This is a genomic window from Bacillus sp. AK031 (assembly GCF_053903065.1).
Genome location: NZ_CP096424.1, coordinates 4133136 through 4189849 on the forward strand (window position 1 = coordinate 4133136; position 56714 = coordinate 4189849).

At 43.1% G+C, this 56714-nt stretch carries 69 protein-coding genes, 2 rRNA genes and 2 other annotated features (1 of these 73 only partly in view); all 71 genes read right to left on the reverse strand.

The genetic code is table 11. The annotated features are described in order from the left end of the window. Nucleotides 1-80 precede the first annotated feature (80 nt). The gene (gene rpsI / locus M1E09_RS21090; protein WP_456272747.1) at nucleotides 81-473 is read right to left on the reverse strand and encodes a 30S ribosomal protein S9; all 393 of its coding nucleotides are present in this window, start codon (nucleotides 471-473) and stop codon (nucleotides 81-83) included. A gap of 22 nt (nucleotides 474-495) precedes the next feature. Next, nucleotides 496-933, reverse strand: coding sequence for a 50S ribosomal protein L13 (rplM, locus tag M1E09_RS21095; RefSeq protein WP_421382691.1), 438 nt, complete (start codon nucleotides 931-933; stop codon nucleotides 496-498). Between the two features lie 208 nt (nucleotides 934-1141). Continuing rightward, nucleotides 1142-1879, reverse strand: a complete 738-nt coding sequence (gene truA, locus M1E09_RS21100; RefSeq protein ID WP_456272748.1) for a tRNA pseudouridine(38-40) synthase TruA — start codon at nucleotides 1877-1879, stop codon at nucleotides 1142-1144. A 14-nt stretch (nucleotides 1880-1893) separates the two neighbouring features. Continuing rightward, on the reverse strand, nucleotides 1894-2691 hold the full coding sequence (locus M1E09_RS21105) for an energy-coupling factor transporter transmembrane component T family protein (RefSeq protein WP_456272749.1): 798 nt from the start codon (nucleotides 2689-2691) through the stop codon (nucleotides 1894-1896). Beyond that, the gene (locus M1E09_RS21110; RefSeq protein WP_456272750.1) at nucleotides 2688-3557 is read right to left on the reverse strand and encodes an energy-coupling factor ABC transporter ATP-binding protein; all 870 of its coding nucleotides are present in this window, start codon (nucleotides 3555-3557) and stop codon (nucleotides 2688-2690) included. Before M1E09_RS21110 ends, M1E09_RS21105 begins: the two co-directional genes overlap by 4 nt. Beyond that, the gene (locus tag M1E09_RS21115; RefSeq protein ID WP_456272751.1) at nucleotides 3533-4369 is read right to left on the reverse strand and encodes an energy-coupling factor ABC transporter ATP-binding protein; all 837 of its coding nucleotides are present in this window, start codon (nucleotides 4367-4369) and stop codon (nucleotides 3533-3535) included. The genes M1E09_RS21110 and M1E09_RS21115 overlap by 25 nt, the downstream gene beginning before the upstream one ends. A 338-nt stretch (nucleotides 4370-4707) precedes the next feature. Further along, on the reverse strand, nucleotides 4708-5070 hold the full coding sequence (rplQ, locus tag M1E09_RS21120) for a 50S ribosomal protein L17 (protein ID WP_148941952.1): 363 nt from the start codon (nucleotides 5068-5070) through the stop codon (nucleotides 4708-4710). Nucleotides 5071-5113: 43 nt separating this feature from the next. Continuing rightward, on the reverse strand, nucleotides 5114-6058 hold the full coding sequence (locus M1E09_RS21125) for a DNA-directed RNA polymerase subunit alpha (protein ID WP_113929781.1): 945 nt from the start codon (nucleotides 6056-6058) through the stop codon (nucleotides 5114-5116). Nucleotides 6059-6225: 167 nt separating this feature from the next. Then, the gene (gene rpsK, locus M1E09_RS21130; RefSeq protein ID WP_113929780.1) at nucleotides 6226-6615 is read right to left on the reverse strand and encodes a 30S ribosomal protein S11; all 390 of its coding nucleotides are present in this window, start codon (nucleotides 6613-6615) and stop codon (nucleotides 6226-6228) included. Nucleotides 6616-6639: 24 nt separating this feature from the next. Further along, a complete protein-coding gene (gene rpsM, locus M1E09_RS21135) occupies nucleotides 6640-7005 on the reverse strand; it encodes a 30S ribosomal protein S13 (protein WP_148941950.1) in 366 nt (121 codons plus the stop codon). A gap of 24 nt (nucleotides 7006-7029) precedes the next feature. Beyond that, nucleotides 7030-7143: a 50S ribosomal protein L36 gene (gene rpmJ, locus M1E09_RS21140; protein ID WP_003156543.1), complete on the reverse strand. Its 114-nt coding sequence runs from the start codon at nucleotides 7141-7143 to the stop codon at nucleotides 7030-7032. A 38-nt stretch (nucleotides 7144-7181) separates the two neighbouring features. Further along, nucleotides 7182-7400, reverse strand: coding sequence for a translation initiation factor IF-1 (infA, locus tag M1E09_RS21145; protein ID WP_113929778.1), 219 nt, complete (start codon nucleotides 7398-7400; stop codon nucleotides 7182-7184). Next, nucleotides 7387-7713, reverse strand: coding sequence for a KOW domain-containing RNA-binding protein (locus M1E09_RS21150; protein ID WP_456272752.1), 327 nt, complete (start codon nucleotides 7711-7713; stop codon nucleotides 7387-7389). Before M1E09_RS21150 ends, infA begins: the two co-directional genes overlap by 14 nt. A 15-nt stretch (nucleotides 7714-7728) precedes the next feature. Next, entirely contained in the window at nucleotides 7729-8475 is a 747-nt protein-coding gene (gene map, locus M1E09_RS21155) for a type I methionyl aminopeptidase (RefSeq protein WP_456272753.1), read from the reverse strand. Then, nucleotides 8475-9125 carry an adenylate kinase gene (locus M1E09_RS21160; protein WP_456272754.1) on the reverse strand — a complete coding sequence of 217 codons (651 nt, stop codon included), beginning with the start codon at nucleotides 9123-9125 and terminating at the stop codon, nucleotides 8475-8477. The genes map and M1E09_RS21160 overlap by 1 nt, the downstream gene beginning before the upstream one ends. 57 nt (nucleotides 9126-9182) lie before the next feature. Beyond that, nucleotides 9183-10478, reverse strand: a complete 1296-nt coding sequence (gene secY / locus M1E09_RS21165; protein ID WP_456272755.1) for a preprotein translocase subunit SecY — start codon at nucleotides 10476-10478, stop codon at nucleotides 9183-9185. Beyond that, nucleotides 10478-10918: a 50S ribosomal protein L15 gene (rplO, locus tag M1E09_RS21170; protein WP_456272756.1), complete on the reverse strand. Its 441-nt coding sequence runs from the start codon at nucleotides 10916-10918 to the stop codon at nucleotides 10478-10480. The genes secY and rplO overlap by 1 nt, the downstream gene beginning before the upstream one ends. Before the next feature lie 31 nt (nucleotides 10919-10949). Next, entirely contained in the window at nucleotides 10950-11132 is a 183-nt protein-coding gene (gene rpmD / locus M1E09_RS21175; RefSeq protein ID WP_119548608.1) for a 50S ribosomal protein L30, read from the reverse strand. A gap of 12 nt (nucleotides 11133-11144) precedes the next feature. After that, nucleotides 11145-11645 (reverse strand): 30S ribosomal protein S5, encoded by a 501-nt coding sequence (rpsE, locus tag M1E09_RS21180; protein ID WP_456272757.1) that lies wholly within the window; start codon nucleotides 11643-11645, stop codon nucleotides 11145-11147. 21 nt (nucleotides 11646-11666) lie between these two features. Further along, nucleotides 11667-12029, reverse strand: a complete 363-nt coding sequence (gene rplR / locus M1E09_RS21185) for a 50S ribosomal protein L18 (RefSeq protein ID WP_456272758.1) — start codon at nucleotides 12027-12029, stop codon at nucleotides 11667-11669. Between the two features lie 32 nt (nucleotides 12030-12061). After that, on the reverse strand, nucleotides 12062-12598 hold the full coding sequence (rplF, locus tag M1E09_RS21190) for a 50S ribosomal protein L6 (RefSeq protein ID WP_456272759.1): 537 nt from the start codon (nucleotides 12596-12598) through the stop codon (nucleotides 12062-12064). A 30-nt stretch (nucleotides 12599-12628) separates the two neighbouring features. After that, entirely contained in the window at nucleotides 12629-13027 is a 399-nt protein-coding gene (rpsH, locus tag M1E09_RS21195; protein WP_456272760.1) for a 30S ribosomal protein S8, read from the reverse strand. A 30-nt stretch (nucleotides 13028-13057) separates the two neighbouring features. Next, entirely contained in the window at nucleotides 13058-13243 is a 186-nt protein-coding gene (locus M1E09_RS21200) for a type Z 30S ribosomal protein S14 (RefSeq protein ID WP_456272761.1), read from the reverse strand. 25 nt (nucleotides 13244-13268) lie between these two features. Beyond that, a complete protein-coding gene (rplE, locus tag M1E09_RS21205) occupies nucleotides 13269-13808 on the reverse strand; it encodes a 50S ribosomal protein L5 (RefSeq protein WP_456272762.1) in 540 nt (179 codons plus the stop codon). Nucleotides 13809-13834: 26 nt separating this feature from the next. Beyond that, the gene (gene rplX, locus M1E09_RS21210; protein WP_456272763.1) at nucleotides 13835-14146 is read right to left on the reverse strand and encodes a 50S ribosomal protein L24; all 312 of its coding nucleotides are present in this window, start codon (nucleotides 14144-14146) and stop codon (nucleotides 13835-13837) included. Between the two features lie 35 nt (nucleotides 14147-14181). Then, nucleotides 14182-14550, reverse strand: coding sequence for a 50S ribosomal protein L14 (gene rplN / locus M1E09_RS21215; RefSeq protein WP_006838978.1), 369 nt, complete (start codon nucleotides 14548-14550; stop codon nucleotides 14182-14184). 45 nt (nucleotides 14551-14595) lie between these two features. Continuing rightward, a complete protein-coding gene (gene rpsQ, locus M1E09_RS21220; protein ID WP_006838979.1) occupies nucleotides 14596-14859 on the reverse strand; it encodes a 30S ribosomal protein S17 in 264 nt (87 codons plus the stop codon). Between the two features lie 19 nt (nucleotides 14860-14878). After that, entirely contained in the window at nucleotides 14879-15082 is a 204-nt protein-coding gene (gene rpmC, locus M1E09_RS21225; RefSeq protein ID WP_113929762.1) for a 50S ribosomal protein L29, read from the reverse strand. Beyond that, nucleotides 15072-15506 carry a 50S ribosomal protein L16 gene (gene rplP, locus M1E09_RS21230; protein ID WP_113929761.1) on the reverse strand — a complete coding sequence of 145 codons (435 nt, stop codon included), beginning with the start codon at nucleotides 15504-15506 and terminating at the stop codon, nucleotides 15072-15074. The genes rpmC and rplP overlap by 11 nt, the downstream gene beginning before the upstream one ends. A gap of 2 nt (nucleotides 15507-15508) precedes the next feature. Continuing rightward, entirely contained in the window at nucleotides 15509-16165 is a 657-nt protein-coding gene (rpsC, locus tag M1E09_RS21235; RefSeq protein WP_456272764.1) for a 30S ribosomal protein S3, read from the reverse strand. A 3-nt stretch (nucleotides 16166-16168) separates the two neighbouring features. Continuing rightward, complete coding sequence (gene rplV / locus M1E09_RS21240) at nucleotides 16169-16510, reverse strand: 50S ribosomal protein L22 (RefSeq protein ID WP_456272765.1); 342 nt, start codon at nucleotides 16508-16510, stop codon at nucleotides 16169-16171. Nucleotides 16511-16529: 19 nt separating this feature from the next. Beyond that, nucleotides 16530-16808 (reverse strand): 30S ribosomal protein S19, encoded by a 279-nt coding sequence (rpsS, locus tag M1E09_RS21245; protein ID WP_113929759.1) that lies wholly within the window; start codon nucleotides 16806-16808, stop codon nucleotides 16530-16532. Nucleotides 16809-16868: 60 nt separating this feature from the next. Then, nucleotides 16869-17699 carry a 50S ribosomal protein L2 gene (gene rplB / locus M1E09_RS21250; protein WP_456272766.1) on the reverse strand — a complete coding sequence of 277 codons (831 nt, stop codon included), beginning with the start codon at nucleotides 17697-17699 and terminating at the stop codon, nucleotides 16869-16871. Between the two features lie 30 nt (nucleotides 17700-17729). Next, on the reverse strand, nucleotides 17730-18014 hold the full coding sequence (rplW, locus tag M1E09_RS21255; protein ID WP_456272767.1) for a 50S ribosomal protein L23: 285 nt from the start codon (nucleotides 18012-18014) through the stop codon (nucleotides 17730-17732). After that, on the reverse strand, nucleotides 18014-18637 hold the full coding sequence (gene rplD, locus M1E09_RS21260) for a 50S ribosomal protein L4 (RefSeq protein WP_456272768.1): 624 nt from the start codon (nucleotides 18635-18637) through the stop codon (nucleotides 18014-18016). Before rplD ends, rplW begins: the two co-directional genes overlap by 1 nt. Nucleotides 18638-18667: 30 nt before the next feature. Continuing rightward, nucleotides 18668-19297, reverse strand: a complete 630-nt coding sequence (gene rplC / locus M1E09_RS21265; RefSeq protein ID WP_456272769.1) for a 50S ribosomal protein L3 — start codon at nucleotides 19295-19297, stop codon at nucleotides 18668-18670. Nucleotides 19298-19331: 34 nt separating this feature from the next. Further along, complete coding sequence (gene rpsJ / locus M1E09_RS21270) at nucleotides 19332-19640, reverse strand: 30S ribosomal protein S10 (RefSeq protein ID WP_034676072.1); 309 nt, start codon at nucleotides 19638-19640, stop codon at nucleotides 19332-19334. A gap of 912 nt (nucleotides 19641-20552) precedes the next feature. Then, nucleotides 20553-21743 carry an elongation factor Tu gene (gene tuf, locus M1E09_RS21275; RefSeq protein ID WP_456272770.1) on the reverse strand — a complete coding sequence of 397 codons (1191 nt, stop codon included), beginning with the start codon at nucleotides 21741-21743 and terminating at the stop codon, nucleotides 20553-20555. 129 nt (nucleotides 21744-21872) lie between these two features. Next, nucleotides 21873-23951, reverse strand: a complete 2079-nt coding sequence (gene fusA / locus M1E09_RS21280) for an elongation factor G (protein WP_456272771.1) — start codon at nucleotides 23949-23951, stop codon at nucleotides 21873-21875. A 48-nt stretch (nucleotides 23952-23999) separates the two neighbouring features. Further along, a complete protein-coding gene (gene rpsG / locus M1E09_RS21285; RefSeq protein ID WP_113929751.1) occupies nucleotides 24000-24470 on the reverse strand; it encodes a 30S ribosomal protein S7 in 471 nt (156 codons plus the stop codon). A gap of 48 nt (nucleotides 24471-24518) precedes the next feature. Further along, nucleotides 24519-24941: a 30S ribosomal protein S12 gene (rpsL, locus tag M1E09_RS21290; protein WP_113929750.1), complete on the reverse strand. Its 423-nt coding sequence runs from the start codon at nucleotides 24939-24941 to the stop codon at nucleotides 24519-24521. A gap of 102 nt (nucleotides 24942-25043) precedes the next feature. Further along, nucleotides 25044-25292 carry a 50S ribosomal protein L7ae-like protein gene (locus M1E09_RS21295; protein ID WP_456272772.1) on the reverse strand — a complete coding sequence of 83 codons (249 nt, stop codon included), beginning with the start codon at nucleotides 25290-25292 and terminating at the stop codon, nucleotides 25044-25046. A gap of 134 nt (nucleotides 25293-25426) precedes the next feature. After that, the gene (gene rpoC, locus M1E09_RS21300) at nucleotides 25427-29023 is read right to left on the reverse strand and encodes a DNA-directed RNA polymerase subunit beta' (protein WP_456272773.1); all 3597 of its coding nucleotides are present in this window, start codon (nucleotides 29021-29023) and stop codon (nucleotides 25427-25429) included. Nucleotides 29024-29079: 56 nt separating this feature from the next. Then, nucleotides 29080-32637 carry a DNA-directed RNA polymerase subunit beta gene (gene rpoB, locus M1E09_RS21305; protein WP_456272774.1) on the reverse strand — a complete coding sequence of 1186 codons (3558 nt, stop codon included), beginning with the start codon at nucleotides 32635-32637 and terminating at the stop codon, nucleotides 29080-29082. Between the two features lie 239 nt (nucleotides 32638-32876). Then, entirely contained in the window at nucleotides 32877-33482 is a 606-nt protein-coding gene (locus tag M1E09_RS21310) for a class I SAM-dependent methyltransferase (RefSeq protein ID WP_456272775.1), read from the reverse strand. 113 nt (nucleotides 33483-33595) lie between these two features. Further along, nucleotides 33596-33958 (reverse strand): 50S ribosomal protein L7/L12, encoded by a 363-nt coding sequence (gene rplL, locus M1E09_RS21315; protein ID WP_456272776.1) that lies wholly within the window; start codon nucleotides 33956-33958, stop codon nucleotides 33596-33598. A 63-nt stretch (nucleotides 33959-34021) separates the two neighbouring features. Further along, nucleotides 34022-34522 carry a 50S ribosomal protein L10 gene (gene rplJ, locus M1E09_RS21320; RefSeq protein ID WP_456275047.1) on the reverse strand — a complete coding sequence of 167 codons (501 nt, stop codon included), beginning with the start codon at nucleotides 34520-34522 and terminating at the stop codon, nucleotides 34022-34024. Between the two features lie 44 nt (nucleotides 34523-34566). Then, nucleotides 34567-34706 (reverse strand) — a sequence feature (ribosomal protein L10 leader region). A gap of 58 nt (nucleotides 34707-34764) precedes the next feature. After that, on the reverse strand, nucleotides 34765-35463 hold the full coding sequence (rplA, locus tag M1E09_RS21325) for a 50S ribosomal protein L1 (protein ID WP_456272777.1): 699 nt from the start codon (nucleotides 35461-35463) through the stop codon (nucleotides 34765-34767). A 122-nt stretch (nucleotides 35464-35585) separates the two neighbouring features. After that, nucleotides 35586-36011 carry a 50S ribosomal protein L11 gene (rplK, locus tag M1E09_RS21330; protein ID WP_148941924.1) on the reverse strand — a complete coding sequence of 142 codons (426 nt, stop codon included), beginning with the start codon at nucleotides 36009-36011 and terminating at the stop codon, nucleotides 35586-35588. Nucleotides 36012-36190: 179 nt separating this feature from the next. Next, nucleotides 36191-36724 carry a transcription termination/antitermination protein NusG gene (gene nusG / locus M1E09_RS21335; protein WP_456272778.1) on the reverse strand — a complete coding sequence of 178 codons (534 nt, stop codon included), beginning with the start codon at nucleotides 36722-36724 and terminating at the stop codon, nucleotides 36191-36193. A gap of 209 nt (nucleotides 36725-36933) precedes the next feature. Further along, on the reverse strand, nucleotides 36934-37110 hold the full coding sequence (gene secE, locus M1E09_RS21340; protein WP_456272779.1) for a preprotein translocase subunit SecE: 177 nt from the start codon (nucleotides 37108-37110) through the stop codon (nucleotides 36934-36936). A gap of 207 nt (nucleotides 37111-37317) precedes the next feature. Next, nucleotides 37318-37467 (reverse strand): 50S ribosomal protein L33, encoded by a 150-nt coding sequence (gene rpmG / locus M1E09_RS21345; protein ID WP_456272780.1) that lies wholly within the window; start codon nucleotides 37465-37467, stop codon nucleotides 37318-37320. Between the two features lie 85 nt (nucleotides 37468-37552). After that, nucleotides 37553-38158 carry an RNA polymerase sporulation sigma factor SigH gene (sigH, locus tag M1E09_RS21350; protein ID WP_113929791.1) on the reverse strand — a complete coding sequence of 202 codons (606 nt, stop codon included), beginning with the start codon at nucleotides 38156-38158 and terminating at the stop codon, nucleotides 37553-37555. Nucleotides 38159-38274: 116 nt separating this feature from the next. Continuing rightward, a complete protein-coding gene (locus tag M1E09_RS21355; protein WP_456272781.1) occupies nucleotides 38275-38784 on the reverse strand; it encodes an NYN domain-containing protein in 510 nt (169 codons plus the stop codon). Between the two features lie 6 nt (nucleotides 38785-38790). After that, entirely contained in the window at nucleotides 38791-39534 is a 744-nt protein-coding gene (gene rlmB / locus M1E09_RS21360; protein ID WP_456272782.1) for a 23S rRNA (guanosine(2251)-2'-O)-methyltransferase RlmB, read from the reverse strand. Further along, complete coding sequence (locus M1E09_RS21365) at nucleotides 39531-39962, reverse strand: Mini-ribonuclease 3 (RefSeq protein WP_456272783.1); 432 nt, start codon at nucleotides 39960-39962, stop codon at nucleotides 39531-39533. The genes rlmB and M1E09_RS21365 overlap by 4 nt, the downstream gene beginning before the upstream one ends. A gap of 2 nt (nucleotides 39963-39964) precedes the next feature. Beyond that, nucleotides 39965-41362, reverse strand: a complete 1398-nt coding sequence (gene cysS, locus M1E09_RS21370) for a cysteine--tRNA ligase (protein WP_456272784.1) — start codon at nucleotides 41360-41362, stop codon at nucleotides 39965-39967. After that, nucleotides 41352-42011, reverse strand: a complete 660-nt coding sequence (gene cysE / locus M1E09_RS21375) for a serine O-acetyltransferase (protein ID WP_456272785.1) — start codon at nucleotides 42009-42011, stop codon at nucleotides 41352-41354. The genes cysS and cysE overlap by 11 nt, the downstream gene beginning before the upstream one ends. 185 nt (nucleotides 42012-42196) lie before the next feature. Continuing rightward, nucleotides 42197-42420, reverse strand: a binding site (T-box leader). A gap of 48 nt (nucleotides 42421-42468) precedes the next feature. Then, a complete protein-coding gene (gltX, locus tag M1E09_RS21380; protein ID WP_456272786.1) occupies nucleotides 42469-43926 on the reverse strand; it encodes a glutamate--tRNA ligase in 1458 nt (485 codons plus the stop codon). An 89-nt stretch (nucleotides 43927-44015) separates the two neighbouring features. Further along, nucleotides 44016-44498, reverse strand: coding sequence for a 2-C-methyl-D-erythritol 2,4-cyclodiphosphate synthase (gene ispF / locus M1E09_RS21385; protein WP_456272787.1), 483 nt, complete (start codon nucleotides 44496-44498; stop codon nucleotides 44016-44018). Nucleotides 44499-44517: 19 nt separating this feature from the next. Next, the gene (ispD, locus tag M1E09_RS21390) at nucleotides 44518-45204 is read right to left on the reverse strand and encodes a 2-C-methyl-D-erythritol 4-phosphate cytidylyltransferase (protein ID WP_456272788.1); all 687 of its coding nucleotides are present in this window, start codon (nucleotides 45202-45204) and stop codon (nucleotides 44518-44520) included. 104 nt (nucleotides 45205-45308) lie between these two features. Next, nucleotides 45309-46397 (reverse strand): PIN domain-containing protein, encoded by a 1089-nt coding sequence (locus M1E09_RS21395; RefSeq protein ID WP_456272789.1) that lies wholly within the window; start codon nucleotides 46395-46397, stop codon nucleotides 45309-45311. A 217-nt stretch (nucleotides 46398-46614) separates the two neighbouring features. Continuing rightward, complete coding sequence (gene disA / locus M1E09_RS21400; RefSeq protein ID WP_456272790.1) at nucleotides 46615-47688, reverse strand: DNA integrity scanning diadenylate cyclase DisA; 1074 nt, start codon at nucleotides 47686-47688, stop codon at nucleotides 46615-46617. A 3-nt stretch (nucleotides 47689-47691) separates the two neighbouring features. Then, nucleotides 47692-49068: a DNA repair protein RadA gene (gene radA / locus M1E09_RS21405; protein ID WP_456272791.1), complete on the reverse strand. Its 1377-nt coding sequence runs from the start codon at nucleotides 49066-49068 to the stop codon at nucleotides 47692-47694. Nucleotides 49069-49371: 303 nt separating this feature from the next. Beyond that, a complete protein-coding gene (clpC, locus tag M1E09_RS21410; RefSeq protein WP_456272792.1) occupies nucleotides 49372-51813 on the reverse strand; it encodes an ATP-dependent protease ATP-binding subunit ClpC in 2442 nt (813 codons plus the stop codon). 12 nt (nucleotides 51814-51825) lie between these two features. Further along, nucleotides 51826-52896 (reverse strand): protein arginine kinase, encoded by a 1071-nt coding sequence (locus M1E09_RS21415; RefSeq protein WP_456272793.1) that lies wholly within the window; start codon nucleotides 52894-52896, stop codon nucleotides 51826-51828. Next, on the reverse strand, nucleotides 52896-53438 hold the full coding sequence (locus M1E09_RS21420) for a UvrB/UvrC motif-containing protein (RefSeq protein WP_456272794.1): 543 nt from the start codon (nucleotides 53436-53438) through the stop codon (nucleotides 52896-52898). The genes M1E09_RS21415 and M1E09_RS21420 overlap by 1 nt, the downstream gene beginning before the upstream one ends. 15 nt (nucleotides 53439-53453) lie before the next feature. After that, nucleotides 53454-53918 (reverse strand): CtsR family transcriptional regulator, encoded by a 465-nt coding sequence (locus M1E09_RS21425; protein WP_456275048.1) that lies wholly within the window; start codon nucleotides 53916-53918, stop codon nucleotides 53454-53456. Between the two features lie 167 nt (nucleotides 53919-54085). Then, on the reverse strand, nucleotides 54086-54679 hold the full coding sequence (locus M1E09_RS21430; protein ID WP_456272795.1) for a CPBP family intramembrane glutamic endopeptidase: 594 nt from the start codon (nucleotides 54677-54679) through the stop codon (nucleotides 54086-54088). A gap of 1698 nt (nucleotides 54680-56377) precedes the next feature. Next, a 5S ribosomal RNA gene (rrf, locus tag M1E09_RS21435) occupies nucleotides 56378-56494 on the reverse strand. An 85-nt stretch (nucleotides 56495-56579) separates the two neighbouring features. Next, nucleotides 56580-56714, reverse strand: a 23S ribosomal RNA gene (locus M1E09_RS21440); it runs 2801 nt beyond the window's last position.

Consider the following 56714-nt stretch of genomic DNA (forward strand, 5'->3'; position numbering starts at 1 on the left):
ATTACCCATGCCAAACCAAATACCTGGACAACAAAAAATCCCAGCTGGGTAATCCAGCTGGGATCGAACGATAATAAAGATTAACGTTTTGAGAACTGAGGTGCACGACGAGCGCCTTTAAGACCGTATTTTTTACGTTCTTTCATACGAGCGTCACGAGTTAATAATCCTGCGCGCTTAAGAGTTCCGCGGTATTCAGGATCAGCTTGAAGCAATGCACGAGCGATACCGTGACGGATTGCACCAGCTTGGCCAGTGTATCCACCACCGTGTACGTTTACTAGTACATCGTAGTTTCCTACTGTTTCAGTAGCTACTAGAGGCTGTTTGATAACCTCACGTAGTGCTTCGAATGGGATGTAGTTTTCTACTTCACGATCATTAATAACAATTTTTCCGTTACCTGGTACTAAACGTACGCGAGCTACTGAGCTCTTACGACGACCAGTTCCGTAATATTGAACTTGTGTCAAGATAATAACCTCCTCTTATTGATTATCCGCGAAGTTCGTAAACTTCTGGTTTTTGTGCTTGGTGCGTATGCTCTGCGCCAGCGAATACGTGTAACTTCTTGAACATTTGACGGCCTAAAGAACCTTTTGGAAGCATACCTTTGATTCCAAGTTCAAGCATTTTTTCTGAGTAGTTTGTACGCATTTCAAGAGCTGTACGAGATTTCAAACCGCCTGGGTGTTGGCTGTGGCGGTAGTAGATTTTGTCAGTAAGTTTCTTACCTGTTAGTTCAATCTTGGAAGCGTTGATGATGATAACATGATCACCAGTGTCAACGTGTGGTGTGAAAGTTGGTTTGTGTTTACCGCGTAAAATAGATGCTACTTCGCTTGAAAGGCGACCAAGAGTCTTGCCTTCAGCGTCGACAACGTACCATTTACGTTCGATTTCATTAGCTTTAGCCATATATGTCGTACGCATGAGTTTTACCCTCCTAAAATTTATCAATCATATAAAAAGTTCCGTTAGTATTTATCTTTAATCACAATAAGATTCCGGGGCTTATCGTGGGGTTAATAACATACCATATGTTATAATATCTTTTTCCCACTCTTATGTCAAGGGAATGTTACACCTGGATTAGTTGTTTTAGAATTTTTTTTTCAATCGTCCGATTTCACATCGATTATCAATAGAAAACCTTCCACAAATAAAGCCCTTGCGGTGCAGCTGTTTTGCCAGCCTCTATGCGGTTTTTTGCTTCAAGCATCCGTTGTACATCTTCTGCCTTATACTTTCCGCGGCCAACCTCCAGCAGGGTTCCTGACAGGATCCTGATCATATTGTACAGAAATCCATTCCCGACATAGGAGAATGTTATTTCTTCTTCTGTTTCTTCAATATCAATACTATAAATGGTCCTTACCTTATCTTCTACTTCCGTCTTGGCCGAACAAAAACTGGTAAAGTCGTGTTCACCTAATAGAGTATTGGCAGCACGCCTCATCTCTTCGATGTCCAGTATAAATGGATAATGAAGGGCGAAATGCCTTTTAAAAGGGTCAGCGATCTTGCTTCGGTAGACTCTATAGCGATACTCTTTTCTCACGGCAGAAAAACGGGCATGAAAATCTGATGGCACCACTTCAGCAGATGTGACCACAATCTCAGGGGGCAGCTTGCTGTTCAATACAGTCGGCCACTTTTCACCGGGTACAGAAAGCCCTGTATCAAAGTGAAAAACCTGCCCCTTTGCGTGGACTCCGGCATCTGTTCTCCCGGATGACACGATTTTCACTGATTCTCCCTTGTGAATCTCACTTAGCGCATTTTCGACCTCAAGCTGAACAGTCCGCTTGCCAGGCTGTACCTGATAGCCTGCAAACGGGTAACCATCATATGCCACAATACATTTTATACGACGCATAAGAACCTCCTAGCTTATCCCCTGAAAACAATCAATACTCCTGCCAGAATAACCAGGGATCCGAGCACAACAGTATCTTTGCCGGTCCAGCTGAGCACCCTGTATTTCGTTCGTCCCTCTCCGCCTTTGTATCCTCTGGCTTCCATGGCTGTCGCGAGGTCTTCTGCCCTCTTGAAGGCACTGACAAACAAAGGGATCAACAGCGGTACAATGGATTTAATTCTTTCTTTCACCGGACCTGAAGCCAGTTCTGCTCCTCTGGCTGTCTGGGCTTTTATGATTTTATCCGTTTCTTCCATCAAGGTAGGAATAAATCTAAGAGAGATACTCATCATCAATGCCATTTCATGGACAGGGAATTTCACCTTGTTCAATGGTTCCAAAAGGGTTTCCAGACCATCTGTAATGGATATAGGCGAAGTCGTCATCGTCAATAAAGTGGTAACGATAATTAAGTAGGTAAACCTTAGAGAGATGAAGATAGCCTGCCTAAGACCTTCTTCATGGATTTTCACAATACCGGCATCCAACAGCACATCCCCTTCTTTTGTAAAAAGGATATGAAGCAGGAAGGTGAACAGGACAAGCCACATGACCGGCTTAAGTCCCCCAAGCAGGAACTTCAAGGGCACTTTCACTGATAACATTGACGCGAGAGTGAATGCTCCCAGCAACGCATACGTAGCAGCGTTATTAGCGAGAAATACTATACATATAAAGGCAAATACAAAGATCAGTTTTGATCGCGGGTCCATTCTATGGACAAATGAATCACTTGGAATATAACGGCCGAAAATCATTTTATCCATCATAATCGGCCACCACGTTTCGTATAGGCTTCAACCTCTGATGCGAGTTCATCGATGGTCAGGCATGTCCTGTCAAATTTATATCCCAGCTGCTGTTCAATGCGATATTGGAACTTGACCACATCCGGTACATCCAGCCCCAGCGAAAACAGCCACTCCGGTTGAGAAAAGATCTCTTGGGGTGAGCCTTTACCGACAAGCTTTCCTTTTTGCATGATGACTATCTCATCTGCATATTGGGCAGCATCCTCCATACTGTGTGTCACGAGAACCGTTGTCAGCCCTTTCTCCTGGTGAATGCGGTGGAACATGTCCATTATCTCCGTCCGCCCTCTGGGATCAAGTCCTGCTGTTGGCTCATCCAGCACCAGGACATCCGGCTCCATGGCCAATACGCCTGCTATGGCGACTCTGCGTTTCTGGCCTCCTGATAGGTCAAACGGGGAGCGCTCCAAAACCTCTTCATTCAGGCCTACCGTCCCCATTAGTCTCCTTGCCCTTGCTTCTGCCTCTTCCTGTGAGATGCCGAAGTTAAGAGGGCCATAACAAATATCCTTCATGACGGTTTCCTCAAACAGCTGGTGCTCGGGAAATTGGAAAACGATTCCTACGCGTTTCCTGATTGGCTTCAAAAGCTTATTTTTCTTTTTTGGAGTAATTTCATAATCTCCTATCACTACCCTGCCTGAAGTTGGTTTCAGAAGAGCATTTAAATGCTGCAGAAGAGTGGATTTCCCTGAACCGGTATGGCCTATGATGGCTGTGTATTTCTTGGATGGCAGGAGGAGGTTGAGGTCCTCAAGAGCCAGCTTTTCAAAAGGCGTACCTGCAGAATACTTGTATTCTACTTGTTCGAGTGCAATGTCCATAAATCTCTCAGCAATTCTTCTTGTGATAAATAGGTCTCTTTCAAAGAAAGACCCCTGTTTCTCAACGCTTTTGCCATCCTGCTTGGAAAGGGGATATCCAAGCCAAGCTCCGTCAACTCTTCATCCAGCTTAAATATCTCCATTGGAGTGCCTTCCTTAAAAACTTCTCCTTTGTTCAAAACGAGAATCCTATCTGCCTTTGCAGCTTCTTCTAAATCATGTGTAATGGAAATGACAGTCAGATTACTGGTTTCTTTAAGCTCCCGAATCGTTTGAAGCACTTCCTGCCTGCCCTGTGGATCGAGCATGGAGGTCGCCTCATCCAAAATGATTATATCGGGACGCAATGCCACGATTCCGGCAATAGCAACCCTTTGCTTTTGTCCGCCTGACAGATGGTGAGGTTCTTGATTAAGAAAATCACTCATATTGACCAGCTTTAGCGCACCTTGGACTCTTTCTTCCATTTCTCCATGTGCTATACCGTGATTTTCTAAACCAAAAGCCACATCGTCTTCGACTGTCGTACCAACAAATTGATTATCAGGGTTCTGAAAGACCATTCCTATTTTGGCTCTAATATCCCAAACGCTTTCTTCTGATAAATGGATTCCGTCTACACTGACAGTACCTTTTTCAGGAAACAGCAACCCATTCAGCATTTTTGCGAGTGTGGATTTGCCAGAACCATTATGGCCTACGATCGCCAGCCATTCAGACCTATATACTTTTAATGAAATATCATTCAGTGCGTATCTGTCCTGATCGTTATAACGATAGCTTACATTTTCTATGGATATGAGCTCTCCCATAATGATCCTCCTCTCAACTCATCTAGACTCTCTCTGTTCTCTTCTATTTTTCATCTAATTGGGAATGCTACAGGTAAAGTTGCCTGCAAGCAAAAAAGTCCTCAATACAAAAAAAAGCCTGCACCTCGTTCCAAAGAAAAGCTGCTGCTTTCTTGTTCACTCTATGAACGGACTTCTATCGAATAGAAGCTGGAAGAGGTGCATGGAGCTAGACGAGTCACTTCAAGGAATGCTCATCATAACGCTCTGCTTTTTGTGTATTGACTAAGAAGTAAACAAAAAGGGCTAGAAGCAGTTAACATAATAACTGTCCTGCCCTCGTTGTGTTTTTATGAAAATTATACTAGCTCAATGATTACCATTGGAGCACCGTCACCGCGACGAGGTCCAAGCTTCATGATACGAGTGTATCCGCCTTGACGCTCTGTGTAGCGGCCAGCGATGTCAGCAAATAACTTTTGGACTGCATCTTGGTTCTCTTCAGCATTCGCAACTTCATGACGGATGAAGCTGGATGCTTGACGACGTGCATGCAAGTCACCACGTTTTCCTAATGTGATCATTTTCTCAACAACTGAGCGAAGTTCTTTTGCACGAGCTTCTGTTGTTTCGATGCGTTCGTTGATGATTAGGTCAGTAGCTAAATCGCGAAGCATTGCTTTACGTTGAGCGCTAGTACGTCCTAACTTTCTGTATGCCATTTAAGATTCCCTCCTTTGTTAACTATTCAAAGCTTTCGTTCTTTCAGTCGTCCTTGCGCAAGCCCAGACCTAAGTCTTCAAGTTTAACTTTAACTTCTTCCAGGGATTTGCGTCCAAGGTTGCGGACTTTCATCATATCTTCTTCAGTCTTGTTGGCAAGTTCCTGAACAGTGTTGATTCCAGCTCGCTTCAAACAGTTATATGAACGAACAGACAGATCAAGTTCTTCAATAGTCATTTCCAGAACTTTCTCTTTTTGGTCTTCTTCTTTTTCTACCATAATTTCAGCATTCTGAGCTTCGTCAGTAAGACCGACAAAAATGTTAAGATGCTCATTTAGAATCTTAGCGCCTAAAGAAATGGCTTCTTTCGGGCCAATGCTTCCGTCAGTCCAAACATCAAGAGAAAGTTTATCGAAATTAGTCAATTGACCAACACGAGTGTTTTCTACTTGATAGTTAACGCGTGAAACTGGAGTGTAAATAGAGTCGATTGGGATCACGCCGATTGGCAGGTCCTCACGTTTGTTTTGATCAGCAGGTGTATATCCTCGACCTCGTTGAGCTGTCAGACGCATACGGAAGTTGCTGTTAGTAGACAAAGTAGCAATGTGCAGATCCGGGTTAAGAACTTCTACATCACTATCGTGAGTAATATCAGCAGCTGTTACTACTCCTTCACCAGGAACATCGATTTCAAGCGTTTTCTCTTCATCAGAATAAATCTTCAGAGCAAGCTTTTTAATATTCATGATGATTGTCGTAACATCTTCCACGACACCTTCAATTGTTGAAAATTCGTGCAGTACACCATCAATTTGAATGGATGTAACAGCAGCACCAGGGAGTGAGGACAATAGGATACGACGTAAGGAGTTACCCAAAGTTGTACCATACCCACGCTCGAGTGGTTCTACGACGAATTTTCCAAATGCGGCATCATCGCTGATCTCAACCGTTTCAATTTTTGGTTTCTCAATTTCGATCATTAATATTTACCCTCCTTCAAAACGTCGAAATCCCGGTATCTCTTAGGTCACCGAAATTTCCCATGTTTACGTTCCCGATTGTATACCAACAACTGGTTTAATCTCTTTTGAACGCATCATTTTATCATATCCATTATTGACAGGGATACGAAAATTATACAGAGAAATTAAACACGGCGACGTTTTGGTGGACGACATCCATTATGAGGAACTGGAGTAACGTCTCTGATTGCAGTAACTTCTAGTCCTGCAGCTTGAAGAGCACGGATTGCTGCTTCACGGCCTGCACCAGGTCCTTTTACTGTTACTTCAAGAGTTTTCAATCCATGTTCCTGGGATGCTTTTGCAGCAGTTTCAGCAGCCATTTGTGCAGCGAAAGGAGTAGATTTACGAGAACCTTTGAACCCTAAAGAACCTGCACTTGACCATGCTACAGCATTACCATGAACGTCAGTGATCATTACGATAGTGTTGTTGAATGTAGAACGAATGTGTGCAATACCAGATTCGATATTCTTTTTCACACGACGCTTACGAGTGTTAGTTTTACGTGCCATTTTAAGATGTACCTCCTTTACTTATTATTTTTTCTTGTTCGCTACAGTCTTACGAGGACCTTTACGAGTACGAGCATTGTTTTTTGTGTTTTGTCCGCGAACCGGTAAACCTCTGCGGTGGCGAAGGCCACGGTAAGAACCGATTTCCATTAGACGTTTGATGTTAAGAGAGATTTCACGACGAAGATCTCCTTCAACTTTCAACTTGTCTACGATATCACGGATTTTTCCAAGTTCATCATCAGTCAAATCGCGAACGCGAGTGTCTTCAGATACACCTGATTCAGCAAGAATTTTCTTCGCAGTATTTTTTCCAATACCGAAAATATATGTTAATGAAATGACAATACGTTTGTCACGTGGGATATCAACACCAGCAATACGTGCCATATTAAAAGCGCACCTCCTTCTTTATTAGCCTTGTTTTTGTTTGTGTTTAGGATTTTCACAGATAACCATTACTTTACCTTTACGGCGAATAACTTTACATTTTTCGCAGATCGGCTTTACAGATGGTCTGACTTTCATCTTATTCTAACCTCCTTGAGAGTACGGAGTGCAATGAATTATTTATAACGATAAGTAACTCTTCCACGAGTCAGGTCATATGGAGATAGTTCAACTGTTACTTTATCTCCTGGCAGGATCCGGATAAAGTGCATGCGAATCTTGCCTGATACGTGAGCAAGTACCGTATGACCATTTTCTAATTCTACCTTAAACATAGCATTAGGCAAAGTTTCTACTACTGTGCCTTCTACTTCAATTACATCATCTTTCGCCATCGAATTTGTCTCCCTTCTTAACATCATCTAAGACTTCGTTCAAAAACTTTGTTAGAGCGTAACGCAGTTTCCCATTTGTCACTCGCCCAGTTTCCAATAAACTGTTCTGAACTTCTGGAGAGATATAATTGTGAAAATAGAGATGTTGAATGTTCTTTTTCTTTGGACGATCAAACTTTCGTTTATCTCCATCAGCAATTAATACAAATCGTTCATCCACCTGCCGGATGACAACCGAGAACTGCCCGGCGTCCCTTCCTCTTTGTGTTGAGACGATTTGCCCTATACATGGAGTCGTATCGGACTCGATCAATCAGATCACCTTCACTTAGGCTTTCGTTAAAATCTCGTAACCTTCTTCTGTAATGGCAATTGTGTGTTCGAAGTGCGCACACATTTTACCATCAACTGTAACAACTGTCCAGTTATCAACTAATGTCCTTACATAACGACTGCCTGCATTCACCATAGGTTCAATAGCAAGTACCATACCAGGTTTTAGACGCGGACCTCTGTTAGGAGGACCATAATGAGGAATTTGGGGATCCTCATGTAAGTCTTGACCAACCCCGTGTCCGACATACTCACGAACAATGGAAAACCCTTCTGCTTCAACATAAGTCTGAATCGAATGAGAGATGTTCGATAGACGTTCACCTGGTTTTGCTTCTTTTAAGCCAAGATATAATGATTCCTCAGTTACATCCAGCAGTCTTTGAGTTTCGTCATCTATAGTTCCAACAGGATAAGTCCAGGCGGAATCACCATGATAACCCATATATTTAGCACCGATATCGATGCTGATAATATCGCCGTCTTTCAACGTCCGGTCACCAGGAATACCATGGACCAATTCATCGTTTACGGAAGCACAAATGCTGCCACGAAACCCATTATAACCTTTAAAAGAAGGAATTGCATCATATTGACGTATGAATTTTTCAGCGATTGCATCCAATTCATTTGTCGTTATTCCCGGGGCAATATGCTTTTGCAATTCCTTGTGAGTGAGTGCGACAATCTTACCTGCTTCACGCATGATGTCTATCTCACGAGGAGTTTTACAAATGATCATTAGCGAGAGCTCCCGATTAGTTCATCAATTTCGGAGAAGACATCATTGATATCTCTCTGTCCATCGATATTAACTAAGTAGCCTTTATCTTGATAGAAGTCAAGAAGCGGCTGAGTTTGTTTAATATTGACATCCAATCGGTTCTGAACTGTCTCTGCGTTGTCATCAGCACGCTGATAAAGTTCACCGCCGCAGCGGTCGCAGACACCTTCTTCGCTTGGAGGATTGAATACCAGATGATAAGTAGCTCCGCAATTTTTGCAAATGCGTCGTCCGGTAAGACGTTCCATCAATACCTCTTTATCAACCTGTATATTAATCACATAATCAATTTTCTTGCCAAGGTCAGCCAGCATGGATTCAAGAGCATCAGCTTGAGCTACTGTTCTTGGAAACCCATCTAAAAGGAAACCTTTATGGCAGTCTTCTCTGCTGAGACGCTCGCGAACGATTCCGATGGTTACTTCATCAGGAACCAGTTCACCTTTATCCATAAAAGATTTTGCTTTCAAACCTAGTTCCGTCTCTTCTTTCATAGCAGCACGGAACATATCGCCTGTAGAGATATGGGGTATACCATACTTTTCAACAATCTTTTCAGCTTGAGTACCTTTTCCAGCACCTGGCAAGCCCATTAATACTATATTCACTCGAATTCCACCTCAGTCTCTATTATGGTTTCAGGGAACGAATGTCCCCAAAACCTTTTATTGTTTAATGAAGCCTTGATAGTGGCGTTTCACCAACTGAGCTTCCAGCCCTTTCATCGTTTCGAGTGCAACACCCACAACGATAAGCAAGCTTGTTCCTCCAATTTGAGCTGCCGGCGGAAGGCCTGCAAACTTAATGAAGAAAACCGGAAGAATGGAAATGACAGCTAAGAATATCGCACCGACGAAAGTAAGGCGATATAAGACCCTTGTCAAATACTCTTGAGTGTTTTTACCTGGGCGAATTCCCGGAATGTAACCACCTTGCTTCTTCAAGTTATCTGCCATTTGTTCTGGGTTAACTTGAATGAAAGCATAAAAGTAAGTAAATGCAATGATCAATGCTACATAGATAATCATTCCAACTGGCTGTGTATAGTCGAAGATGTACTGGATGGTGCTCGTTACATCATTCGTGCCAAAGAATGAAGCAATAGTCTGAGGCGTAATAATGAAGGAAATCGCAAAGATTACCGGAATTACACCTGCAGCATTAACTTTCAATGGCAAGTGAGTTGATTGTCCACCTGCAGTACCACGGCCTACAAGACGCTTAGCGTACTGAATAGGAATCTTTCTAAGTGCCTGCTGGATGAAAATAACACCTACTACAATCGCCACGATTGCTAAAATGATCAATAACGTCACAACAATGCGAAGGAACAGCTGTTCACCGGCACCTTCGAGTTGAGAAGCGTAATATTGGTTTACTGCATTAGGAATAGCTGCTACGATACCTGCGAAAATCAGAATCGAAATACCGTTTCCAACACCTTTGGCAGTGATCTGTTCACCCAGCCATAATAGGAACGCCGTACCAGCAGTTAAAATCAAAGCGATTAACATGTACGTCGTAACACTTGGGTTCGGGATTAAAGATCCACCATACATTGTGTTAAATCCATAAGACATACCCAGTGCCTGGATAAAACCAAGTATGATCGTGAAATAGCGGGTAAACTGAGCTAATTTACGGCGGCCAACATCCCCCTGTTTAGACCATTCCGTAAATTTAGGCACAACATCCATCTGCAGAAGCTGCACGATGATAGATGCTGTGATATACGGCATGATCCCCATAGCAAAGATCGAGAAGTTTTGTAAGGCTCCTCCGCCGAATGTATTTAGAAAGCCGATCAAGCCGGCCTGTTCTTGCATTTTCAGCACTTCTGCATCCACGCTTGGCACTGGAATGAAAGTACCTAAACGAAAGACGACTAGCATAAGAAGGGTGAAAATAATTTTGTTTCTTATATCACCCACGCGCATAAAATTGGAGATTGTCTGAAACATTAAATCACCTCAGTTTTACCGCCAGCAGCTTCAATTGCTTCTTTAGCAGTAGATGAGAATTTGTTTGCTTTTACTGTAAGCTTTTTCTCAATGTTACCTTTACCAAGAATCTTGATTCCAGCTTTTTCGCTGCTAACTACACCCGTTTCGATTAGAAGTTCAGGTGTAACTTCAGTTCCATCTTCAAAGCGATTTAATGCATCAAGGTTTACGATCGCATATTCTTTACGGTTGATGTTCGTGAAACCGCGCTTAGGAAGACGTTGGAATAAAGGTGTTTGACCACCTTCGAAACCAGGACGAGTTCCGCCGCCAGAACGTGCGTTTTGACCTTTATGACCTTTTCCGGATGTTTTACCATTACCGGAACCAGTCCCACGGCCTACACGATTGCGCTCTTTGCGTGAACCTTTTGCAGGTTTTAATTCATGTAATTTCATGTCGGCACCTCCTTATTTACAAAGAATCTAATTAAGCTTCTTTAACCGTGACTAAGTGAGCAACCTTATTGATCATACCGCGCATAGCAGCATTATCTTGTTGTTCAACTGTTTGATGAAGCTTACGTAAGCCCAGAGCCTTTACTGTTTCGCGTTGGTCTTTCGGACGACCAATCACACTGCGAGTGAGGGTAATTTCTAGTTTGTTTGCCATCGTTATCCCTCCTTATCCTAACAGTTCTTCTACTGATTTACCACGTAATTTGGCTACGTCCTCAGCACGTTTTAATTGTTTTAAACCTTCGATTGTTGCACGGATCATGTTGATTGGAGTGTTGGATCCCAATGATTTAGATAGGATATCAGCTACACCAGCCAATTCAAGTACCGCACGCACAGGTCCACCAGCGATGATTCCTGTACCGGCAGAAGCAGGCTTAATAAGGATTTCACCAGCACCAAAACGTCCGATTACTTGGTGAGGAGTAGTTCCACCTACCATAGGTACTTCAACAAGATTTTTCTTCGCATCTTCAATCGCTTTGCGAATAGCATCAGGTACCTCTTGAGCTTTACCAGTACCGAAACCTACGTGACCGTTTTTGTCTCCAACTACTACAAGAGCAGCGAAGCGGAAACGACGACCACCTTTAACAACCTTCGCTACACGGTTGATCGTTACTACGCGTTCTTCAAGTTCTAGTTTGTTTGGATCAATACGACGCATCTATATGTCCCTCCTTTTTTATTAAAATTCTAGGCCGTTTTCACGAGCAGCATCGGCTAATGCTTTTACGCGACCATGGTATAGGTAACCTCCACGGTCAAATACTACAGATTTCAACCCTTTATCAGTTGCGCGTTTGGCAATTAGTTCACCGACTTTAACTGCTGCGTCTACGTTTGCAGTAGAATCAAGACTGATTTCTTTATCTACAGTAGAAGCACTTGCCAAAGTTACACCATTTACATCATCGATCAATTGAGCGTAGATGTTTTTATTTGAACGGTATACGTTTAAACGAGGACGTTGTTCAGTTCCAGTGATTTTAGAACGTACACGTGCGTGTCTTTTCTTACGCGTTTTGTTTTTAGATGGCTTAGTGATCATTAAGGTCACTCCTTTCTACTGCCTAAGCGGCATTATTTACCTGTTTTACCTTCTTTACGGCGTACGTATTCGCCTTCGTAACGGATACCTTTACCTTTGTAAGGCTCAGGAGGACGGACAGCGCGGATGTTGGAAGCAATCGCACCAACACGCTCTTTGTCGATACCTTTGATTGAGATCTTTGTATTAGCAGGAACGTCGATTTCGATTCCTGTTTCAGGTTCGAATTCTACTGGGTGAGAGTATCCAACGTTCAATACAAGTTTAGTTCCTTGTTTTTGAGCACGGTAACCTACACCGATTAGTTCAAGATTTCTTTCGAATCCTTTAGAAACACCTTCAACCATGTTAGCGATCAAAGCACGAGTCGTTCCGTGTAATGCACGGTGTTCTTTTGATTCAGATGGACGAGTGATAGTCACTACGTTATCTTGAATTTCTACTTTAATATCCGGGCTGAATGTACGAGACAATTCACCTTTAGGACCTTTTACAGTTACGTTATTGGCATCAGTAGTAATTGTAACGCCTTCTGGCAGCTCGATAGGTTTTTTACCTACACGTGACATACTGTTGCACCTCCATTCATTTCAAAAATATTACCAAACGTATCCTAGTACTTCTCCGCCGACTTGCTGAGCGCGGGCTTCTTTGTCTGTTAATACTCCTTGAGAAGTAGAAACAAGAGCAACACCTAGACCGTTAAGTACTTTAGGAACTTCGTTAGCTTTTGCATATACGCGTAGACCTGGTTTAGAGATACGCTTTAAGCCAGTGATTACACGTTCGTTGTTTGAACCGTATTTCAAGAAAATGCGGATAACCCCTTGCTTGTTATCTTCTACAAATTCCACGTCACGCACGAAACCTTCACGTTTCAGGATTTCGGCGATTTCTTTTTTGATGTTAGAAGCAGGTATTTCTAGCTTCTCGTGACGTACCATGTTCGCATTACGGATGCGAGTAAGCATATCTGCAATTGGATCTGTCAATGTCATAATAATTTACCTCCTTCCCAATATAGGGTTTTACCAGCTGGCTTTTTTAACGCCAGGAATTTGACCCTTGTATGCAAGTTCACGGAAACAGATACGGCAAAGTTTGAATTTGCGGATTACTGAATGTGGACGCCCACAACGCTCACAGCGTGTGTATCCTTGAACATTGTACTTAGGTGTACGTTTTTGTTTTGCGATCATTGATTTCTTAGCCACATTTTCGCCTCCCTTTATTTAGAGATTACTTTTGAAATGGCATTCCGAATTGAGTCAATAACTCACGTGATTCTTCATCAGAGTTTGCAGTTGTAACGATTACGATATCCATTCCGCGTACTTTGGAAACTTTATCATAGTCGATCTCTGGGAAAATCAGCTGCTCTTTAACACCAAGAGTGTAGTTACCGCGACCATCGAATGCTTTTTTAGAGATACCGCGGAAGTCACGTACACGTGGTAGAGATACAGAGATTAATTTATCTAGGAACTCATACATACGCTCGCCGCGAAGAGTTACTTTCGCACCGATAGGCATGCCTTCACGAAGACGGAAACCTGCGATAGATTTTTTAGCTTTAGTTACGACTGGTTTTTGACCAGTGATAAGTGTCAATTCTTCTACAGCTACGTCTAATGCTTTTGCATTTGCAACTGCATCGCCGATACCCATGTTAACAACAATCTTTTCGATCTTAGGTACCTGCATTACTGATTTATAGCTGAACTTGCTCATTAGAGCTGGAGTGATTTCGTCATTAAATTTTACTTTTAGGCGGTTCATTTAGAGTACCTCCCTTCTACTTTGAACTATTTATCTAGAACTTCACCAGATTTTTTTGCTACACGTACATTTTTACCATCAACCTTCTTGAATCCTACACGAGTTGGCTCGTTAGATTTCGGATCAAGCAGCATTACATTCGATACATGAACAGGTGCCTCTTGGCTGATGATTCCGCCTTGCGGATTCGCTTGAGAAGGTTTTGAGTGTTTTTTAATAACATTGATTCCTTCTACAAGAACACGGTCCTTCTTAGGGAATGCTGATAATACAATACCAGTCTTGCCCTTGTCTTTACCCGTGATAACCATTACTTTGTCGCCTTTTTTAACATGCATTAGTCGCACCTCCTCTTAACGCACAATAGGTTCTATTAAAGAACTTCTGGAGCTAATGATACAATCTTCATAAAGTTATTTTCGCGCAATTCACGTGCTACAGGTCCGAAGATACGAGTACCACGCGGTCCTTTATCATCACGGATTATTACACATGCGTTTTCATCAAACTTAATGTAAGTTCCGTCTGTACGGCGAACTCCGCTCTTCGTACGAACAACAACAGCTCTTACTACGTCGCCTTTTTTAACAACGCCACCTGGTGTTGCTTGTTTTACTGTACATACGATAACATCACCGATATTCGCTGTCTTACGGCCAGATCCGCCAAGTACTTTAATTGTTAAAACTTCACGAGCACCAGAGTTGTCGGCAACTTTCAAACGAGATTCTTGTTGAATCATCTAGGTAACCTCCCTTCGGAATAAACATCAATCCGAACAATATAATTAAATAATTACTGCTTTTTCTACTACTTCTACTAAACGGAAACGTTTTGTAGCTGAAAGCGGGCGAGTTTCCATGATACGAACGATATCGCCAGTTTTAGCTTCGTTTTGCTCATCATGAGCTTTAAACTTTTTAGAGTATTTTACGCGTTTGCCGTAAAGTGAGTGTTTTTTGTAAGTTTCTACTAGAACTGTAACTGTTTTATCCATTTTATCGGAAACAACACGGCCAGTATAAACCTTACGTTGGTTGCGTTCACTCATTCTGCAAACCTCCTCTCAATTATCGATTGTTAACGCCGATCTCTCTTTCATGGATTACAGTTTTCATACGAGCGATCGCTTTGCGCACTTCACGAATGCGGGCAGTGTTTTCAAGCTGTCCTGTCGCAAGCTGGAAGCGAAGGTTGAATAGTTCTTCTTTTAAAGATTTTACTTTTTGATCAATTTCGGCAGTGGTTAAGTCACGGATTTCATTAGTTTTCATTTGATTCACCACCAATTTCCTCTCTTTTCACAAACTTAGTCTTAATAGGAAGTTTGTGTGATGCAAGACGAAGTGCTTCACGAGCTACCTCTTCAGATACACCTGCAATTTCAAACATGATCTTTCCAGGTTTAACAACTGCAACCCATCCTTCAGGAGCACCTTTACCAGAACCCATTCGGACTTCTAGAGGCTTAGCAGTGTAAGGTTTGTGAGGGAAAATTTTAATCCACACTTTACCGCCACGTTTCATGTAACGAGTCATAGCGATACGTGCAGCTTCAATTTGACGGTTAGTGATCCAAGAAGCTTCTACAGCTTGTAAGCCGTATTCACCGAACGCAACCTCTTGACCGCCTTTAGCGCGACCACGCATCTTACCACGATGTTCACGACGATATTTAACGCGTTTAGGCAATAACATAATTATTTTCCTCCTTCCTCAGATTTCTTCTTAGCAGGAAGGACCTCTCCACGATAGATCCATACTTTAACACCAAGTTTACCGTAAGTTGTGTCAGCTTCAGCATGAGCATAATCAATGTCAGCGCGAAGTGTATGAAGTGGAACTGTTCCTTCGCTGTAATGTTCAGCACGAGCGATATCTGCACCGCCAAGACGACCAGATACTTGAGTTTTGATACCCTTAGCTCCTGCGCGCATTGCACGTTGGATAGATTGTTTTTGAGCACGACGGAAAGATACACGGTTTTCTAATTGGCGAGCGATATTCTCTGCAACTAGTTTCGCGTCAAGGTCTGCTCTCTTGATTTCAACGATATTGATGTGTACACGCTTAGAAGTAAGCTCATTCAAAGCTTTACGTAAAGCTTCAACCTCTGTACCACCTTTACCGATAACCATACCAGGTTTTGCTGTATGAACTGTAATATTGATGCGGTTAGCCGCACGCTCGATTTCTACTTTAGAAACAGATGCGTCTACTAAACGTTTCGCAATATATTCACGTACTTTAAGGTCTTCGTGCAGAAGATTGGCATAATCTTTATCAGCGTACCATTTTGATTCCCAATCACGAATAACTCCTACACGCAGTCCGACTGGATGTACTTTTTGACCCACGAATTATCCCTCCTTCTTTTCTGATACCACGATAGTGATGTGGCTTGTGCGTTTGTTGATTTGGCTTGCGCGTCCCATCGCACGTGGGCGGAAGCGTTTCATTGTTGGACCCTCGTTAACAAAGGCATCAGTGATGACTAAGTTGTTCACGTCCATGTCATAGTTATGTTCTGCGTTAGCGATAGCAGATTTTAATACTTTCTCAACTACTGGAGAAGCAGCTTTAGGAGTAAGATTTAAAATCGCTACAGCTTCACCTACTTGCTTACCTCGGATTAGATCAACCACTAAACGTACCTTACGAGGAGCAATACGAACTGTTTTAGCGACAGCTTTAGCTTGCATTAGGATACCCTCCTCTCAATTAGCGTCTTGTTTTCTTGTCATCATTTCCATGACCTTTGTAAGAACGAGATGGTGCGAATTCACCAAGCTTGTGTCCTACCATGTCTTCCGTTACATATACTGGTACATGTTTACGACCATCGTAAACTGCGATTGTATGACCGATGAAATTCGGGAAGATTGTTGAACGGCGTGACCAAGTCTTAACAACTTGTTTCTTTTCGCCTTCGTTTAACTTCTCGATTTTAACCATCAAATGATCATCAACAAAAGGTCCCTTTTTTAAGCTACGACCCATGTTTGAACCTCCCTTCGTGATTGTTCTACGGCTCTGTAGTTGAACCGTAGTTCAATCCCGTTATTTTTTGCGACGGCGCACAATAAACTTGTCAGATTTGTTCTTTTTCTTACGAGTCTTGAATCCAAGAGTTGGTTTACCCCATGGAGACATTGGTGATTTACGTCCGATAGGAGCGCGTCCTTCACCACCACCGTGTGGGTGATCGTTAGGGTTCATTACAGATCCACGTACAGTTGGGCGCTTGCCTAACCAGCGAGAACGACCTGCTTTACCGATGTTGATTAGTTCGTGCTGTTCGTTACCCACTTGACCGACAGTTGCGCGGCAAGATGAAAGGATCATGCGAACCTCACCAGAGTTTAAACGTACAAGTACGTACTTACCTTCTTTACCAAGAACCTGTGCTGATGTACCAGCAGAGCGTACCAATTGTCCGCCTTTACCTGGTTTAAGTTCGATGTTATGAACTACAGTACCTACAGGGATGTTGATAAGTGGTAATGCGTTACCTACTTTAATATCTGCTTCAGGACCAGACATTACTTCCATACCCACTTGAATTGTCTTCGGAGCAAGGATGTAACGCTTTTCTCCATCTACATAGTTGATTAATGCAATGTTTGCTGAGCGGTTTGGATCATACTCGATTGTAGCAACGCGTCCTGGTATACCATCTTTATCGCGTTTGAAGTCGATAACACGGTATTGACGCTTATGACCGCCGCCTTGATGACGAACTGTTAACTTACCTTGGTTGTTACGGCCGCCTTTTTTGTGTAAAGGCGCTAGTAATGACTTTTCTGGTTTGTCAGTAGTGATCTCTGCGAAATCAGATGAAGTCATACCGCGACGACCATTAGAGGTTGGTTTATACTTTTTAATCGCCATGTTTTTTCCCTCCTCTTCTAATTTTTAGGATTATACTTCAAAGAATTCGATTTCTTTGCTTTCAGCTGTAAGAGTGACAACTGCTTTACGACGTTTGTTCGTATAGCCAGCATGTTTTCCCATACGCTTGAACTTGCCTTTGTAATTCATAACGTTCACTTTTGCAACTTTAACGCCGAAGATTTCTTCAACTGCATCTTTAACTTGAGTCTTGTTCGCTCTAGTGTCGACTTCAAAAGTGTATTTTTTATCAGCCATAAGATCAGTTGAAAGTTCTGTAATTACGGGGCGCTTAATGATATCGCGTGCATCCATTATGCAAGCACCTCCTCTACTTTTTCAACTGCTGCTTTAGTGATGATTAATTTATCATGAGCAACAACGTCCAGTACGCTGATTCCGTTAGCTGCAACAACTGTTACACCAGGAATGTTGCGTGCTGATAGTGCCACGTTATCTTCTGAACCTTCTGTTACCACTAGTGTTTTAGAGTTAACTGAAAGGTTTTTCAATACGTTAGCGAATTCTTTTGTTTTTGGTGCATCAAAAACAAGAGATTCTAATACTAGGATGTTCTCGTCTGCAACTTTAGTAGAAAGAGCAGATTTGATAGCTAAGCGACGAACTTTCTTAGGAAGTTTGTAGCTGTAGCTGCGTGGAACCGGTCCAAATACAGTACCACCGCCGCGCCATTGTGGTGATCTGATAGATCCCTGACGTGCACGCCCAGTACCTTTTTGACGCCATGGTTTACGTCCACCGCCTCTTACTTCAGAACGGCCTTTTACTTTGCTTGTACCTTGACGCTGAGATGCTCTTTGCATGATGACAGCTTCATATAGTACGTTTTGATTTGGTTCGATACCAAATACTGAATCATTAAGTTCTACATCACCAACTTGTGATCCGCTTTGGTTAAATAATGCTACTTTCGGCATTCGTGTTTCCTCCTTTCCAAAAGAGTTATATTATTTTGTTTTTACGCCAGTTTTAACTTTAAGCATTGCTTTTTTAGGTCCAGGAACATTTCCTTTTACTAGAAGCAAGTTGCGCTCTGCATCAACTTTGACGATTTCAAGGTTTTGGATCGTGATTTGCTCTCCACCCATGCGTCCAGGCAATAGTTTACCTTTGAATACACGGTTTGGATCAACAGGTCCCATTGAACCAGGACGACGATGGTAGCGGGAACCGTGGGACATAGGTCCGCGGGATTGGTTATGGCGCTTGATAGCACCTTGGAAACCTTTACCCTTTGAAATTCCTGTTACATCTACGATATCGCCTTCTGCGAAAATTTCTACTTTGACTTCTTGACCTACTTCATATTCTGAAGAGTTTACTCCGCGGAATTCACGGATGAAGCGCTTAGGAGCAGTTTCTGCTTTAGCAACATGTCCTTTTTCCGGTTTGTTAGAAAGCTTTTCGCGTTTGTCTTCGAAACCGATTTGAATAGCTTCGTAGCCATCAACTTCTGCAGTTTTCTTTTGAAGAACAACGTTTCCAGCTGCCTCGATAACTGTTACCGGGATAAGATCACCGTTTTCAGCAAAAACTTGAGTCATGCCGATCTTTCTACCTAAGATTCCTTTGGTCATAAGTCACACCTCCTGAATTGTTTTTGTATAGTAATTATAATTTGATTTCAATATCGACACCAGATGGAAGATCTAAACGCATTAGCGCATCAACCGTTTGTGGTGTTGGGTTAACAATATCGATTAAGCGTTTATGCGTACGCATTTCGAATTGCTCACGAGAATCTTTGTACTTATGGACCGCACGAAGAATTGTGTAAATGGATTTCTCAGTCGGAAGCGGGATTGGACCGGATACTGCCGCACCAGAACGCTTCGCTGTTTCAACAATTTTCTCTGCAGATTGATCAAGGATTCTGTGATCATACGCTTTTAAACGGATACGAATTTTTTGTTTTGCCATTATTTTCCCTCCTTTATTCGCCTACTTTAAGATAGACATTCTCCATGGAAATTTCCCACACACTCGCCATGGCAAAGCGGCCGGGTGTGTCAGCAACCTTCCATTTCATCGCAGTCAAAGACCAACATTGTCTATTATAACTAAATCACAGGAGATATGCAACATTTTCTTGAATATCTTTGCGATTAGCGCACTTTTACAATTATACAAATGTATTTGGGTGTTTGCAAGGGGAAGAGGAGATTTCAAAATATTTCTATTGTGGCTTTGCCAGGGAAGTTAATAGTAGTTGATTTCGGCTGGATGGATGGTCTTATTTTCTGTGAAGAAAGTTTTGACTGGTAAGGTACTTATATATATAGAAGATTTTGTTTTGAGGTGAATTTTTTTGTGGATGATGAGAGTGAGTAGGTGAATCATTGATATATAATAATACTATCAATCCCGATGTTTTTTTATTTCTTTATGAGGTTCCTTTGTTTGAATTCTAAGCATTTATGGTTGCCGTGCCGATCTTCGGTATGCTGCTTAGGCATATGTTAGAGTTGCAGAAATTTTTATATTCTAACTTCCTGGGGATTATGGAATTAGGTCTTTTTTTAACTGAGTGTTTACGGCCTAATCATCCTATTATAGAAACACTTTCTTCTTATAATAGTACGTTTACAGCCTAATCACCCTATTCTAGATACTCTTTCTTTTTCTAATAATATATTTACTGCCTAATCACCCTATTATTGATACACCTTCTATTTATAATAGTATATTTATGAACTGCTCCCCGTAAGCAATCACTATACGAACGGATTAATGTATACTTTTCGATCTATCCCGCATATCCTACGAATTACAAGCATATAAAAAAGCAGATGGGCTCCGGATCCCATCTGCTTAAATGTATTAAGAGTAAGATTACTCTTGGATTGTAGCAACTACTCCAGCGCCTACAGTACGTCCACCCTCACGGATAGAGAATTTAGTACCTTCTTCGATAGCGATTGGAGAGATTAGTTCAACTGTCATTTCGATGTTATCTCCAGGCATAACCATTTCTACGCCTTCAGGAAGATTACAGATACCAGTTACATCAGTTGTACGGAAGTAGAACTGAGGACGGTAGTTAGTGAAGAATGGAGTGTGACGTCCACCTTCTTCTTTAGAAAGAACATAAACTTCTGCTTTGAACTTTGTGTGTGGAGTGATTGTACCTGGCTTAGCAAGTACTTGACCACGTTGGATATCTTCACGGGATACACCACGAAGAAGAGCTCCGATGTTGTCTCCAGCTTCTGCATAGTCAAGAAGCTTACGGAACATTTCTACACCAGTTACAGTAGTAGATTTAGGCTCTTCTGAAAGACCGATGATGTCTACAGTGTCACCAACTTTAACTTGTCCACGCTCAACACGTCCAGTTGCAACTGTTCCACGGCCAGTGATTGAGAATACGTCCTCAACAGGCATCATGAATGGTTTTTCAGTGTCACGCTCTGGAGTTGGGATGTAGCTATCTACTGCTTCCATAAGTTCGTAGATTTTCTCTTCCCACTCAGCTTCTCCTTCAAGAGCTTTAAGAGCAGAACCTTTGATTACTGGTACATCATCACCAGGGAAATCATATTCAGAAAGAAGGTCACGAACTTCCATTTCTACTAGTTCAAGTAGCTCTTCGTCGTCTACCATATCACATTTGTTCATGAATACTACTAGGTATGGTACACCAACTTGGCGAGAAAGAAGGATGTGCTCACGAGTTTGTGGCATTGGGCCGTCAGCAGCAGATACTACTAGGATTCCGCCGTCCATTTGAGCAGCACCAGTGATCATGTTCTTAACGTAGTCAGCATGTCCTGGGCAGTCAACGTGTGCATAGTGACGAGTATCAGTTTCATACTCAACGTGTGCAGTAGAGATTGTGATACCGCGCTCTCTTTCTTCTGGAGCACCATCAATTTGGTCATACGCCATAGCTGTTCCACGGCCGTATTTTTTGTGCAATGTAGTAGTGATTGCAGCTGTTAATGTAGTTTTACCATGGTCAACGTGACCAATTGTACCGATATTAGCATGTTGCTTGGAACGATCGAATTTTTCCTTACCCATTAGGAAATCCTCCTTTAAATTATAAAAAATTAAGTATATTTTATATGGATTGCCAGAAGGCGGTTTCCCACCTTCTTTGACACCATAGCTTACACTAGTATTTATACTTGATTATAGTGAATAAATCAATTATTCACCTTTATTTTTTTTAACGATTTCTTCTGCGATTGATTTAGGTACTTCTTCATAATGGTCGAAGTGCATAGAGTATGTTCCGCGACCTTGCGTGTTAGAACGCAATGAAGTTGCATAACCAAACATTTCAGAAAGTGGAACGAATGATTTAACTACTTGTGCGTTTCCGCGGGCTTCCATTCCTTCTACACGTCCACGGCGAGAAGTGATATCACCCATGATGTCTCCCATGTATTCTTCAGGGATAACAACTTCAACCTTCATCATTGGTTCAAGGATTGCTGGATCACACTTAGAAACTGCGTTCTTAAGTGCAAGAGATGCAGCTACTTTAAAGGCCATTTCAGAAGAATCGACGTCATGGTATGAACCATCAACAAGTCTAGCTTTTACATCGATTAGCGGATATCCAGCGATAACACCATTTTCCATAGCATCTGCTAGACCAGCTTGTACTGCAGGGATGTATTCACGTGGAACAACCCCTCCGACAATTCCGTTTTCGAATTCGAAGCCTTTTCCTTCTTCATTTGGAGAGAACTCAATCCAAACGTGACCGAATTGTCCACGACCACCTGATTGACGGGCAAATTTACCCTCAACCTTAGCAGAACCGCGGAATGTTTCACGATAAGAAACCTGAGGAGCACCAACATTTGCTTCAACCTTGAACTCACGTCTCATACGGTCAACGATGATATCCAAGTGAAGTTCACCCATACCCGCGATGATAACTTGTCCAGTTTCCTGGTCAGTATGCGCACGGAATGTAGGATCTTCTTCTTGAAGTTTTTGTAAAGCAGTCGTCATCTTATCTTGGTCAGCTTTAGATTTAGGCTCAACCGATAAAGAGATAACCGGCTCTGGGAATTCCATAGACTCAAGAATAACCAGACTCTTTTCGTCACATAGAGTGTCACCAGTAGCAGTATCTTTCAAACCAACAGCTGCTGCGATATCACCAGCGTATACTGTTGAGATTTCCTCACGAGAGTTAGCATGCATTTGCAGGATACGTCCTACACGCTCACGCTTGCCTTTCGTAGAGTTTTGTACGTAAGAACCAGAATCAAGTGTTCCGGAATATACGCGGAAGAATGTAAGTTTACCAACATAAGGGTCAGTCATAACTTTAAATGCCAATGCAGAGAAAGGAGCGTCATCTGTTGAAGGACGAGTCACTTCTTCTTCTGTATCCGGAAGCATACCTTTGATGTCAGCAACATCAGTTGGTGCTGGAAGGTAGTCGATGACAGAATCGATCAACAACTGAACACCTTTGTTTTTGAAGGCAGAACCACAAACTACAGGATAGAATTCAACGCTGTTAGTCGCTTTACGGATAGCAGCTTTCAATTCATCTTTAGTGAACTCTTCACCTTCAAGATATTTCATCATAAGCTCTTCATCAAGTTCAGATACAGCTTCAATTAGCTTTCCGCGGTATTCTTCAGCTTGATCTTTGTACTCATCCGGAATGTCACGAGCTTCTGCACGTGTTCCAAGATCATCTTCATAGAAATAAGCTTTCATTTCTACCAAGTCGATGATTCCTTCGAATTCATCCTCAGCACCGATTGGAAGCTGGATGGGATGTGCATTCGCTTGAAGACGGTCATGCAATGTTCCTACAGAATATAAGAAGTCAGCACCGATTTTATCCATCTTGTTTACGAATACTACACGAGGTACACCGTAAGTTGTCGCTTGGCGCCAAACTGTTTCAGTTTGAGGCTCAACTCCAGATTGTGCATCCAGAACTGCTACTGCACCATCAAGTACACGAAGTGAACGTTCAACCTCAACTGTGAAGTCTACGTGTCCTGGTGTATCAATGATGTTGATACGATGGTCTTTCCAAGATGCTGTTGTCGCAGCAGATGTGATCGTGATACCACGCTCTTGCTCCTGCTCCATCCAGTCCATCTGAGAAGCACCTTCGTGAGTTTCACCAATTTTGTGAATACGTCCAGTATAGAAAAGGATACGCTCTGTTGCTGTTGTTTTACCGGCATCGATGTGAGCCATGATACCAATATTACGAGTCTTTTCTAAGGAGAACTCTCTAGGCATGTCGTCTTTCTCCTTCCATTAATGAAAATTATTTTATATAGTAGCAGATTACCAGCGGTAGTGAGCAAACGCTTTGTTTGCTTCTGCCATTTTGTGCATATCTTCACGCTTCTTAACAGAAGCACCAGTGTTATTAGCTGCATCCAGGATTTCGTTAGCTAAACGTTCCTCCATTGTCTTTTCACCGCGAAGACGAGAGTAGTTTACTAACCAACGAAGACCTAAAGTAGTACGACGCTCTGGACGAACTTCTACAGGAACTTGATAGTTTGCACCACCAACACGACGAGCTCTTACTTCCAATACCGGCATGATATTCTTAAGAGCTTGATCGAAAACTTCCATTGCATCTTTACCTGAACGCTCGCTGATCAAATCAAACGCAGCGTATAGTTTCTTTTGAGCTTTACCTCTCTTACCGTCAATCATGATTTTGTTGATTAGACGAGAAACTAGTTTTGAATTGTACATTGGATCTGGAAGTACATCTCTTTTTGCTACAGGACCTTTACGTGGCATGTGTTTTCCTCCTTTCAACGAAAATAATCTATTCGTTAAATTAATTCATTATTTTTTTGCTGCTTTAGGGCGCTTAGTACCGTATTTAGAACGGCCTTGCATACGTCCTTCAACACCAGCTGTATCTAACGCACCACGAACGATGTGGTAACGTACCCCCGGTAAGTCTTTTACACGTCCGCCGCGGATTAACACGACACTGTGCTCTTGAAGATTGTGGCCAATACCAGGAATATAAGCAGTAACCTCGATTCCGTTAGTCAAACGTACACGAGCATATTTACGCAACGCTGAGTTCGGTTTCTTTGGTGTCATTGTACCAACACGAGTACAAACACCGCGCTTTTGTGGAGATGAAAGGTTAGTGTTAACTTTCTTGAAGCTGTTGTAACCTTTGTTTAAAGCTGGTGATGTAGATTTTGTTGATTTAGATTGGCGTGGTTTACGCACTAATTGATTAATAGTAGGCATGTGAATATCCTCCCTTCTTATATTTTATAAGCCCACACATCCAGGTGGTTCATTTTTGTGTAAAAACAAAGTCTTTGCAGTTACTTTGCTGCAAAAACTATTTTACTTAATAATAGCAACAGTTGCCGCTCCAACTTCAATACCGCATGACTTCCCTAGCTTTCGCATGGAATCAACTCGTGCCACCGGAACATCCATCTCATTGGCTGCCTGTATAACTTTCGCTGTAACTTTGTGATCAGCATCATCAGCTACAACCAAACATGATACAAGCCCGCTTTTCAGAGCTTTGACTGTCTGCTTTGTTCCTACAATGATTTCACTAGCCTGTGATACTTTTTCATAAGACATATTACATCCTCCAAAGTAACAGGTTACAATATAGGAGCAACCTTGAATATATTATCATCTTCAAAATACATTGTCAACAACAGAATGAATAATTTTATTAGTGCGGTGCTGAAATCAACACCGCACTATTTTATTTAGTCAACCGTTACTGTTTCTTCGTTTGCCTGTTCCAATACTGGCTCAGCTTTGCGATAGCGCTGCATACCCGTTCCAGCAGGTACAAGCTTACCGATGATTACATTCTCTTTCAAGCCGAGTAATTCATCGCGCTTGCCTTTGATTGCTGCATCTGTAAGGACACGTGTTGTCTCCTGGAAGGATGCGGCAGACAAGAATGAGTCTGTTTCCAGAGAAGCTTTCGTGATACCAAGCAATACCGGACGCCCCGTTGCAGGAACATCACCTTTCATAATCGCTTTTTCATTGGCATCCGTAAATTGATGGATGTCGAGCAATGTACCAGGCAGAACTTCCGTTTCACCAGCATCGATTACTCTTACTTTTCTCAGCATTTGACGTACCATTACCTCTACGTGCTTGTCGCCGATTTCAACACCCTGCATACGGTATACCTTCTGAACTTCACGAAGCAAGTATTCTTGCACTGCATTTACATCGCGCACTTTTAAAAGTTCTTTCGGGTCGATCGAACCTTCAGTGATTCCCTGACCTCTTAACACGCGGTCATTTACACCGTATTTAAGGCGGGCTGTGTATGGTGCAGTGTAAGATCTTGTTTCAACTTCACCTTGGACAGTGATTTCATATTGACGGTCTTTGCCTTCAGAGATTGAAGTGATAACACCTTCAATTTCAGAGATAACAGCCTGACCTTTTGGATGACGCGCTTCGAAAATCTCCTGGATACGAGGCAAACCTTGTGTGATATCGTCTCCGGCAACCCCTCCTGTATGGAAGGTACGCATTGTTAACTGTGTACCAGGCTCACCAATTGACTGGGCAGCAATAATACCAACTGCTTCCCCTACCTCTACCTTTTGGCCGGTAGCAAGGTTTGTTCCGTAACATTTCTCACACACACCATGGCGGGTGTTACATGTGAAAGCAGAACGGATGTATACCGTTTCAATTCCTGCGTCGATAATTGTTTTAGCCAGATCTTGAGTGATCAGCTGATTTTCTTCCACAATCACTTCATTTGTAGAAGGATGCTTAAGAACTCCTCGGGAGTAGCGTCCAATCAGACGTTCTTCAAGAGGCTCAATCACTTCAGTGCCATCTTTAATAGATGCTACATGCAGACCGCGGTCAGTTCCGCAATCTTCTTCACGGACGATAACATCCTGTGCCACATCTACAAGACGTCTGGTAAGGTAACCTGAGTCAGCTGTCTTAAGCGCCGTATCGGCAAGACCTTTACGGGCACCGTGTGTAGAGATAAAGTACTCTAGTACTGTCAGACCTTCACGGAAACTTGATTTGATAGGCAATTCGATGATACGTCCAGCCGGGTTGGCCATGAGTCCGCGCATACCCGCAAGCTGAGTGAAGTTAGATGCGTTACCACGGGCACCTGAATCACTCATCATGAAGATCGGGTTGCTTCTGTCCAGTGTAGCCATCAGCTTGCCTTGTATTGTATCCTTGGCAGCGCTCCAGATGGAGATAACTCTATCATAACGCTCATCTTCTGTGATCAAACCGCGCTTGAACTGTTTCAGCACGTTATCCACTTTGGACTGAGCTTCCTTCAGGATTTCTTCTTTTTCGCCTAGTACCACGATGTCGGCAATACCTACTGTGATACCTGCTTTAGTAGAGTACCTGAACCCTAGGTCCTTCATGCGGTCAAGCATGCGGGAAGTTTCAGTGATCGCAAAGCGTTTGAAGACTTCTGCGATAACATTTCCAAGGAATCCTTTTTTGAACGGGTTAATCAGTTCTCTATTTTTGAACTCTTCCTTAATATCAGCAGTCGGTTCAACGAAATACTGCTCAGGAGTAACTGTTTCCAGGTTACTTTGGGTAGGTTCGTTGATATACGGGAAGCTGTCAGGAAGAATTTCATTGAAAATAATTTTACCAACAGTCGTCAATAGAAGCTGTTTGTTTTGTTTTTCAGTGAATGTCTTATTATTAACAGAGCTTGCTGCTACCGCAATACGGGAATGCAAGTGTACATAGCCGTTTTGGTATGCGATAAGTGCTTCATTAGCATCTGTGAATGTGCTTCCTTCACCCTTGGCACCTTCGCGCTCCATTGTCAGGTAGTAGTTACCCAGAACCATATCCTGTGATGGAGTTACGACTGGTTTACCGTCTTTCGGGTTCAAGATGTTTTGAGCAGCAAGCATTAGCATTCTGGCTTCAGCTTGTGCTTCGGATGACAGAGGTACATGGACAGCCATTTGGTCACCATCAAAGTCTGCATTATAGGCAGTACATACGAGCGGGTGAAGGCGGATGGCTCTTCCTTCTACCAAAGTCGGTTCGAAAGCCTGGATTCCCAATCTGTGAAGAGTAGGGGCGCGGTTAAGCAATACAGGATGCTCTTTGATTACTTCTTCAAGTACATCCCATACTTCAGGCTGGATTCTTTCAATTTTACGTTTCGCACTCTTGATGTTGTGCGCAATGCCTTTTTCAACCAATTCCTTCATGACGAATGGCTTGAACAATTCAAGAGCCATTTCCTTCGGAAGACCGCATTGGTACATTTTCAAGTTTGGACCAACAACGATTACTGAACGGCCGGAATAGTCAACACGTTTACCAAGAAGGTTTTGGCGGAAACGTCCCTGTTTCCCTTTCAGCATATGGGAAAGAGATTTCAAAGGTCTGTTACCAGGACCCGTTACAGGACGCCCTCTTCGGCCGTTATCAATCAATGCATCAACAGCTTCCTGGAGCATACGCTTCTCGTTTTGAACGATTATGCTGGGTGCACCAAGATCTAATAATCGCTTCAAGCGGTTATTACGGTTGATTACACGGCGATAAAGGTCATTCAAATCAGAAGTCGCAAATCGACCGCCGTCAAGCTGTACCATTGGGCGCAGCTCTGGAGGAATGACAGGAAGAACATCAAGGATCATCCAGTCCGGATCATTTCCTGAGTTACGGAAAGATTCAACAACTTCCAGTCTTTTAATTGCCCGGGTACGTCGCTGTCCTTGAGCGGTTTTCAACTCTTCCTTCAAGAAATCTGCTTCTTTATCCAAGTCGATGTCCTGAAGAATTTTCTTGATTGCTTCAGCACCCATTGCAGCCTGGAATTTAACTCCGTATTTTTCACGGTAAGCACGATATTCTTTTTCAGAAAGAAGCTGTTTCTTCTCAAGAGCCGTATCTCCCGGCTCTGTCACTACGTAGGAAGCGAAGTAGATTACTTCTTCCAAAGCGCGGGGGGACATGTCTAAGACAAGTCCCATACGGCTCGGAATCCCTTTGAAGTACCAGATATGTGATACAGGCGCTGCAAGCTCGATGTGCCCCATTCTTTCACGGCGCACTTTCGCCTTTGTAACCTCTACTCCGCATCGGTCACAGACAACACCTTTATAACGGACACGCTTGTATTTTCCGCAATGGCACTCCCAGTCCTTTGTAGGTCCGAAAATACGTTCACAGAACAAACCGTCCTTCTCCGGTTTTAACGTACGATAGTTAATGGTTTCAGGCTTCTTTACTTCACCATACGACCAAGAGCGGATCTTGTCGGGTGATGCGAGGCCAATTTTCATATATTCAAAGTTATTTACATCTAGCAAGGGGCCTACCTCCCTTTTAATCTACAGGTTCTAACCCTAATTGCTCCAGAATCCGACTATTCTTTCGACCCAACTGTTTCGGATTCTTGTTCATTCTTATCTGCGATATTTAAAGTATCTGCCTGCTGTGATTCTTCTTCATCTTCCAAGTCACGCATTTCGATTTCTTCATCGTTGCTTGAAAGGATCTTAACGTCCATACCCAAACTTTGCAGTTCTTTAATCAATACTTTGAATGATTCAGGAACTCCCGGCTCAGGTACGTTTTCACCCTTGACAATCGCTTCATATGTTTTCACACGACCGACAACATCATCAGATTTGACTGTAAGAATCTCCTGCAGTGTATAGGCAGCTCCATATGCTTCAAGTGCCCATACCTCCATCTCACCAAAACGCTGTCCGCCAAATTGAGCTTTACCGCCCAATGGCTGCTGTGTAACCAGTGAGTATGGTCCAGTTGAACGTGCGTGAAGTTTATCATCAACCATGTGAGCAAGTTTGATCATATACATGATTCCAACTGAAACACGGTTATCGAATGGCTCACCAGTACGGCCGTCGTACAGAACCGTTTTAGCGTCACGAGCCATGCCTGCTTCTTCGATTGTTGACCAGACATCCTCCTCACGTGCACCATCAAATACAGGAGAAGCTACGTGGATTCCAAGATATCTGGCTGCCATACCGAGGTGAAGCTCCAGCACCTGTCCGATATTCATACGTGATGGAACTCCGAGCGGGTTCAACATGATATCGATTGGTGTTCCGTCTGGAAGGAACGGCATATCTTCCTCAGGAAGAATACGGGAGATAACACCTTTGTTACCATGTCGTCCGGCCATCTTATCCCCTTCAGAAATCTTACGCTTCTGAACGATATAAGCACGGACAAGCTGGTTTACACCCGGTGGAAGCTCATCGCCGTCTTCACGGTTGAAGACTTTTACATCCAGGACAATCCCGCCGCCGCCATGCGGTACACGAAGAGATGTGTCACGGACTTCACGGGCTTTTTCCCCGAAGATGGCATGTAATAATCTTTCTTCAGCAGTAAGCTCAGTTACACCTTTTGGCGTTACTTTACCTACCAGCAAGTCGCCGTCTTTCACTTCGGCACCAATGCGGATGATTCCACGCTCATCCAGATTACGAAGCGCGTCTTCACCGACATTAGGGATATCACGAGTGATTTCTTCCGGCCCAAGCTTAGTATCTCTGGACTCTGATTCATATTCTTCAATATGAATAGAAGTATAAACATCATCTTTCACAAGGCGTTCGCTCATGATGATCGCATCTTCATAGTTGTAACCGTCCCACGTCATGAAACCAACCATTACGTTGCGGCCAAGAGCAAGTTCGCCTTTCTCCATTGATGGTCCGTCCGCAAGAATTTCACCTTTTGTTACCCTGTCGCCTTCACTAACGATCGGACGCTGGTTATAACATGTCCCTTGGTTGGAACGGATGAACTTCTGCATGCGGTATTTATCAAGATCGCCTTTGACTTCCTTGCCATCAATTTCTTTGATTTGGCGTACCCAAACCTGTTTTGCCTCAACACGCTCAACGATACCCTCGTGTCTGCAAATAACAGCAGCACCGGAGTCCTTAGCGGAAACATGTTCCATCCCTGTCCCTACGATAGGGGATTCAGGATTCATCAACGGTACAGCTTGTCGCTGCATGTTCGCTCCCATAAGGGCACGGTTCGAGTCATCGTTTTCAAGGAAAGGAATACATGCTGTCGCAGCAGAAACAACTTGTTTCGGCGATACATCCATATAGTCGATGCGTTCACGTTTAACAACTGTGTTCTCACCACGGAAACGAGCAATAACTTCCTCATCAAGGAATGTTCCGTCATCACCAAGGCGGGCATTCGCCTGCGCCACAACATAGTTATCTTCCTCATCTGCAGTAAGGTAATCCATACGGTTTGTCACCTTGCCTGTATCAGGGTCGACACGGCGGTATGGTGTTTCGATAAAGCCGAAACGGTTTACTTTTGCAAAGGAGGACAACGAGTTAATCAGTCCAATGTTTGGACCCTCAGGTGTTTCGATTGGACACATACGCCCGTAGTGGGAATAGTGAACGTCACGAACTTCGAAGCCTGCACGTTCACGTGTCAGACCACCAGGCCCTAATGCTGATAGACGTCTTTTATGAGTCAGTTCAGCCAGCGGGTTGGTTTGATCCATGAACTGTGAAAGCTGGGAGCTTCCGAAGAACTCTTTAATCGAAGCGATAACCGGTCTGATATTGATCAACTGCTGAGGAGTGATTGTGTTGGCATCCTGAATGGACATTCTTTCTCGTACAACACGCTCCATACGGGAAAGACCGATTCTGAATTGGTTTTGAAGCAATTCACCCACAGAACGAAGACGTCTGTTACCCAAGTGGTCGATATCATCCGTATCGCCGACTCCATGCAGCAAGTTAAAGAAGTAACTAATAGAAGAAATGATATCCGCAGGTGTTATGTGCTTGATTTCCTCTTCCACAAAAGCGTTACTGATAACATTGATCTCTTTTTCGCCTTCTTCATTCGGCGAATAGATTTTAATAGATTGAAGAACGACATCATCTTCCAACACACCGCCGGATTGCTGGTATGTTTTGAAACCGATACCTTCTTCTAAGTATGGAATAACCTTATCAAGAGCACGGCGGTCAAGCACTGTACCCTTTTCAGCTACAATTTCACCAGTTTCGGGGTCTGCCAGTGTTTCTGCCAGTGTCTGCCCGAATAAACGGTTTTTAATATGAAGCTTTTTGTTCATTTTGTAGCGACCTACATTAGCCAGATCATATCTCTTAGGATCAAAGAAGCGTGAAACTAAAAGACTTTTGGCGTTTTCAACTGTAGGAGGCTCACCCGGACGAAGACGCTCATAGATTTCTAACAGCGCTTTCTCAATACCCTCAGTGTTGTCCTTTTCGAGTGTATTGCGGATATACTCATTATCACCAATAAGATCGATGATTTCTTGATCAGAACCAAACCCTAGTGCACGCAACAGAACCGTAACCGGTAACTTACGCGTACGGTCGATACGAACATGCACTACATCTTTCGCATCTGTTTCATATTCCAGCCACGCTCCGCGGTTTGGAATTACGGTAGCAGTGAAGCCTTTCTTGCCGTTTTTGTCCATTTTGCCACTGAAGTAAACGCTAGGCGAACGAACAAGCTGTGATACAATAACGCGTTCTGCCCCATTGATCACGAACGTTCCCGTATCAGTCATCAACGGAAAATCACCCATAAACACATCTTGGTCCTTAACTTCGCCGGTTTCTTTGTTTAACAGACGGACCTTCACTCTCAACGGCGCCGAATATGTTACATCGCGCTCTTTCGATTCTTCCACCGAGTACTTTGGCTCTCCCAAGCTGTAGTCAATAAACTCCAGGGAGAGATTACCAGTGAAGTCCTCGATTGGAGAAATGTCGCGAAACATCTCTCTTAATCCCTCATCAAGAAACCATTGATAGGAGGATGTTTGAATTTCGATTAAATTTGGTAAATCTAATACTTCACTGATACGCGCAAAACTTCTGCGTTGGCGGTGTCGTCCATACTGAACTAGTTGACCTGTCAACTGATTCACCCCTCAAATCAAACGTTTTGGTTGCCTCTATATGTCTTAAAGTAGTACAACCACTCTACCATAAGACAAAAAGAAAAAGGGTTTTACTCCATAAAACCTCATTTTCCACATAACGAGCTATTATTTTATAATCTTTTCCAAGAAATCCAATGTTTATACATATGGACATAATTCCGGAAAATAATATTTTTGCATTTTATAATACTAACATAGCCCCTATGTTACGTCAATTAATTTTCTTTTACAGATTTTAATATTTGATAGCCTTTTTTCTTCGCGGCTGTCTCTGCATTTCCAAAGATTTCCGCCATCTTCTTTTCAGCCGATGCCGCACCTTGCTTCTTCTGAATGACAACCCAAAGTTCCCCTCCAACCGCCAGATGATTATAGCTGTCTGCCAGTATTTCATGGACAGTGGATTTCCCCGCCCTAATAGGGGGATTCGTAAGGATTGCCGAGAAATTCTTCTCTTGCACACTCTCAAAGCAGCTGCTTTCATAGATTGAAACGTTCGATATTCCGTTGCTGTTTGCGTTGTCTCCAGCCAACCCCAGCGCTCTTTCATTTACATCTACCATATGAACGACACGGCCGGGAAAACTCTTTGCCATCGATAAGCCGATTGGCCCGTAGCCGCAGCCAACATCCAGCAAAGGTCCATCTACTGCAGTTTCAGAAAAAACATCAATCAACAGACGGGATCCAAAGTCTATTTCATTCTTCGAAAAAACACCCTGGTCTGTTTTGAGCCGGAATTTAAAGTCTCTTAATACCACTTCCATACTTTGAGGATCACTTTTCACCTCAGGAGTCCGGGAATAATAATGATTTGTCATCCAAAGCCCTCCCATTTTGAGTGTTCTTTTTTACGCTGCTTTTCTGTTAAGAATGATTAGCTAACAGAACAAAAAAGCTCGCTATATAAGCGAGCTTTTAAATCTGTCGTGAATTACTTAACTTCTACGCCAGCTCCAACTTCTTCAAGTTTAGCTTTAAGTTCTTCAGCTTCCTCTTTAGAAACGCCTTCTTTAAGAGCTTTAGGTGTGTTATCAACAAGTTCTTTCGCTTCTTTAAGACCAAGGCCTGTGATTTCACGAACAACTTTGATAACTTTGATTTTTTGAGAACCAGCGCTCTCAAGAACAACGTCGAATTCAGTTTTTTCTGCAGCAGCGTCTCCGCCAGCAGCAGCGCCCATTGCTACAGGAGCAGCAGCAGTTACACCAAATTCTTCTTCGATAGCTTTTACTAGATCGTTTAATTCAAGAACTGACATTTCTTTAATAGTGTCGATGATTTGATCTTTAGTCATTTTATATTTCCTCCTATATTATATGGATTAGTTTAGTTTTTGGCTGCAAGTTAACTTGCAGGATTAAGCGCCTTGCTCTTCTTTTTGGTCTGCAACTGCTTTCGTCGCCAACGCGAAGTTGCGCATTGGTGCTTGAAGCACGCTGAGAAGCATGGAAAGAAGACCTTCGCGAGATGGAAGTTCAGCGATAGCTTTAACGTCTTCAACAGAAGTAACAGTACCTTCGATGATACCCGCTTTGATTTCAAGAGCTTCGTGTTCTTTAGCAAAGTTGTTAAGGATCTTCGCTGGAGTCACAACCTCTTCTGTACTGAACGCGATAGCGTTCGGGCCAGTCAATACTTCATTTAATCCTTCGAAACCAGCTGCTTCTGCCGCACGACGTGTCATTGTATTTTTGTATACTTTGAAGTCGATGCCAGCATCACGCAATTGCTTACGAAGTTCAGTAACCTCGGACACGTCTAGTCCACGGTAATCTACGATGATAGTAGATACACTGTTCTTCAACTTGTCAGAGATTTCGTCAACGATTTGTTTCTTTTGATCAAGAATGCTGCTCATCATTACACCTCCTGTAGATTTACTGATGAACATTCATACCGGTCTATCACAATAAAAATGCCTTCACATCGATAGACATGAAGGCATTGCAAACGAGTCTTAAGGAATCGTTATATCGCAATTACCTCGGCAGGAATTTAAGCTTTACAGCCCCTGCTGTCTATGGTATAAATGTTATTTATTTTTTAACAACAGATTGAATTATATAACATCCATCCTGTTAAGTCAATGTCTATTTAAAATTACTTTACAGCGAATGTTGAAGGATCTACTTTTACTCCAGGACCCATTGTTGAAGTAACAGCTACATTTTTCATGTAAGTTCCTTTTGCAGCAGCTGGCTTAGCTTTAAGCATTGTATCGAACATTGTTGTGAAGTTAGCTACAAGCTTGTCAGTGTCAAATGATACTTTACCGATCGGCACGTGTACATTTCCAGCTTTATCAGCACGGTATTCTACTTTACCCGCTTTGATTTCGTTCACTGCTTTTTCAACATCGAATGTTACTGTTCCTGTTTTAGGGTTTGGCATTAAACCTTTTGGTCCAAGGACACGTCCAAGTTTACCAACTTCACCCATCATGTCAGGTGTAGCAACGATTACGTCGAAATCGAACCAACCTTGGTTGATTTTCGCGATTAGATCTGCATCGCCCACGAAGTCAGCGCCAGCAGCTTCTGCTTCTTTCGCTTTTTCGCCTTTAGCGAATACAAGAACTTTTTGAGTTTTACCAGTTCCGTGAGGAAGAACAACCGCGCCACGGATTTGCTGGTCGTTTTTACGAGTGTCTACCCCAAGACGGAAAGCCACTTCTACTGATGCATCAAACTTAGCAAAGTTTGTCTTTTTAACTAATTCGATCGCTTCTGAAACATCATATGCTTGAGAGCGGTCTACAAGTTTTTGAGCTTCAAGATATTTCTTACCTTTTTTAGCCATTATAATTTCCTCCTTGATTGTGGTTTTAGCGGAATAACCTCCCACGAATAAAGGTTGCGAGTGAAACGTACTATTTCATCATCGCAACCTCGTCCAACATGCACATTCAACTAATTATGGTATTAGTCTTCGATGACAATACCCATGCTGCGCGCAGTACCTTCAACCATTAACATAGCCGCTTCCACGCTTGCTGCGTTTAAGTCAGGCATTTTTGTTTCAGCGATTTCACGTACTTTGTCACGTTTAACCGTTGCAACTTTGTTACGGTTTGGTTCACCAGAACCTGACTCGATACCAGCTGCTTTCTTAAGTAAAACTGCAGCAGGCGGAGTTTTAGTGATGAATGTAAATGAACGGTCTTCAAATACCGAAATTTCAACAGGGATAATCAAGCCAGCTTGATCAGCTGTGCGAGCATTAAACTCCTTACAGAATCCCATGATATTAACACCAGCTTGACCAAGTGCTGGACCAACCGGCGGCGCTGGATTAGCTTTACCAGCAGGGATTTGCAACTTAACAACTTTAACTACTTTTTTAGCCACGAGACACACCTCCTTAAAGTCCGTGATGTGGTAATAGGGCCAGTATTGCCCTCCCACTCATTTAATAAATGTCTTTATCAACATAAAGAACTTAATTTGTAGTACAGCAGTCTCTCGCAGAGACAGACTGACTTATGAAATATTATCACTTTTCCAATGTAATTTCAAGTTCTTTTGGATTATAATTTATCGATTTGTGTAAACTCGAGCTCTACCGGTGTTTCACGGCCGAACATATTAACAAGGACTTTGACCTTTCCTTTAGCTGCATCGATTTCTTCAATCGAGCCTGTGAAGTTGGCAAAAGGCCCCTCTGTAACTGTTACAGATTCACCAAGTTCAAAATTCACATCGACTTTCTTCTCTACCATTCCCATTTGCTTCAGAAGGGTATTCACCTCTTCCGGAAGAAGCGGTGTCGGTTTCGAACCAGATCCAGTGGAACCTACGAATCCTGTAACACCCGGCGTGTTGCGGACCACGTACCAAGAATCATCCGTCATGACGATTTCAACGATCACATAACCAGGGAATACTTTCTTTTTCACTACTTTTTTCTTGCCGTTTTTAATTTCTGTTTCTTCTTCTTCAGGCACGACCACACGAAAAATTTTGTCTTGCATTCCCATTGATTCAACACGTTTTTCCAAGTTTGCCTTTACTTTGTTCTCGTATCCTGAGTAAGTATGGACTACATACCAGTTCTTCTCCATTTATTAGGACTAAACGTCCGTCCCTCCTCTAAAAATCATATATTCAAAACTTTTTTCGCCCAAATGAAAAAACCCGGTGTAAACGGGTTCCTAGAAGTTTTGCGCTATTAAATGTCATTATACCATGAATTCTCTATCTATATACAATGCATTCTGCATTTCTCTATTATTGCTTTTTCTGACGGTACCTTTAAAATCGGCTGATAGATTTATCTGCCAGGAATAAGACGGATGATTTCAGAAATCCCTAAATCGACCACCGTAAAGAACAATGCAACAAAAATAACAGTAGAAATTACAGTGATTGTGTAGCGTGTAAGCTCCTTGCGCTTTGGCCAGCTTACCTTTTTCATCTCTGATGAAACATTGCTAAAGAATTTTAACATCTGTTGTTACCTCCAACTTGTATAGATCACCGGGCGTTTATATCAATCCAGCTCCAAGGCCAGCGACTAGCAGATTTCGATCTCTCTCCTTGCGATAAGTCAACATCAACTCACTACGTTCGTTGTGCTTCCTTTATCTCATCCGAGATATCTCATCCGAGAGAGCTCCAATCTGTACGGCGCTGAACGGCCGCTTCCGCTTTTATATTACTTTGTTTCTCTATGGATCGTGTGGGCATTGCAAGTACTGCAAAATTTCTTCAACTCTAGTCTATCCTGCTTTCCGCTTCGGTTATTGGGAGCGGTATAATTGCGTGAACCGCAATCATTGCAAGCCAAAATAAGCTTATTGCTCATAAATCTCACCTGCTGTGCTTTATACTAAATTAGTCCTATCAAAAGTAACACGTAGGTCACAATGTGTCAATAAGGCCTTAAAGCACTAGAGTGTGATCTCCCTGACTTCCAGATATCTTTCGAGTTTTCGTTTCACTCTCTGCAAAGCATTGTCTATCGATTTCACATGGCGGTTCAATTCTTCCGAGATTTCCTGATAGGATTGGCCGTCAAGATAAAGTGAGAGCACTTTTCGTTCAAGGTCGCTCAACAGTTCCGCCATTTTATCTTCCATGCTGTCAAACTCTTCCCGGTTGATGATCAACTCTTCGGGATTCGTTATTTTAGCGCCTGTAATGACATCAAGCAGGGTTCTATCCGATTCCTCATCATAAATAGGCTTGTCCAAGGACACATAAGAATTCAACGGAATATGCTTCTGGCGTGTCGCTGTCTTAATGGCTGTGATGATCTGCCTTGTGATGCATAGTTCGGCAAATGCTTTAAAAGAAGTAAGCTTGTCCTCTTTATAATCACGTATCGCTTTATACAGGCCGATCATGCCTTCTTGCACAATATCTTCTTTGTCAGCGCCAATTAGAAAATAAGATCTTGCTTTAGCTCTCACAAAATTCCGATATTTCTTGATAAGGAAATCCAACGCTTCACTTTCTCCCTGGTGAACCATTTCAATCACGGCTTCGTCGTCCATCGTCTCTAGTAGAGTTTTCAGTTCTCCTGTGCTGCTGTGAATGTCCACACATATCCCCCTCGCGCAAACAATAGATAGAAATATTATACAGCACTTTTTTTGAAAGCGTCAACAGCTCATCGCTGTCCTCTGCGCCATTTTTCAAAAATTTCTGCCACTTCTTCCGTGAGCGTGATTTTGGATGAAGGCTTTCGTTCCGCCGAATTCCTGACATTTCTTTCGATTTTTTTCTGGATTGTCTGCATTTCATTAAAAAGTTCGCGAGCCGACTTTCTCAAGGCTCCCTGCCCGAAAATGGCCCATTGCTCGGTAAAGTCCGAAGTCGCAACATAGATTTGTGTTTTGATATTATTGAGTTCGATCGCAAGCTTTTCTATTCTTTCATCCGCTGTTTCATTTTCTCTAGTAAAAAAAACATCGACTTTATAATTTTTGTATTTTCTTTCGATTCCTGTGACGTAATGAGCATCAAAAACAACGATCACTCTGTAGCCGGTATACCCTTGATATTCCGCCATACATTCCACCAAGCGGTCTCTGGCCGCTGCCAGGTCTTTATTCTTAAGATCTCTGAGCTCCGGCCAGGCCCCGATGATGTTGTAACCATCCACAAGGAGAATGTTCATTTCCCCCTACTCTCCTAAAGGATGGCGTTTGCGATAGACCTCATACATCAGAATGCTGGCTGCGACAGATGCATTCAATGATGTCACGTGTCCCACCATAGGCATCTTAATAAGAAAATCACATTTATCTCTGATTAAACGGCCGATCCCTTTTCCTTCACTTCCGATCACCAGACAAATAGGCAGCGTGCCATCCAGCCTGCGGTAGTCATCCGCTCCTTTTGCATCCGTGCCGGCGACCCAGATCCCCTTTTCTTTAAGTTCGTCAATTGTCTGTGCCAGATTGGTGACACGCGCAACAGGAATATGCTCAATAGCACCTGTTGATGCTTTCGCTACTGTTGCCGTCAATCCCACTGCCCTTCTTTTCGGGATGATGATGCCATGGACACCGGAAGCATCCGCAGTCCTCATAATAGACCCTAAATTATGCGGGTCCTCAAGCTCATCAAGCATCAGGAAGAACGGTGTCTCTTCTTTTTTCGCTGCTCTTTCATACAGCTCGTCCATTTCTGCATATTGATAAGCCGCTACCTGCGCAACGACGCCCTGATGATTTTCCCGGACCATTCCTTCAATTTTCTGTTTTGGCACAAATTGTACAAGGACCTTCTTTTCTTTTGCAAGAGAGGTGATCTGGCCCATTGACCCTTTTTGCGAGCCTTCCGCAATCCAGATCTTATTTATATCCCTGCCTGATTTAAGAGCTTCTATTACTGGATTTCTCCCGGCGATAAATTCACTGCTCATAATGATCCTCCTTTCTGGATACCGTTCATGTTGTTTTCTAAAATAGCTTGTATCAGTTCTTCAAGCCGGCTTTTGCGGTTTTGTAGAAATAAATAGCCGATCAACGCTTCGAATGCGGTGCTGTACCGGTATGTCTGAACATCGGTATTCTTCGGGATGGTTCCCGATTTGGCATTGCGCCCTCTTCTGACAATTGCCAGTTCTTCCTCAGTCAGGACATCCTGATCGGTAATCCCTTTTAATGCTGCCGCCTGGGCTTTTGCTGAGACATATCCGGTGGCTGCCCGGTGGAGCTGATTCGGTTTGACCCTTCCTGATTGTAAGAGGAACTGCCGTACATAGGTTTCATATACGGCATCCCCCATATAGGCAAGAGCAAGGGCGTTCATCTGTTTGGCATCTATATTTTCATTTTGCTGATATAACATTTTTAGCCTCTTTTCCAGCGAGTTCCCTGTGCAGTATCCTCTAAAATAATATTCATTTCTTTTAGTTTATCACGCAGTTGGTCTGCAAGCTGGAAATCGCGGTCTTTTCGCGCCTGGTTCCGCTGGTTTATCATTTCTTCAATCTCTTCATCCAACAATGCCGTTTCTTCAAGCTTCAGGCCCAGCACTTCGAAAAATTCTGTAAAGTGTTCCATAAAGGCATCGATAATAGTGACGGTAGTATTCTTTTCCATAAGATAGTAGTTCGCCTGCCTTGATAACTCGAACAGGACAGAGATTCCGTTGGCTGTATTAAAGTCATCATCCATTTCTTTAATGAACTGACCCTTCAGTGAAGAAAGTTTCTCCAGCCACTCTTTATTGTTTTCTGCCAGTTCTGCGGAAACCTCTCTTCTGTGTTTCAGGTTTTCATAAGAGGTTTTCAAGCGGTCCAATCCCGTTTTCGCATTTTCCAGCAATTCAAGATTATAATTGATCGGATGGCGGTAATGGACAGACAGCATGAAGAATCTGAGCACTTGAGGATCCTGCTCCTTGATGATGTCATGGACAAGAACAAAGTTTCCTAATGACTTCGACATCTTTTCATTGTCAATGTTAATGTATCCATTATGCATCCAGTAGTTGGCGAATGTCTGGTTATTTAATGCCTCAGACTGGGCGATTTCATTTTCATGATGAGGGAAGGCTAAATCCTGTCCGCCTGCATGGATGTCTATAGTCTCTCCGAGGTATTTCTTCGCCATCGCCGAGCATTCGATATGCCAGCCAGGCCGGCCTTCTCCCCAAGGGCTTTCCCAGGAAATTTCACCTTCTTTGGCCGCTTTCCAGAGAACAAAATCAAGCGGATCTTCCTTTTTGTCTCCCGCTTCTATCCTGGCACCCACTTTCAATTCATCAATGGATTGATGCGAAAGCTTTCCGTAACCCTCGAATTTTCTTGTCCTGTAATAGACATCTCCTTGTGATTCATAGGCATATCCTTTTTCAATCAACGCCTGGATGAAATCGATGATGATATCCATGCTCTCCGTAACACGTGGATGGACATCCGCCCTTTGGCAGCCGAGCGCCTCCGTGTCTTCATGGTATGCCTCTATGAAGCGCTCTGCAATCGTCGGAACATCTTCTCCGAGTTCATTCGCGGCCTTGATCAGCTTATCGTCAACATCGGTAAAGTTGGAGATGAAGTTCACATCATAACCTCTGTATTCAAAATAACGGTGCACTGTGTCAAACACAATGGCAGGACGGGCATTCCCTATATGGATATAATTATAAACAGTTGGTCCGCATACATACATCTTTACCTTGCCTTCTTCAAGAGGCTTGAATTCTTCTTTTTGCCTGGTTAATGTATTGAAAATTTTAATGGCCATTTTGGTGGATTTCCCCTTTCTTCTGTGCTTCTTCCAGCATCTGTTTTAACTCACGTATCTGACTTTCAAGATCCGAACACCTATCAGCCACGGGATCAGGCAGGTCACTGTGATTCAAGTCTTTTACCTTTACTCCGTCTTTTATGACTACCTTGCCGGGAATACCTACGACAGTTGAGTTCGGCGGAACATCTTTCAACACCACCGAGCCGGCTCCTACCTTAGAATTTTCCCCAACAATGATGGAACCTAATACCTTGGCGCCCGTAGCCACCAAGGCATTATCCTTGATTGTCGGGTGGCGCTTGCCTTTTTCTTTCCCTGTGCCCCCCAAGGTGACGCCCTGGAAGATGGTAACATTATCGCCGATTTCACATGTCTCGCCGATAACGACCCCCATGCCATGGTCGATGAAAAAGCGCCTTCCGATGACGGCACCGGGGTGAATTTCAACACCTGTGAAGAATCGGCTCAGCTGTGAAATGACTCTTGCTATAAAATAAAACTTGCGTTTGTAAAATGCGTGGGCAAGCCTGTGGGCCCAAATCGCGTGCAATCCCGAATAAGTTAAGATGACTTCAAGTGAGTTGCGGGCAGCCGGATCCTGGTCGAATACGGTTTGAATATCTTCTCTAAGATGTTTGAACAATTGAGTCGCCTCCTTTCAAGTAACTGTTGGGTTGATTTCTATTGAATTATTTCATTATTTGCTTAAAGGTTGTCATGAAGTCAATGCACCCTCATCATTAATAAATTGAATTAAAAGCAGCCTTTGGCACTTCCCTTCCGAATATTCACATGTTTTTATAAACAAAAAAAGCGCCTCTGTCCATAGACAGAGACGCTTTCGGCGCGGTTCCACTCTGATTGGGCAAAAGCTATATGTTTTACCCCAACTTTCATCCCTGTTAACGGAAGGAACCCGCCTTTACATACTGTATTTCAATAAAGGACTCAGAGGTGCATTTCAAGAAACGAGAGGCTTAAACCACTTTCAGCCGGTGATGGTTCTCTCTAAAAAGCTTCGTTTCTTTACTTCTCCTCTTCAACACTTTTTCTTATTCGTTTTCGTAATACTTTTAATATATTACATTCCCGAGCAAATGTTAACCCAAAAGACTCTCAATTCGATGCTTTACTTTATCTTTTCCTAAAAGCTCGATTGCATTCGGAAGTTCAGGGCCGTGCGTTTGGCCGGTAACGGCAACACGGATCGGCATGAACAGCTTCTTGCCTTTATGTCCAGTTGACTTTTGAACCGCTTTGATCGATTTTTTGATTTCAGCCGCTTCATAGTTTTCAAGCTGGTCGATTTCATCCACGAAAGCGCGCAGCACTTCTGGAACCTGCTCTTCTTCAAGAACGGCTTTGGCGTCTTGATCATAATCGATGCCTTTCTTGAAGAACATCTCAGACAGCTCAACGATTTCCGCTCCATAGCTCATTTGCTCCTGATATAGGGCAATGACTTTGCGCGCCCAGTCTTTTTCTTCTGCAGAAGCATCTTCACTGATTCTGCCTGCCTTCATCAGATGAGGCATTGCCAATGCTGCCACTTGATCCAGGTCAAGATTCTTCATGTACTGGTTGTTCACCCAAAGGAGCTTCTGTTTATCGAAGACTGCAGGTGATTTTGATAAACGCTCAGGATCGAAGATTTCAATGAACTGCTCTTTGTTAAATAGTTCTTCTTCACCTTTTGGAGACCAGCCGAGCAAAGCGATGAAATTGAACAGCGCTTCCGGAAGGTATCCAAGTTCCTCGTACTGCTCAATGAACTGGATGATCGTTTCATCACGTTTGCTCAGCTTCTTGCGGTTTTCATTCACAATAAGTGTCATATGGCCGTATACAGGCGCTTCCCAGCCAAAAGCTTCAAAGACCATCAGCTGTTTCGGGGTATTGGAGATGTGATCATCTCCACGAAGTACGTGCGTAATCTTCATCAGATAATCATCAACTGCAACGGCAAAGTTATACGTAGGAACACCGTTCTTTTTCACAATAACGAAGTCACCGATGCCATCTGATTCAAATGACACATCGTCCTTTACGATATCATTGAATTTATATTCTTTCCCTGCTGGGACTTTAAAACGGATGCTCGGCTGACGTCCTTCTTCAGCAAGCTTGTCCTGTTCTTCCTGAGAAAGTTTCGAACATTTGCCGGAGTATCTTGGCATTTCTCCACGGGCTTGCTGGGCTTCACGTTCTGCTTCTAATTCTTCTTCCGTACAGTAGCACTTGTATGCCTGCCCTCTGTCCAGTAATTCTTGATAATACTTACTGTAGATATGGTTACGTTCAGATTGGCGGTATGGTCCGTACTCGCCGCCTTTATCGACACTCTCATCCCAATCGATCCCCAGCCATTGAAGATATTTCAGCTGGCTTTCTTCTCCGCCTTCAATGTTCCGTTTTTCATCCGTATCTTCCACACGGATGATGAATTTGCCGCCTGTATTGCGTGCATAAAGATAGTTGAACAGTGCTGTTCTTGCATTACCAATATGTAAATGTCCCGTTGGACTCGGGGCATAACGCACACGAATTTCCTGTGTCATGAGTATTTCCTCCTCGATTCTCAATATCTCTGCAATATTTTATCACCGTTGGGCACATGAATAAAGCTATATTCTTGTTCTCCCTGCAATTATTTCTTTGAATTAATAACCAATACAGTTGCCTGCGCAGCAATTCCTTCTCCGCGGCCGGTGAATCCGAGCTTCTCAGATGTTGTTGCTTTTACATTCACCTGAGAAATATCCGCTTCAAGAAGTTCGGCGATTCTTTCTCTCATTTGCGAGATATAAGGGGCCATTTTAGGCATCTGCGCAATGATGGTACAATCGATATTTGCTAATTCATAGCCTTCCTTTTTTACCATCTTCCAAACATGGCTCAGCAGTTTGGCTGAATCTGCATCTTTAAACTCAGGGTCTGTATCCGGAAAATGCTTCCCGATATCCCCAGCCGCTATCGTGCCAAGACATGCATCTGCCACTGTATGCAGAAGCACATCTGCATCAGAGTGTCCCAACAGTCCTCTTTCGTATGGAATCTCGATTCCGCCGATAATCAAAGGTCTTCCTTCTGTTAATTGATGAACATCGAAACCTTGTCCAATCCTGAACATGCCCAACTTCCTTTCAGTGCTAAATTTGCCTTCTCTTCGCAAGGATTGCTTCTGCAAAGTATATATCTTCCGGCGTCGTTATCTTAATATTATCATAGTCACTCTCAATAATTCCGACATCTTCACCCAGGCGTTCCACAAGTGAAGCATCATCCGTACCCATGAAACCTTCCTGCTCGGCTCTTTCATGAGCCTCCATTAACAGCTCGATTCTAAATGCCTGAGGTGTCTGGACCTGCCACAGGCTCGATCGCTCAATCGTTTCCTGGACAATGCCGTCCACCCCTTTCTTTATGGTGTCCTTAACAGGCGCAGCCGCTATCGCCGCACCCATGGCCGCAGCTTTTTTCACCAGCTCACCGATCACTTCCGGTGCAATAAACGGACGTGCGCCGTCATGCACAAGCACAAACTCTGTTTCCTGAACTGTTTTCAACGCATTGTAGACACTATCCTGGCGCTCTTTCCCACCTAAGACCATTTTCCCTGCCTTCTTAATGCCCTGTTCCTCGGCCAGATCTTTAAAAGCTTCTCTATCGTCAGGATGAACAGCAAGGATTATCTCCTCACAGGCAGGATCCTTTTCAAAAACTTCCAATGTATGTATAAGGATCGCCCTGCCTTCAAGTTCAAGCAGCAACTTGTTCTTCCCTGCCTTCATCCGCTTCCCCTGTCCCGCAGCCGGGATGATCACCTGGTATTTCATATGTAAACTCCTGCTCCTTCATATTGATAAAAAGGCGGTGACAGCACTCACAATTGAGTACTTATGCCACCGCCGGTTTTATCATCTGCTTTTCTATAAAAAACTTATAACGCTTTTTCCAATTGTTTCGGTTTGGCAAAAATCATTCTTCCCGCTGAAGTCTGAAGAACGCTTGTAACCAGTACTTCAATACTTTTGCCGATATAGTTTCTTCCCTCTTCAACCACGATCATTGTACCGTCATCCAGATAGGCAATACCCTGCTTTTGTTCTTTACCATCTTTGATGACCTGGACGCGCAATTCTTCCCCAGGCAGAACTACAGGTTTGACCGCATTGGCCAAATCATTGATATTCAACACTTGGACACTCTGTAAATCACAGACTTTATTCAAGTTAAAATCGTTCGTCACGACAATTCCATTTGTGATTTTAGCGAGCTTCACCAGCTTGCTGTCCACTTCCTGAATCTCTTCAAAATCACCTTCATAAATCTGCACTTCGATTTGAAGTTCCTTTTGGATGCGGTTCAGGATATCAAGTCCGCGTCTTCCGCGATTCCTCTTCAGTACATCTGATGAATCGGCGATATGCTGCAACTCTTCTAAGACAAACTGAGGAATGACGATGATTCCTTCAAGGAAACCTGTTTGGCAGATATCGGCTATACGCCCGTCGATTATGACGCTCGTATCAAGGATCTTAAGCGTTTTTTCCGGAACATCCAGCTCATCTTCCGAGCCTTTCTTTTTCCCTTTATTGCCCATTGAGAAAAGATTGATCAATTCATCTCTTTTCTTGAATCCTACCTGGAAGCCCAGATAGCCCAGAAGAAGAGTCAGCAGAATCGGAACGACTGTGTTCACGATGGGAATCTCCATGGAATTGAAAGGTATGCCGAACAGGTACGCAACAAACAATCCCAGGATCAAACCCAAACTTCCGAACAGGATATCCGTTACCGGGGCTTTCACAAGCGTATCTTCAAACCACTTAACAAAGTTCTCCACGTACTTAACTGCCCAGAAAGTTAATATATAAAAAATAATAGCTCCTAAAATGGCAGTTATATAAGGGTTGTTTAATAAAGGTTCATCTGACAGATTGATTAATGTAAGTAAATCGGGAAGTAGAAAAATCCCCAATGTTCCTCCAAGAATAAGGAAACATGCTTGAACGATTCTCTTTAACATCCCCTCACCTCCTCCTTCTCATTATAAACAATTTCCTTTTTTTGAAACGTATAAATCTGCAATATTTTTTGATTGTAACGAAAAAGATACATGTCTGTTATATTAGGATAATTTTATAGGCTGCTCACCTTTTTAAAAAGGCTATCACTTAATCAGACAGGTGTCAATTTTTAAAAAAGGGATATTTTAACACAAACCTACAAACATGACAAATGCTCTATAGCTGCCTGTCTGCAAACGTCTGCTCCCTTATCAGTTTAAGCCCCTGCTTTATTTTGCGGGCCCGGACTTCACCAATCCCCTCCACATCATCCAAAGCTTCTACATCCGCCTTCAGGATGTTCGGGAGAATCTCAAAGGCAGTGACGAGGTTTTCGATAATGACGATGGGCAGCCTGGGAATTTTGTTCAACACTCTGTATCCGCGCGGACATACTCCGTCATCAAGATGGATATAGCCATTATATCCAAGCAGTTTAAGGAGTACGGTGTCATCGAGGACCTCCGAGTGAACCAGTTCCTGAAATTTATATAAAATCTCGAACGGTTTGATATCCCTTGAGTGCGAATAATCGCGGATGATCAGCATTGCTTCTTCTTCTATATCAGAGAGCAGTTCATTCATCTGCAGCCTGATCAGCCTTCCTTCTGTACCAAGTTCACTTAAATAGGATAAGAGCTCATTCTTGATGCGAAGCACCATTTCAAACCTGTGAAGGACTTCCAGGAGATCGCTATAGGTGACAAGTTCTTCAAATTCCAATACTGATAAGTTTGAGATACTCTGATCCAGAACGACCTTATATTTTTCAAGTGTTTGTATGGCCTGGTTCGCTTTCGTAAGGATGTTGGAAATGTCTTTAAGCGCATAACGGAAATTCCCTTGATATAATGTAATGACATTGCGCCTTTGTGAAATCGCGATGACCAGGCACTTGGTCTGTTTGGCAACACGCTCAGCCGTCCTGTGCCTCATGCCTGTTTCTGAAGAAGGTACTGTTGCATCGGGGGCAAGCTGAGCGTTGGCCAGGATGATTTTCGTGCCTGATTCGTTCAGGATGATAGCTCCATCCATCTTTGCCAGCTCATACAGGTAACTTGGTGAAAACACACTGTTTATATGAAAGCCTCCATCAACAAGTGACTTTACCTTTTCATTATAGCCAACCACGATAAGCCCACCGGTATTTGCCCTGAGGACGTTGTCGATTCCATCGCGAATAGGCGCTCCGGGAGCGACAAATTGCAGGATATCCGACATTGACTTATCATGTACCTTCTTCTCACTCATGTATTATCCTCCTAAAATTTGCTTCAAAGCTTCATTGATATTTTTCACACCGATGACCTCAATTCCCGCCGGGACCTTCCACCCGCCGGTATTATTGGCTGGAATAATGACTCGCTTGAAGCCCAGTTTTGCCGCTTCCTGAACACGCTGTTCAATCCTCGATACTCTTCGGATTTCCCCTGTAAGCCCCACTTCTCCAATAATGCAGTCGAACGGATCCGAAGACTGGTCCCTGAAACTTGAAGCGATAGAGGCGGCTACCGCTAAATCAATAGCAGGCTCATCCAGTTTGACTCCCCCCGCTACTTTCAAATAGGCATCCTGGTGCTGCAGCAATAGGCCCACCCTTTTTTCCAGAACAGCCATAATCAGTGATACTCTGCTGTGATCGATTCCAGTTGCCATCCGCCTCGAATTATTGAAGCTTGTCGGCGTAACAAGCGCTTGTATTTCTACCAGCACAGGCCTCGTGCCTTCCATTGATGCAACGACTGTTGATCCCGGGGCTCCCTGCGACCTCTCCTCAAGGAAGATCTCGGATGGATTTTCGACTTCCTCAAGCCCAAGTTCTTTCATTTCAAAGATTCCCATTTCATTGGTTGAGCCAAACCTGTTTTTCACAGCCCTCAGAATCCTGTATGAATGGTGCCTCTCCCCTTCAAAGTAAAGGACCGTATCCACCATATGCTCTAAGATACGCGGACCAGCAATGGAGCCCTCTTTTGTAACATGCCCGACAATAAATATCGCAATTCCTTTTGTTTTGGCAATTCTCATCAATTCCGCTGTACACTCACGGACCTGGGAGACACTTCCAGGTGCTGATGTGACTTCAGGATGGAAAATCGTTTGAATTGAATCGACAATGACAAATTCAGGGGACATCTCTTCGATTGTGCCAGAGATTGCTTCCAGATTCGTTTCGGCATATATATATAGATCGTCTGCCTTGATTTCCAGACGGTCTGCTCTAAGCTTTGTCTGCTTTATTGATTCTTCACCAGATATATATAGAACTTTATGTTTACCCTCTGCCAACTGAGATGAAACCTGTAAAAGCAATGTTGATTTCCCTATTCCAGGATCACCCCCGATAAGGACAAGGGATCCTGGAACAACCCCTCCGCCGAGCACCCTGTTTAATTCCCTTGAATCCGTTTCGACTCTCGGCTCTTGTTTGGTTTCTATCGAGACAAGCTTTTCAGCTTTTGATGGCCCTTGTTGAAGAGAGTGCTTAAAAGCTCCTTTTGGCTGTTTCCCTGTAATTTCGACTTCTTCAACCATCTTGTTCCATTCTGAACAGCCTGGACATCTTCCCATCCACTTTGCTGATTCATAACCGCAGGACTGACACATAAATTTGGTTTTCTTTTTAGCCAACTGTAACAACCTCTCTCTTCTATATCTATGTAAATTATTTTAGTGAAATACTACTATTGGAAATGATTGTAGCTCTTTTACAGAAGGGTTTCAAATAGGAGGGAAAATAAAAAGGCCGGAACCCCGAGCTCCAGTGATTCTCATGTAATAGAGGAAAGCAGCATATAGCCACCCAGTCGTTTTCAGCTTTTAATAATATAAAAAAGGCCAGTGAAAACAGTCCCTTTCCTGAGGGGATCTCCGTTTACTGCGGAGATTCCCTCAGGAATCGGGAGACTGCTTTCTTGTGCCCAGCCTTTCTAACTATGATGGTGTATTTGTCGTTTCTTTCATTTTCACTGTGAACTCTTTATCTTCAACATCGATGAGGACAATCTGACCGGTAAGCACAGTGCCTTTCAGTAATTCTTCAGAGAGGCGGTCTTCGATGTGCTTCTGGATTGCCCTGCGCAATGGGCGGGCCCCGTATTCAGGGTCAAACCCTTCATCAGCAATCTTCTCTTTGGCTGCGTCTGTCAACTCCAGAGTGATATCCTGTTCTTTCAATCTTCTCGTCAATTGGTCAGACATCAATGTAACGATTTCTTTTAAGTGCTCTTTCTCAAGTGAATGGAAGACAATGATTTCATCAATACGGTTCAGGAACTCGGGACGGAAAGCCCTCTTCAGCTCTTCCATCACTTTCCCTTTCATATCCTTGTAATCCTGTTCTCCATCCTGGATATTAAATCCGACATATTTATTCTTTTTCAATGATTCAGCGCCAACGTTTGATGTCATGATCAGGACAGTGTTCCTGAAGTCGACTGTACGTCCTTTACTGTCAGTCAAGCGGCCATCCTCAAGCACTTGAAGCAAGATATTGAACACATCAGGGTGTGCTTTCTCAATTTCATCAAGCAGAATGACAGAGTATGGCTTCCGGCGTACTTTTTCCGTCAGCTGTCCGCCTTCATCGTATCCTACATACCCCGGAGGTGAACCGACAAGTCGGGAAGTCGAATGCTTTTCCATATACTCAGACATATCAATCCGGATCATCGATTCCTCATCGCCGAACATCGATTCTGCCAGCGCTCTTGCCAACTCTGTCTTACCGACTCCGGTAGGGCCGAGGAAGACGAATGAACCGATTGGCCTCTTAGGATCCTTCAACCCGGCTCTTGCTCTCCTTACCGCTTTAGAGACGGCTTTTACGGCTTCATCCTGGCCGATAACACGTGAATGCAGAATTTCCTCCAGCTTCAGAAGTTTATCCGTTTCGGTCTGCGCAAGTTTGGAAACAGGAATACCCGTCCAGCTCGATACCACTTTTGCGATATCTTCAACCGTGACTTCCGTGTTCTCCTGACCCTGCTTTTCTTTCCATGATTTCTTCGTATCTTCAAGCTCTTCTCTCAAACGCTGTTCTGTATCCCTCAGGGAAGCGGCTTTTTCGAACTCCTGGCTTTGTACGGCTGCATCCTTCTCTTTTCTAATCTCTTCAAGCTTTACTTCCAGCTCTTTTAGATTAGGGGGAGTGGTATATGAACGGAGCCTTACTTTAGAACCGGATTCATCAATAAGGTCGATAGCTTTATCTGGAAGGAACCGGTCTGAAATGTAACGGTCTGAAAGTTTAACTGCTGCTTCAATCGCCTCATCCGTGATGGATACACGGTGATGTGCTTCATAACGGTCACGAAGGCCTTTAAGGATCTGGACGGATTCCTCTGCCGTAGGCTCATCAACCTGGATTGGCTGGAACCTTCTCTCCAATGCAGCATCCTTTTCGATATACTTACGGTACTCATCAAGTGTCGTAGCACCAATACACTGCAATTCACCGCGTGCAAGAGACGGTTTCAAGATATTGGATGCATCGATGGCGCCTTCTGCTCCACCTGCACCGATTAATGTATGAAGCTCGTCAATGAAGAGAATGATATTTCCTGCCTGGCGGATTTCATCCATCACTTTCTTCAAGCGGTCTTCAAATTCCCCGCGGTATTTCGTCCCTGCAACCACTGTACCCATATCAAGTGTCATGACACGTTTGTCACGAAGGATCTCAGGTACTTCGTTATGGACAATTTGCTGTGCCAGGCCTTCAGCAATCGCTGTTTTACCGACACCCGGTTCACCAATCAACACCGGATTATTTTTCGTTCGGCGGCTTAATACTTCGATGACACGCTGGATCTCTTTGCTTCTGCCGATGACCGGATCAAGGCTATCTTCTCTTGCGATAGCCGTGAGGTCCCGGGCAAGGCTGTCGAGAGTTGGCGTGTTGGCATTTGTATTTGTTCCACCCTGATGGCCGTTTGAATCATTGCTGCCCAGCAACTGAAGAACCTGTTGTCTTGCTTTGTTCAGACTGACACCAAGGTTGTTCAGTACACGTGCTGCCACACCTTCGCCTTCTCTTATCAGCCCCAGCAGGATATGCTCTGTGCCAACGTAAGAATGCCCTAGCTTTCTCGCTTCATCCATAGAAAGTTCAATGACCTTCTTGGCTCTCGGAGTATAGTGGATGGTCTGAGAATTCTCTTTGCCTTTTCCAATCAGGCCTTCCACTTCTTTCTGGATTTTTTCTGGGCTAAGACCTAGTGCGGTCAATCCTTTCGCTGCAATTCCCTCACCTTCACGCACAAGTCCCAAAAGGATATGCTCTGTTCCGATGTTGCTGTGTAATAGACGAATAGCCTCTTCCTGTGCCAAAGCCAATACCTTCTGGGCTCTTTCAGTAAATCTGCCAAACATCATATTAGTCTCCTCCTAACTCGTTCTATTTTCAAGTTTTAGACGTTCCCGGATAAATGCCGCTCTCCTTATGTCTCTCTCATCCGGACGGAGCGGACCGCCTGAATATTGTTGTAAAAAACCCGGCTGGGTAAGTATCATTAATTCATTTAATATACTGCGGGATATGTTTTCTATATACCCCAAATCAATTCCCAATCTCACATCCGACAAACATTTAGCCGCTTCTTTCGATTCTATGACCCTGCAATTTTCCAAAACTCCCAGAGAGCGGAACACTCTGTCTTCTAATTGTATGTTCGAAGTTTTCACTAATGCTTCCCGTGCTGATTGTTCTTGGGCAATAATCTGTTTGACCACGCCCGTCAAATCATCCACGATATCTTCTTCAGATTTTCCGAGGGTAATCTGATTGGAAATCTGAAAGATATTACCTAAAGCTTCGCTGCCTTCACCGTAAATTCCTCTAACAACCAGACCTAATTGATTGATTGCCGGGATAATCCGGTTCATCTGCTGCGTGATGATCAGTGCAGGCAGATGCATCATCACTGATGCCCTCATCCCTGTTCCAACATTGGTTGGACACGAAGTTAAATAACCGCTTTTTTCATGGAAAGCAAAATCCAGCCTGCTTTCAAGCCAGTCATCAATCTCATCCGCTTTTTTCAGAGCTTCCTTGAGCTGCAAGCCCGGGAATAAGCATTGAATACGTATATGGTCTTCCTCATTTACCATTATGCTGATGTCTTCCTTCTCTGAAAGAACAACACCCCCGAAACTGGATTCATCTGCCAGATTCGGGCTGATAAGGTGTTTCTCCATCAGCACACGTTTTTGCAGAGGCTGCATTTCAGCCATTTTTAGAAATTCAAGATTTCCATGTTCTCCTGATTCTTCACCTATATACTCCTTGACCTTACCAATTATTTCATTTGCCTCTTCCGTAGAAAAAAGAGTGGGAAAAAGGTAGTCATTAAGATTTCGGGCGAGCCTGATTCTGGTGCTTAACACAATGTCCGAATTGGGGCCGTCTTCACTCATCCATGAACTGACAGCCTGGTTCAGAAACTTCTCAATCGACATTACTTCTCTCCTCCCTCTTGGCGGATTTCTTTCTCAAGAGAGCGGATTTCATCCCTGACACCTGCAGCCTTTTCAAACTCTTCCTCCTGAATCAGCTGCTGCAGCCGGGACTTCAATTCCATTACTTTTTTCTTCAAATGGATAGTGCCGCCCATTCGTTCGGGCACTTTCCCATGATGTTCCACATTGCCGCTATGGACTCTCCTAAGAATAGGAGTGAGTTCATCTTTAAATGTTTCATAGCAATTGGCACAGCCGAAACGGCCGACATTGATAAATTGCTGGAAGGTTAATTTGCACTTCTCGCACTGCAATACTTCCTGAGCGGGAATCTGCGCCTCTTGCTGTTTCATTGCAGGGCTTAAGTTCAGCAGACCTGACAGCAGGCTGTTAACAGAAAAAGCAGGAGAGCCGTCGAACATAAACATTTCCCCTTTATCCTGGGCGCATCTTTCACATAAATGCACTTCTGTCTTCTCGCCGTTCACGATTTTGGTAAAATGGAGAGTGGCAGGTCTTTCATTACACTCCTGGCAAACCAATTCAACTCACCTCTCCTACTTATATTTTAATGTAATCAGCATCGCCTTCAGCATCCTTGCCCTTAATTCATCTCTATCAGGCAAGTCTAAATAAATGACTGAACGATCCATTACACTTATCATAATCTTCGCTTCTCTTACCGTAATAACCTCTTCTTCAACCAATCTGTATACCAAATCTTCAGCCGTATTTTGTGATACCCGGGCATCCACCAGAGAAATCAGCTGGTCAACAAGGTGGGCGTGATCATGCGAATGTACCTTCATAATACGGATATACCCGCCGCCGCCTCGTTTACTCTCTACCATATACCCTCTTTCAATCGTAAACCTGGTATTAATCACATAGTTGATCTGTGAGGGGACACACTGAAATTTGTCAGCAATCTCGCTGCGCTTTATCTCGACAATCTCATTGCCGCTTGATTCAAAAACCTTCTTAAGGTAGTTTTCGATGATATCGGAAATATTCCTCATCAGGCCTCCTCCTCTTTTGACTTTGACTATATTTGACTAAGATTATACAACAGAACAACTTATCATTGCAATCCATTAATCTGCCTTAAAAGTTTTCCCAGTTTGAAGGTCTTCTTAAACATCGATTTTCATGTTTGTAATAAAAAGTAGACCTTTGGGGTATGCGATGACTATTTAAGACGCACTAAATTGTATTTAAAAATCAGCGTCATAGTGACATTCATGAAAAAATGCACAGCAATCGGAACAAGTATATTATCCGTTACAGAATAACCCCATCCAAATACCACACTTGGCAAGATAATATTGAATAACATAACCGGCTTCTTGAAATACCTGACATGAAACAAAAGAAAAGCAAGTGCACCAATACCAATCGACAGCCACTCATTTTGCAGCATCAAAAATGCCGCATTTTGAATAATGCCCCTAAATAACAGTTCTTCAAATAAGACGATAAGAAACATAAACGCCAATATGGTATGGTTAGGGTATTCCGCAAACGACTTATTTGTATCATCGATGAGGTGAGAAGGGACAATGTAAGCAAGTGCCGCTCCATAACTAACGAGTGCAACAGAAGCACACACGATGTAAACAAACATCTTTACAGGAGAACTAAAGGAGAGGTAGCTGTCAATTCCCATCATCCCCGATACAATAAATACAAAAATAACTGAGATGCATAGGAAGCTGGAGGATAGGAATCCTGCCGTTACGTTTTTAGATAGAAGATCACTTGGATTTTGAACGATTTTTTCCATGTTACATACCCTTTTCTTTCTATTATTTTTATTAGAATAGCATGCCGGCATTAAGGAAGACTATCGAAATTTGCGGTGCAACCTGTCTGGTTTTGGAGAATAAAGAGGATCTTTTCTCGAAGGCATGAGCTATACAGCTCCTTTTAATAGTGGGCGTGAGGTGAGAATTGCGCCGGTTATTAATTGTGGTTAAGCCATATAACACCTGTACTCACTGCGCTTTCACCTCCAGGCTGACATGAAGATAGCGTTAGGAGAATAAACGGAAAAATACTCATATATTTTAAATTAGACTCAATAAACTAGAATTATGCTCATAAATAAAATATCTTGCTCATAAACGTGTCGAATTTGCTCATATAATTGATATTAGGCTCATAAATATTTTTGGCTGCTTATCAGCTGCCTCGTAAGATAACTATCACTGCTTACATCGGTGTTTTTTTATACTTTGTTCCTAGTCAGACATTGAAAGATGTAATTTTTATTAAAAAACGGTTGGGGTGAGGAATTCTCTTGTGCAATCATTAGAAAGCCAGTGGGGTGCCTCAATTGCGTAATTTCACTCCTTATTAATAACTAACTAGAGAAAAGTCAACTATTGTATGTTTAATCCTGCAGACAATCTGACAGTGCCTCGTTCATTGTCATTCTCATGTTTTCTATACAAAAAAAAAGCACCACTTCAACGTGTTAACGGGTTCTGTTTTGAAATACAAAAATATGAATTAACATTGCTTTTTGTATAGTAATTCTCACCAAAATCAAAAAGCAATTTGGCAAGAAGATCGGAAGAAAAATGCTTGGGGCATGGAGACACATGCTCGAAGCATTTCTTATCGAAATATAAGTACTGGGTAGTGATTTCCAGTTATCCAAGAATCCCCCTAAAATAAGCTGCCAAAATAAGAGGAGAAATTCCTCTTATTGAGGAAACAGCACGAAAAATAGAGCAAATAGAGGGAAAAATTCCCTCTATTTGCTCCGAAGGCATAAAAATGGGCCATTTTACTTTGCCTTAAGGGGAAAAATTCCCCTTATTTCCCTAAACCCAGCCCTATTCTGCAGAATAGCGGGAAAAACTACCCTTATTATTTAAATAATCAGAGGTTATTCTAAGGAAAAAAATGTCCGCTTCATTTATCTGTCTCTCAAAATCAACACCCTCCTGCTAGTTTGTAACACACCAATTGGTATAACTAACGAGTAGAATGCAAATTTTCATTTTGACAAAAACCTATGACACCATGTTAAAAGGGGGGCGAAATTCAGTGCGGATTTAGCGTTCATATTATTAAACGTTATATTTTATCAACAAATAGAAGCAGTCTAATTCAGTTGCGAACTGGACTGCTAATTGGTGTGCTGATTTAGTTTTGTGTATTCGAAATCCGAACCCATTAGGCAAAGGTACTCTTTTATCCGCCTGGCGACGTCCTACTCTCACAGGGGGAGTCCCCAACTACCATCGGCACTGAAGGCTCGGCCGGCGATGAGCGGCGCATCTCTTCGTCCGCTTCGCTCGTTCACATCCTCCTGGGCAGAGCCCACTCCGGTGTTCTCTCCCTCGTGTCCTCGACCTTCTTGCTCCTCCCCGCCCGAGCTCTGCTTCTGATTAATCTCCAGAACTAGACAAACTAATCGTGAATGATTTTTATGTATACAAAAAAGAGCACCACTCTGGGTACTCTTTTATTCGCCTGGCGACGTCCTACTCTCACAGGGGGAGATCCCCCAACTACCATCGGCGCTGAAGAGCTTAACTTCCGTGTTCGGCATGGGAACGGGTGTGACCTCTTCGCCTTAATCACCAGACATATTTAATTGAAAGAACATCGTTCTCTCAAAACTAGATAAAGTTATGAAGAAAAGAAAGTATTCCGAGTTTCGCGCAATAATTGTGGTTAAGTCCTCGATCGATTAGTATCTGTCAGCTGCACGTGTCGCCACGCTTCCACCTCAGACCTATCTACCTGATCATCTTTCAGGGATCTTACTCACATAAAGTGATGGGAAATCTCATCTCGAGGGGGGC

Coding starts and splice junctions, on each gene's coding strand:
- rplW (WP_456272767.1), bottom strand. CDS start 18,014: ATGGATGCACGCGATATCATTAAGCGCCCCGTAATTACAGAACTTTCA.
- rplE (WP_456272762.1), bottom strand. CDS start 13,808: ATGAACCGCCTAAAAGTAAAATTTAATGACGAAATCACTCCAGCTCTA.
- rplX (WP_456272763.1), bottom strand. CDS start 14,146: ATGCATGTTAAAAAAGGCGACAAAGTAATGGTTATCACGGGTAAAGAC.
- rpsE (WP_456272757.1), bottom strand. CDS start 11,645: ATGCGTCGTATTGATCCAAACAAACTAGAACTTGAAGAACGCGTAGTA.
- M1E09_RS21430 (WP_456272795.1), bottom strand. CDS start 54,679: ATGGAAAAAATCGTTCAAAATCCAAGTGATCTTCTATCTAAAAACGTA.
- M1E09_RS21395 (WP_456272789.1), bottom strand. CDS start 46,397: ATGTTAAAGAGAATCGTTCAAGCATGTTTCCTTATTCTTGGAGGAACA.
- rplN (WP_006838978.1), bottom strand. CDS start 14,550: ATGATTCAACAAGAATCTCGTTTGAAAGTTGCCGACAACTCTGGTGCT.
- truA (WP_456272748.1), bottom strand. CDS start 1,879: ATGCGTCGTATAAAATGTATTGTGGCATATGATGGTTACCCGTTTGCA.
- rplM (WP_421382691.1), bottom strand. CDS start 933: ATGCGTACGACATATATGGCTAAAGCTAATGAAATCGAACGTAAATGG.
- rplP (WP_113929761.1), bottom strand. CDS start 15,506: ATGTTATTGCCTAAACGCGTTAAATATCGTCGTGAACATCGTGGTAAG.
- gltX (WP_456272786.1), bottom strand. CDS start 43,926: ATGACACAGGAAATTCGTGTGCGTTATGCCCCGAGTCCAACGGGACAT.
- disA (WP_456272790.1), bottom strand. CDS start 47,688: ATGAGTGAGAAGAAGGTACATGATAAGTCAATGTCGGATATCCTGCAA.
- M1E09_RS21115 (WP_456272751.1), bottom strand. CDS start 4,369: ATGGGAGAGCTCATATCCATAGAAAATGTAAGCTATCGTTATAACGAT.
- rpmD (WP_119548608.1), bottom strand. CDS start 11,132: ATGGCAAACAAACTAGAAATTACCCTCACTCGCAGTGTGATTGGTCGT.
- map (WP_456272753.1), bottom strand. CDS start 8,475: ATGATCATTTGTAAAACTCCTCGTGAGATAGACATCATGCGTGAAGCA.
- rlmB (WP_456272782.1), bottom strand. CDS start 39,534: ATGAGCAGTGAATTTATCGCCGGGAGAAATCCAGTAATAGAAGCTCTT.
- M1E09_RS21365 (WP_456272783.1), bottom strand. CDS start 39,962: ATGTTATATCAGCAAAATGAAAATATAGATGCCAAACAGATGAACGCC.
- rpsG (WP_113929751.1), bottom strand. CDS start 24,470: ATGCCACGTAAAGGTCCTGTAGCAAAAAGAGATGTACTTCCAGATCCA.
- secE (WP_456272779.1), bottom strand. CDS start 37,110: ATGTTAAAATTCTTTAGCAATGTTTCATCAGAGATGAAAAAGGTAAGC.
- rpsM (WP_148941950.1), bottom strand. CDS start 7,005: ATGGCACGTATTGCTGGTGTTGATATCCCACGTGACAAACGTATTGTC.
- rpsS (WP_113929759.1), bottom strand. CDS start 16,808: ATGGGTCGTAGCTTAAAAAAGGGACCTTTTGTTGATGATCATTTGATG.
- sigH (WP_113929791.1), bottom strand. CDS start 38,158: ATGGACGACGAAGCCGTGATTGAAATGGTTCACCAGGGAGAAAGTGAA.
- rplB (WP_456272766.1), bottom strand. CDS start 17,699: ATGGCGATTAAAAAGTATAAACCAACCTCTAATGGTCGTCGCGGTATG.
- M1E09_RS21310 (WP_456272775.1), bottom strand. CDS start 33,482: ATGACAAATCATTATTATTCCCGGACTCCTGAGGTGAAAAGTGATCCT.
- rpsK (WP_113929780.1), bottom strand. CDS start 6,615: ATGGCACGTAAAACTAACACTCGTAAGCGTCGTGTGAAAAAGAATATC.
- M1E09_RS21295 (WP_456272772.1), bottom strand. CDS start 25,292: ATGTCTTATGAAAAAGTATCACAGGCTAGTGAAATCATTGTAGGAACA.
- rplR (WP_456272758.1), bottom strand. CDS start 12,029: ATGATCACTAAGCCATCTAAAAACAAAACGCGTAAGAAAAGACACGCA.
- rplA (WP_456272777.1), bottom strand. CDS start 35,463: ATGGCTAAAAAAGGTAAGAAATATCTTGAAGCTCAAAAACTTGTAGAC.
- ispD (WP_456272788.1), bottom strand. CDS start 45,204: ATGAAATACCAGGTGATCATCCCGGCTGCGGGACAGGGGAAGCGGATG.
- rplD (WP_456272768.1), bottom strand. CDS start 18,637: ATGCCGAAAGTAGCATTATTTAACCAAAGCGGATCACAAGTTGGTGAT.
- M1E09_RS21355 (WP_456272781.1), bottom strand. CDS start 38,784: ATGAACATTCTCCTTGTGGATGGTTACAACATCATCGGGGCCTGGCCG.
- rplF (WP_456272759.1), bottom strand. CDS start 12,598: ATGTCACGTGTAGGTAAAAAACCTATCGAGCTGCCAGAAGGCGTTACA.
- rpsJ (WP_034676072.1), bottom strand. CDS start 19,640: ATGGCAAAACAAAAAATTCGTATCCGTTTAAAAGCGTATGATCACAGA.
- rplQ (WP_148941952.1), bottom strand. CDS start 5,070: ATGGCATACAGAAAGTTAGGACGTACTAGCGCTCAACGTAAAGCAATG.
- cysS (WP_456272784.1), bottom strand. CDS start 41,362: ATGGCCATTAAAATTTTCAATACATTAACCAGGCAAAAAGAAGAATTC.
- rpsL (WP_113929750.1), bottom strand. CDS start 24,941: ATGCCTACTATTAATCAATTAGTGCGTAAACCACGCCAATCTAAATCA.
- rplL (WP_456272776.1), bottom strand. CDS start 33,958: ATGACTAAAGATCAAATCATCGACACTATTAAAGAAATGTCAGTTCTT.
- secY (WP_456272755.1), bottom strand. CDS start 10,478: ATGTTTCAGACAATCTCCAATTTTATGCGCGTGGGTGATATAAGAAAC.
- infA (WP_113929778.1), bottom strand. CDS start 7,400: ATGGCGAAAGATGATGTAATTGAAGTAGAAGGCACAGTAGTAGAAACT.
- M1E09_RS21125 (WP_113929781.1), bottom strand. CDS start 6,058: ATGATCGAAATTGAGAAACCAAAAATTGAAACGGTTGAGATCAGCGAT.
- rpmJ (WP_003156543.1), bottom strand. CDS start 7,143: ATGAAAGTCAGACCATCTGTAAAGCCGATCTGCGAAAAATGTAAAGTT.
- rpsH (WP_456272760.1), bottom strand. CDS start 13,027: ATGACATTGACAGATCCAATTGCAGATATGCTTACTCGCATCCGTAAT.
- fusA (WP_456272771.1), bottom strand. CDS start 23,951: ATGCCTAGAGAGTTCTCCTTAGAAAAGACTCGTAATATTGGTATCATG.
- ispF (WP_456272787.1), bottom strand. CDS start 44,498: ATGTTCAGGATTGGACAAGGTTTCGATGTTCATCAATTAACAGAAGGA.
- M1E09_RS21415 (WP_456272793.1), bottom strand. CDS start 52,896: ATGTCGATTGAGAAGTTTCTGAACCAGGCTGTCAGTTCATGGATGAGT.
- M1E09_RS21110 (WP_456272750.1), bottom strand. CDS start 3,557: ATGGACATTGCACTCGAACAAGTAGAATACAAGTATTCTGCAGGTACG.
- clpC (WP_456272792.1), bottom strand. CDS start 51,813: ATGATGTTTGGCAGATTTACTGAAAGAGCCCAGAAGGTATTGGCTTTG.
- rpsQ (WP_006838979.1), bottom strand. CDS start 14,859: ATGAGTGAACGCAACCAACGTAAGGTTTATACTGGCCGTGTTGTTTCC.
- rpmC (WP_113929762.1), bottom strand. CDS start 15,082: ATGAAAACTAATGAAATCCGTGACTTAACCACTGCCGAAATTGATCAA.
- rplO (WP_456272756.1), bottom strand. CDS start 10,918: ATGAAATTACATGAATTAAAACCTGCAAAAGGTTCACGCAAAGAGCGC.
- M1E09_RS21105 (WP_456272749.1), bottom strand. CDS start 2,691: ATGATGGATAAAATGATTTTCGGCCGTTATATTCCAAGTGATTCATTT.
- rplJ (WP_456275047.1), bottom strand. CDS start 34,522: ATGAGCAGCATTCTTGATCAAAAGAAACAAATCGTTGACGAAATCTCT.
- rplC (WP_456272769.1), bottom strand. CDS start 19,297: ATGACCAAAGGAATCTTAGGTAGAAAGATCGGCATGACTCAAGTTTTT.
- tuf (WP_456272770.1), bottom strand. CDS start 21,743: ATGGGTAAGGAAAAATTCGATCGTTCCAAGCAACATGCTAATATCGGT.
- rplV (WP_456272765.1), bottom strand. CDS start 16,510: ATGCAAGCTAAAGCTGTCGCTAAAACAGTTCGTATTGCTCCTCGTAAG.
- nusG (WP_456272778.1), bottom strand. CDS start 36,724: ATGGAGAAGAACTGGTATGTAGTCCATACTTACTCAGGATACGAGAAC.
- rpmG (WP_456272780.1), bottom strand. CDS start 37,467: ATGAGCAATAAGCTTATTTTGGCTTGCAATGATTGCGGTTCACGCAAT.